This is a genomic window from Enterococcus sp. AZ104 (genome assembly GCF_050546705.1).
Taxonomy (GTDB): domain Bacteria; phylum Bacillota; class Bacilli; order Lactobacillales; family Enterococcaceae; genus Enterococcus; species Enterococcus faecalis.
In genome coordinates, this window is sequence record NZ_CP172952.1 from 1,597,229 (window position 1) to 1,654,899 (window position 57,671).

General features: G+C 35.4%; 57 protein-coding genes and 1 pseudogene. 16 read left to right on the plus strand and 42 right to left on the minus strand.

All coding sequences use genetic code 11. The annotated features are described in order from the left end of the window. Positions 1 to 24: 24 nt before the first annotated feature. Together IGJ37_RS07720 and yqeK are read right to left on the minus strand one after the other, a co-directional pair. Positions 25 to 1,026: a DUF4767 domain-containing protein gene (locus IGJ37_RS07720; protein WP_325814853.1), complete on the minus strand. Its 1,002-nt coding sequence runs from the start codon at positions 1,024 to 1,026 to the stop codon at positions 25 to 27. Between the two features lie 90 nt (positions 1,027 to 1,116). Further along, a complete protein-coding gene (yqeK, locus tag IGJ37_RS07725; RefSeq protein ID WP_325814854.1) occupies positions 1,117 to 1,695 on the minus strand; it encodes a bis(5'-nucleosyl)-tetraphosphatase (symmetrical) YqeK in 579 nt (192 codons plus the stop codon). 223 nt (positions 1,696 to 1,918) lie between these two features. Between yqeK and IGJ37_RS07730 the strand changes: the two genes are divergently transcribed. Next, positions 1,919 to 2,824: a polysaccharide deacetylase family protein gene (locus IGJ37_RS07730; RefSeq protein WP_002378417.1), complete on the plus strand. Its 906-nt coding sequence runs from the start codon at positions 1,919 to 1,921 to the stop codon at positions 2,822 to 2,824. 402 nt (positions 2,825 to 3,226) lie between these two features. Here the strand turns inward: IGJ37_RS07730 and IGJ37_RS07735 are convergent, their stop codons facing one another. The 3 genes from IGJ37_RS07735 to rpmF are packed head-to-tail and all read right to left on the minus strand — an operon-like array spanning position 3,227 to position 4,261. Continuing rightward, on the minus strand, positions 3,227 to 3,631 hold the full coding sequence (locus IGJ37_RS07735; protein WP_002371952.1) for a NusG domain II-containing protein: 405 nt from the start codon (positions 3,629 to 3,631) through the stop codon (positions 3,227 to 3,229). A 57-nt stretch (positions 3,632 to 3,688) separates the two neighbouring features. Next, positions 3,689 to 4,066, minus strand: coding sequence for a hypothetical protein (locus tag IGJ37_RS07740; protein ID WP_002394546.1), 378 nt, complete (start codon positions 4,064 to 4,066; stop codon positions 3,689 to 3,691). Positions 4,067 to 4,087: 21 nt separating this feature from the next. Continuing rightward, a complete protein-coding gene (gene rpmF / locus IGJ37_RS07745; RefSeq protein WP_002371955.1) occupies positions 4,088 to 4,261 on the minus strand; it encodes a 50S ribosomal protein L32 in 174 nt (57 codons plus the stop codon). 482 nt (positions 4,262 to 4,743) lie between these two features. Here rpmF and IGJ37_RS07750 point away from each other — a divergent pair, with 482 nt between their 5' ends. Further along, positions 4,744 to 5,685 carry an MBL fold hydrolase gene (locus tag IGJ37_RS07750; protein ID WP_260605108.1) on the plus strand — a complete coding sequence of 314 codons (942 nt, stop codon included), beginning with the start codon at positions 4,744 to 4,746 and terminating at the stop codon, positions 5,683 to 5,685. Between the two features lie 419 nt (positions 5,686 to 6,104). On the opposite strand, the gene IGJ37_RS07755 is transcribed toward IGJ37_RS07750, so the two are convergent. From IGJ37_RS07755 to IGJ37_RS07815, 13 genes are all read right to left on the minus strand, one after another. Further along, the gene (locus tag IGJ37_RS07755; RefSeq protein WP_002371958.1) at positions 6,105 to 6,311 is read right to left on the minus strand and encodes a hypothetical protein; all 207 of its coding nucleotides are present in this window, start codon (positions 6,309 to 6,311) and stop codon (positions 6,105 to 6,107) included. A 523-nt stretch (positions 6,312 to 6,834) separates the two neighbouring features. Beyond that, a complete protein-coding gene (locus IGJ37_RS07760) occupies positions 6,835 to 7,365 on the minus strand; it encodes a C39 family peptidase (RefSeq protein ID WP_002371960.1) in 531 nt (176 codons plus the stop codon). Positions 7,366 to 7,536: 171 nt separating this feature from the next. Continuing rightward, positions 7,537 to 8,568, minus strand: coding sequence for a M23 family metallopeptidase (locus IGJ37_RS07765; RefSeq protein WP_141435479.1), 1,032 nt, complete (start codon positions 8,566 to 8,568; stop codon positions 7,537 to 7,539). Positions 8,569 to 8,818: 250 nt separating this feature from the next. After that, positions 8,819 to 9,001: a hypothetical protein gene (locus tag IGJ37_RS07770; RefSeq protein ID WP_002394548.1), complete on the minus strand. Its 183-nt coding sequence runs from the start codon at positions 8,999 to 9,001 to the stop codon at positions 8,819 to 8,821. A gap of 371 nt (positions 9,002 to 9,372) precedes the next feature. After that, entirely contained in the window at positions 9,373 to 9,555 is a 183-nt protein-coding gene (locus IGJ37_RS07775) for a hypothetical protein (protein ID WP_002371963.1), read from the minus strand. Positions 9,556 to 9,842: 287 nt separating this feature from the next. Beyond that, the gene (locus tag IGJ37_RS07780; protein ID WP_325814855.1) at positions 9,843 to 11,339 is read right to left on the minus strand and encodes a C47 family peptidase; all 1,497 of its coding nucleotides are present in this window, start codon (positions 11,337 to 11,339) and stop codon (positions 9,843 to 9,845) included. A gap of 17 nt (positions 11,340 to 11,356) precedes the next feature. Next, entirely contained in the window at positions 11,357 to 11,995 is a 639-nt protein-coding gene (locus tag IGJ37_RS07785; RefSeq protein WP_325814856.1) for a C47 family peptidase, read from the minus strand. A gap of 651 nt (positions 11,996 to 12,646) precedes the next feature. Next, entirely contained in the window at positions 12,647 to 13,339 is a 693-nt protein-coding gene (locus IGJ37_RS07790; RefSeq protein ID WP_002391270.1) for a hypothetical protein, read from the minus strand. 54 nt (positions 13,340 to 13,393) lie between these two features. Next, on the minus strand, positions 13,394 to 13,612 hold the full coding sequence (locus IGJ37_RS07795; RefSeq protein WP_002371972.1) for a hypothetical protein: 219 nt from the start codon (positions 13,610 to 13,612) through the stop codon (positions 13,394 to 13,396). A gap of 837 nt (positions 13,613 to 14,449) precedes the next feature. Continuing rightward, on the minus strand, positions 14,450 to 14,797 hold the full coding sequence (gene rplS, locus IGJ37_RS07800) for a 50S ribosomal protein L19 (RefSeq protein WP_002357176.1): 348 nt from the start codon (positions 14,795 to 14,797) through the stop codon (positions 14,450 to 14,452). A 143-nt stretch (positions 14,798 to 14,940) separates the two neighbouring features. Then, on the minus strand, positions 14,941 to 15,681 hold the full coding sequence (gene trmD / locus IGJ37_RS07805) for a tRNA (guanosine(37)-N1)-methyltransferase TrmD (RefSeq protein ID WP_002381776.1): 741 nt from the start codon (positions 15,679 to 15,681) through the stop codon (positions 14,941 to 14,943). Beyond that, complete coding sequence (gene rimM / locus IGJ37_RS07810; protein ID WP_002362017.1) at positions 15,671 to 16,195, minus strand: ribosome maturation factor RimM; 525 nt, start codon at positions 16,193 to 16,195, stop codon at positions 15,671 to 15,673. The genes trmD and rimM overlap by 11 nt, the downstream gene beginning before the upstream one ends. A 107-nt stretch (positions 16,196 to 16,302) precedes the next feature. Next, positions 16,303 to 17,664 carry an Nramp family divalent metal transporter gene (locus IGJ37_RS07815; RefSeq protein ID WP_002360069.1) on the minus strand — a complete coding sequence of 454 codons (1,362 nt, stop codon included), beginning with the start codon at positions 17,662 to 17,664 and terminating at the stop codon, positions 16,303 to 16,305. Between the two features lie 196 nt (positions 17,665 to 17,860). On the opposite strand from IGJ37_RS07815, the gene IGJ37_RS07820 reads away from it, so the two are divergent. The 3 genes from IGJ37_RS07820 to IGJ37_RS07830 all read left to right on the plus strand — a co-directional run bounded on the left by IGJ37_RS07820 (position 17,861) and on the right by IGJ37_RS07830 (position 20,968). After that, on the plus strand, positions 17,861 to 18,235 hold the full coding sequence (locus tag IGJ37_RS07820; protein WP_002381774.1) for a VOC family protein: 375 nt from the start codon (positions 17,861 to 17,863) through the stop codon (positions 18,233 to 18,235). 221 nt (positions 18,236 to 18,456) lie between these two features. Beyond that, a complete protein-coding gene (locus IGJ37_RS07825) occupies positions 18,457 to 19,065 on the plus strand; it encodes a TVP38/TMEM64 family protein (RefSeq protein WP_002383106.1) in 609 nt (202 codons plus the stop codon). A gap of 100 nt (positions 19,066 to 19,165) precedes the next feature. After that, positions 19,166 to 20,968, plus strand: a complete 1,803-nt coding sequence (locus IGJ37_RS07830) for a glycerophosphoryl diester phosphodiesterase membrane domain-containing protein (protein WP_033917903.1) — start codon at positions 19,166 to 19,168, stop codon at positions 20,966 to 20,968. A gap of 45 nt (positions 20,969 to 21,013) precedes the next feature. Here IGJ37_RS07830 and IGJ37_RS07835 read toward each other — a convergent pair whose 3' ends face one another. The 5 genes from IGJ37_RS07835 to IGJ37_RS07855 form a co-directional block, all read right to left on the minus strand. After that, positions 21,014 to 21,700, minus strand: a complete 687-nt coding sequence (locus tag IGJ37_RS07835) for a Bax inhibitor-1/YccA family protein (protein ID WP_002360066.1) — start codon at positions 21,698 to 21,700, stop codon at positions 21,014 to 21,016. Continuing rightward, entirely contained in the window at positions 21,693 to 22,178 is a 486-nt protein-coding gene (locus tag IGJ37_RS07840; protein WP_002357164.1) for a MaoC/PaaZ C-terminal domain-containing protein, read from the minus strand. Before IGJ37_RS07840 ends, IGJ37_RS07835 begins: the two co-directional genes overlap by 8 nt. Positions 22,179 to 22,376: 198 nt before the next feature. Further along, the gene (murC, locus tag IGJ37_RS07845; RefSeq protein ID WP_002357163.1) at positions 22,377 to 23,714 is read right to left on the minus strand and encodes a UDP-N-acetylmuramate--L-alanine ligase; all 1,338 of its coding nucleotides are present in this window, start codon (positions 23,712 to 23,714) and stop codon (positions 22,377 to 22,379) included. A 154-nt stretch (positions 23,715 to 23,868) separates the two neighbouring features. After that, complete coding sequence (locus IGJ37_RS07850; RefSeq protein ID WP_002371977.1) at positions 23,869 to 24,822, minus strand: hypothetical protein; 954 nt, start codon at positions 24,820 to 24,822, stop codon at positions 23,869 to 23,871. A gap of 117 nt (positions 24,823 to 24,939) precedes the next feature. Next, positions 24,940 to 25,899 (minus strand): aromatic acid exporter family protein, encoded by a 960-nt coding sequence (locus tag IGJ37_RS07855; protein WP_002360063.1) that lies wholly within the window; start codon positions 25,897 to 25,899, stop codon positions 24,940 to 24,942. Positions 25,900 to 26,001: 102 nt separating this feature from the next. Between IGJ37_RS07855 and IGJ37_RS07860 the strand changes: the two genes are divergently transcribed. Next, positions 26,002 to 26,613: an FUSC family protein gene (locus IGJ37_RS07860; RefSeq protein WP_142956471.1), complete on the plus strand. Its 612-nt coding sequence runs from the start codon at positions 26,002 to 26,004 to the stop codon at positions 26,611 to 26,613. A 40-nt stretch (positions 26,614 to 26,653) separates the two neighbouring features. Here the strand turns inward: IGJ37_RS07860 and IGJ37_RS07865 are convergent, their stop codons facing one another. Both IGJ37_RS07865 and yidD read right to left on the minus strand, forming a co-directional pair. Then, positions 26,654 to 27,535: an ROK family protein gene (locus IGJ37_RS07865; RefSeq protein ID WP_002360061.1), complete on the minus strand. Its 882-nt coding sequence runs from the start codon at positions 27,533 to 27,535 to the stop codon at positions 26,654 to 26,656. Positions 27,536 to 27,537: 2 nt separating this feature from the next. Continuing rightward, positions 27,538 to 27,840, minus strand: coding sequence for a membrane protein insertion efficiency factor YidD (yidD, locus tag IGJ37_RS07870; protein WP_002357157.1), 303 nt, complete (start codon positions 27,838 to 27,840; stop codon positions 27,538 to 27,540). 178 nt (positions 27,841 to 28,018) lie between these two features. Between yidD and IGJ37_RS07875 the strand changes: the two genes are divergently transcribed. Then, positions 28,019 to 28,171, plus strand: a complete 153-nt coding sequence (locus IGJ37_RS07875) for an SPJ_0845 family protein (protein WP_002362024.1) — start codon at positions 28,019 to 28,021, stop codon at positions 28,169 to 28,171. Between the two features lie 16 nt (positions 28,172 to 28,187). On the opposite strand, the gene yihA is transcribed toward IGJ37_RS07875, so the two are convergent. Then, entirely contained in the window at positions 28,188 to 28,769 is a 582-nt protein-coding gene (gene yihA, locus IGJ37_RS07880) for a ribosome biogenesis GTP-binding protein YihA/YsxC (RefSeq protein WP_002357155.1), read from the minus strand. Positions 28,770 to 28,866: 97 nt separating this feature from the next. Beyond that, the gene (clpX, locus tag IGJ37_RS07885) at positions 28,867 to 30,120 is read right to left on the minus strand and encodes an ATP-dependent Clp protease ATP-binding subunit ClpX (RefSeq protein WP_002357154.1); all 1,254 of its coding nucleotides are present in this window, start codon (positions 30,118 to 30,120) and stop codon (positions 28,867 to 28,869) included. Positions 30,121 to 30,311: 191 nt separating this feature from the next. Here clpX and IGJ37_RS07890 point away from each other — a divergent pair, with 191 nt between their 5' ends. Continuing rightward, the gene (locus IGJ37_RS07890) at positions 30,312 to 31,340 is read left to right on the plus strand and encodes a lactonase family protein (protein WP_002362025.1); all 1,029 of its coding nucleotides are present in this window, start codon (positions 30,312 to 30,314) and stop codon (positions 31,338 to 31,340) included. A 90-nt stretch (positions 31,341 to 31,430) separates the two neighbouring features. Here IGJ37_RS07890 and IGJ37_RS07895 read toward each other — a convergent pair whose 3' ends face one another. The 3 genes from IGJ37_RS07895 to rihC are packed head-to-tail and all read right to left on the minus strand — an operon-like array spanning position 31,431 to position 34,262. Then, the gene (locus IGJ37_RS07895) at positions 31,431 to 31,907 is read right to left on the minus strand and encodes a GNAT family N-acetyltransferase (protein WP_311792048.1); all 477 of its coding nucleotides are present in this window, start codon (positions 31,905 to 31,907) and stop codon (positions 31,431 to 31,433) included. Between the two features lie 11 nt (positions 31,908 to 31,918). Continuing rightward, positions 31,919 to 33,292, minus strand: coding sequence for a C4-dicarboxylate transporter DcuC (gene dcuC, locus IGJ37_RS07900; protein WP_002360057.1), 1,374 nt, complete (start codon positions 33,290 to 33,292; stop codon positions 31,919 to 31,921). A gap of 16 nt (positions 33,293 to 33,308) precedes the next feature. Then, on the minus strand, positions 33,309 to 34,262 hold the full coding sequence (gene rihC / locus IGJ37_RS07905; RefSeq protein ID WP_325814857.1) for a ribonucleoside hydrolase RihC: 954 nt from the start codon (positions 34,260 to 34,262) through the stop codon (positions 33,309 to 33,311). 146 nt (positions 34,263 to 34,408) lie between these two features. Here rihC and IGJ37_RS07910 point away from each other — a divergent pair, with 146 nt between their 5' ends. Together IGJ37_RS07910 and IGJ37_RS07915 are read left to right on the plus strand one after the other, a co-directional pair. Beyond that, positions 34,409 to 36,322 carry a PfkB family carbohydrate kinase gene (locus tag IGJ37_RS07910; protein WP_325814858.1) on the plus strand — a complete coding sequence of 638 codons (1,914 nt, stop codon included), beginning with the start codon at positions 34,409 to 34,411 and terminating at the stop codon, positions 36,320 to 36,322. Between the two features lie 118 nt (positions 36,323 to 36,440). Next, the gene (locus IGJ37_RS07915; protein WP_325814859.1) at positions 36,441 to 37,949 is read left to right on the plus strand and encodes a helix-turn-helix domain-containing protein; all 1,509 of its coding nucleotides are present in this window, start codon (positions 36,441 to 36,443) and stop codon (positions 37,947 to 37,949) included. Between the two features lie 314 nt (positions 37,950 to 38,263). Here IGJ37_RS07915 and IGJ37_RS07920 read toward each other — a convergent pair whose 3' ends face one another. The 7 genes and pseudogenes from IGJ37_RS07920 to IGJ37_RS07950 all read right to left on the minus strand — a co-directional run bounded on the left by IGJ37_RS07920 (position 38,264) and on the right by IGJ37_RS07950 (position 47,062). After that, positions 38,264 to 39,109, minus strand: coding sequence for a hypothetical protein (locus tag IGJ37_RS07920; RefSeq protein WP_002357144.1), 846 nt, complete (start codon positions 39,107 to 39,109; stop codon positions 38,264 to 38,266). Next, positions 39,102 to 39,628, minus strand: a pseudogene (locus tag IGJ37_RS07925) (5-bromo-4-chloroindolyl phosphate hydrolysis family protein). The gene IGJ37_RS07920 and the pseudogene IGJ37_RS07925 overlap by 8 nt, the downstream one beginning before the upstream one ends. 284 nt (positions 39,629 to 39,912) lie before the next feature. Further along, the gene (locus IGJ37_RS07930) at positions 39,913 to 40,632 is read right to left on the minus strand and encodes an MIP/aquaporin family protein (RefSeq protein WP_002357140.1); all 720 of its coding nucleotides are present in this window, start codon (positions 40,630 to 40,632) and stop codon (positions 39,913 to 39,915) included. 7 nt (positions 40,633 to 40,639) lie between these two features. After that, positions 40,640 to 42,469, minus strand: a complete 1,830-nt coding sequence (gene glpO / locus IGJ37_RS07935) for a type 1 glycerol-3-phosphate oxidase (protein WP_325814860.1) — start codon at positions 42,467 to 42,469, stop codon at positions 40,640 to 40,642. Between the two features lie 20 nt (positions 42,470 to 42,489). Continuing rightward, positions 42,490 to 43,995 (minus strand): glycerol kinase GlpK, encoded by a 1,506-nt coding sequence (gene glpK / locus IGJ37_RS07940; RefSeq protein ID WP_002357138.1) that lies wholly within the window; start codon positions 43,993 to 43,995, stop codon positions 42,490 to 42,492. A 276-nt stretch (positions 43,996 to 44,271) separates the two neighbouring features. Next, positions 44,272 to 45,738 carry a helix-turn-helix domain-containing protein gene (locus IGJ37_RS07945; protein WP_002385844.1) on the minus strand — a complete coding sequence of 489 codons (1,467 nt, stop codon included), beginning with the start codon at positions 45,736 to 45,738 and terminating at the stop codon, positions 44,272 to 44,274. Beyond that, positions 45,728 to 47,062: an FAD-dependent oxidoreductase gene (locus tag IGJ37_RS07950; RefSeq protein WP_010820902.1), complete on the minus strand. Its 1,335-nt coding sequence runs from the start codon at positions 47,060 to 47,062 to the stop codon at positions 45,728 to 45,730. Before IGJ37_RS07950 ends, IGJ37_RS07945 begins: the two co-directional genes overlap by 11 nt. 179 nt (positions 47,063 to 47,241) lie before the next feature. Here IGJ37_RS07950 and IGJ37_RS07955 point away from each other — a divergent pair, with 179 nt between their 5' ends. Continuing rightward, positions 47,242 to 47,598 carry a hypothetical protein gene (locus tag IGJ37_RS07955; protein WP_002357135.1) on the plus strand — a complete coding sequence of 119 codons (357 nt, stop codon included), beginning with the start codon at positions 47,242 to 47,244 and terminating at the stop codon, positions 47,596 to 47,598. A gap of 33 nt (positions 47,599 to 47,631) precedes the next feature. Continuing rightward, positions 47,632 to 47,793: a hypothetical protein gene (locus IGJ37_RS07960; protein WP_002357133.1), complete on the plus strand. Its 162-nt coding sequence runs from the start codon at positions 47,632 to 47,634 to the stop codon at positions 47,791 to 47,793. Between the two features lie 243 nt (positions 47,794 to 48,036). Here the strand turns inward: IGJ37_RS07960 and IGJ37_RS07965 are convergent, their stop codons facing one another. From IGJ37_RS07965 to IGJ37_RS07980, 4 genes are all read right to left on the minus strand, one after another. After that, entirely contained in the window at positions 48,037 to 48,477 is a 441-nt protein-coding gene (locus tag IGJ37_RS07965) for a hypothetical protein (RefSeq protein WP_002385841.1), read from the minus strand. Between the two features lie 76 nt (positions 48,478 to 48,553). After that, positions 48,554 to 49,090: a GNAT family N-acetyltransferase gene (locus IGJ37_RS07970; RefSeq protein ID WP_325814861.1), complete on the minus strand. Its 537-nt coding sequence runs from the start codon at positions 49,088 to 49,090 to the stop codon at positions 48,554 to 48,556. A gap of 69 nt (positions 49,091 to 49,159) precedes the next feature. Then, on the minus strand, positions 49,160 to 51,865 hold the full coding sequence (locus tag IGJ37_RS07975) for a cation-translocating P-type ATPase (protein WP_002377094.1): 2,706 nt from the start codon (positions 51,863 to 51,865) through the stop codon (positions 49,160 to 49,162). A 317-nt stretch (positions 51,866 to 52,182) separates the two neighbouring features. Continuing rightward, positions 52,183 to 52,833, minus strand: a complete 651-nt coding sequence (locus IGJ37_RS07980) for a YczE/YyaS/YitT family protein (protein ID WP_033626480.1) — start codon at positions 52,831 to 52,833, stop codon at positions 52,183 to 52,185. Positions 52,834 to 52,921: 88 nt separating this feature from the next. On the opposite strand from IGJ37_RS07980, the gene yeiL reads away from it, so the two are divergent. The 3 genes from yeiL to IGJ37_RS07995 all read left to right on the plus strand — a co-directional run bounded on the left by yeiL (position 52,922) and on the right by IGJ37_RS07995 (position 55,345). Next, positions 52,922 to 53,587, plus strand: coding sequence for a transcriptional regulator YeiL (gene yeiL, locus IGJ37_RS07985; protein ID WP_002357123.1), 666 nt, complete (start codon positions 52,922 to 52,924; stop codon positions 53,585 to 53,587). A gap of 71 nt (positions 53,588 to 53,658) precedes the next feature. Next, positions 53,659 to 54,054, plus strand: a complete 396-nt coding sequence (locus tag IGJ37_RS07990) for a DUF3224 domain-containing protein (RefSeq protein ID WP_002378428.1) — start codon at positions 53,659 to 53,661, stop codon at positions 54,052 to 54,054. Between the two features lie 109 nt (positions 54,055 to 54,163). Further along, complete coding sequence (locus tag IGJ37_RS07995) at positions 54,164 to 55,345, plus strand: multidrug effflux MFS transporter (RefSeq protein ID WP_325814862.1); 1,182 nt, start codon at positions 54,164 to 54,166, stop codon at positions 55,343 to 55,345. A gap of 36 nt (positions 55,346 to 55,381) precedes the next feature. On the opposite strand, the gene IGJ37_RS08000 is transcribed toward IGJ37_RS07995, so the two are convergent. Next, a complete protein-coding gene (locus IGJ37_RS08000; RefSeq protein WP_325814863.1) occupies positions 55,382 to 57,217 on the minus strand; it encodes an LTA synthase family protein in 1,836 nt (611 codons plus the stop codon). Between the two features lie 208 nt (positions 57,218 to 57,425). On the opposite strand from IGJ37_RS08000, the gene IGJ37_RS08005 reads away from it, so the two are divergent. Beyond that, the gene (locus tag IGJ37_RS08005; protein WP_002357118.1) at positions 57,426 to 57,575 is read left to right on the plus strand and encodes a hypothetical protein; all 150 of its coding nucleotides are present in this window, start codon (positions 57,426 to 57,428) and stop codon (positions 57,573 to 57,575) included. Positions 57,576 to 57,671 lie beyond the last annotated feature (96 nt).

Below are 57,671 nucleotides of genomic sequence, written 5' to 3' on the forward strand. Positions count from 1 at the left end.
TAAGTAAACGACGTATTTCCCCTATTACTGATTCAAAGTCCTTAAAACTTTATAATCACTGTTTTTCACGAGTAAAACGCTACTTGGGTTATCGGGATAAGCGGCATTACCATCAAATGATACAACAACAGTATTCGTACCAACTTTCGTGAATTGTGTATATGAGCCCCCAGCACCGCCCACGTTGGCAAAATGTAATGTCAACATGTCGCCTTTTGTTTCTACCTCGCGCCAATTTGCCCGCTGATAGTTATGCCAGTCAATTTGAGTTGAAATTTCGTTTGCCGTGTTTTTATACATTCCTTCATAAAAATCAATCGCTTCCTCTTCTGAAGACCACGGATTGACTGAAATATTTGGGATTTGTTCTTTAGTAATTGACGGGGCACCTACAATTTTTTCAAACCCAGCCCTCAACTCTGCGTTATCTGTTGCTCCAAAATATAGATAGCCATAAGGATTTCCTTGATTTTGCATCGTCACTAAAACTAAGGGCTGATTGTTAACGATGGTGAATAAATACAAATGCTTTTGCATTTCTGGTTGCATTTCTGCATCAGAGTAAACAGCAACTAACACATATCCATCCTTCACTTGTCCATTTTCAGACCATTCTAAATAAATGGGATGCTGATCAATCGCTGGTTGCATAGTAGCATTTCCTACTAGACCATCAGGCGCTTGGACGCCATTAAAATTGATTGAATTTCCTGGTGTATATTCTTTATACGTTTGGTTCATCCGTTGCCCCCAATCAGCCATAAATTGTTGTAACTGTGCTTTTTTTTGCACAGACCACAACTGATTTCCAGTTTTAGTAGAAGCAGAAGAATTACTTTGAGTTGTACTAGATTTTGACTCCGTGCTCATTTGACTCGCTTGGCTACTGTTAACGGTAGCAGGTGCTTTCATTTCTGATGTTGCTGTCGACTTGCTTGATTTGCTTGCAGTGCTGTCGCCACTTTTGTTGGAAGAACATCCTGATAAAATACTCAATAAAAGACCTATCAAGATTATTTTTTTCATTGGGAATCCCTTCTTTCTGACAAGAATACTGTACTACTTTTCCCCTTTTCTCACCAGCAAAACTCGACTAAAAACGGCTATATTTATTTGTTATTTAATTGTCAATTTAAGTTGATTGTAAGCATCCCATAACCAAGGATGCACGACTTTAATATCGTGTTTCAAAATATAATCGATATAGAAATATGCGGCATTTTCTAAAGAACAGTTTAAAGCTTGTAATAAACCATCTAAGTATGGTGGTTTACCTTCTTGATCCCACTTTATTTTATCAGCGACAAACAAAACTAAATCTATGTCCGAATAGTTTTTCTTCAATGTTGTATGGCATTCAATAGCTGATAAAATTTCATTGTCTTCAATACCAAAATCCATTTTCGCAATAGACTTAGAAATTTTTTGATGAATTATCATTGGAAAGGCCATTTCTGCTTCGTTTAATTCAATCCCATATTTTTGTGCGACACTAATTCTCTGATTATTTGGATAAATCGCAGAGATATCGTGTAAATATCCTGCAATACTTACTTTTTCTGGACTAGTTAAATATTTTTCACCAAGTTGATAGGCATACTCTCCAACTTCCATACAATGATAATACGTCTTCTCACAGTTTTTACTCACTAAATATTGTTTAATTTCATTTTTCAACACCTGTTGATAATCCATTTCCACAGCCCTTTCTCATTCCGATTACTCTTCTAGATAAATAAATTATACTCCTTTCATCCTCTAGCAACCTTTTATTTTTTATTAAATAAACAACTAACTAAATTGAAAAAATTGAAACTTTTTGGTCCTCAAATTCGTCTATAACTAATAGGACGTTCAATTTTGTATAACGTGGAGGTGTATTTTTTAACTTTTTCATTAACCAAAGAGGAGTGAAAGTATGCGACATAAGAAAAGGAAATTCAAAATAAACGGGTATGTATTATTTAGTGCGTTAATCCTCATTGTTCTTGTTTTCATTCAAACGTTCCTATTAACTCAACCCAAGATAACAAGTAAAAATGATGATACTACGCAGACATCGACTAAAAATTCAACTGCAAAAAAAGATTCCCCGACCAAGTTAGAAAAGGAATCAACACACATGACTATTTCATCAAAAAAATATGCTTACTCAGCAGACAAAATCAGAAAATATATAACTGGAGAAGAACCTTACAAAGGTGAAAAATTAGTATTCTTAACCTTTGATGATGGCGTTAATAATCAAATAACCCCACAAGTCCTAGATGCATTAAAAAAGTATAACGTCCACGCAACTTTTTTTCTTGTAGGAAATACCCTAACTTCCGAAAATCAAAAGATAGTGAAACGCGAAGTTGCAGAAGGACATTCAATAGGCTTTCATAGTTCAACTCATGATTATGCAACGTTATATCCAAACGGGATTGTCAACACTGAAGAAATACAAGCGGAAATAGCAACCATGGAGAACTCTCTTAAAAAAATATTGGGCGAAACATTTCAAACAACTCTCTGGCGATACCCAGGAGGTCATATGTCATGGGGAGGTACAGAAAAATCTGATGAATTATTCAAACAACTTGGCATCCATTGGATTGACTGGAATGCGATGGTTGGAGATGCGGAGCCGTTAGACAGACAGCCTACTACAGTCGCAGAAATGCTCGCTTTCCATCAACATTCACTTGAGGTCTATCCAGATTATAATATTAGAGTAGTCTTAATGCATGATTCAGTAGATAAGGAATTAACAAAACAAGCATTGCCACAATTAATAGAGTTTTATCAAGCAAATGGTTATCAATTTGGCGTGTTATATTAAAGCAACTCGGAGCACTAAAGGAAGTATTTCTGGTCTTAGTCAATGTTGATTTTCTGCTTATAATGGCGAGCCTTATGGAAGCATCATTAATGCGTTTACGAATCTTGACGTTAGTTGATAGTTAAGTTGTTTTAGAAATATATTCATTCGAAGTTATTTTTTTGTCTTGGCGTAACTAAAACATACTCCTCACGGAAAGGCCTGATAAATTTTTATTTAGTTATCAAAGGACGTAAGTAGGAAAATTAGGAGTTATTTTCTGTTTCATATCTATAACAACTTCTTCACTATACGCTTTATAAATTCTGAATAATAATTTTACTCACTTGATTTTCTTCTTTAATTACTTTTTTAAAATAAATCCAACAAATCCTTTTTTAGCATACATGCTAAAAAAGGATTTTAGTAAATATAATAATCCTTAGAATATTGTTGAACAATTTCTAAAATGAATCTGTGAGGAATACAGATACTAGTTTGCCCTGGTTCTGATATCCATCCTGTTTTCACCGCAATTTGATCTGGACTATTATCTTTTTTTACACGAACGTGCCCATTTTTAACTTCTATAGTATTATATTGCCCTTTTGATGGATAATATGTTTTGATAAATTCTTTTGAATCATCTAAATTTATACGCTCAATCTCTTTCCCATCTATCTTGACCACAGCATATTTAGTGTCGTCAAAACTTTTGGAGTTAAATGGCTTATTATGAAAAAAAATAAAATATGGAGAAAAAGAGATAGCTATTAAAAAGATAATAACTATTATGTCTCCTTTTTTCATCAGACCCTTTCTATACATTTTTATTAAGAATTAGTGAACTGTTTTTCCATTTGTTTCTGAACATCTTGTCTTTACTCACCTTTCTTCAAGAAATTGTTGAATTTGAATCCGTACATCATAGTCACAATCTTTGTCATTCAGTAATAATATTAATTCTTCTTTTAAACAAACAGGAACTTCCCAAAAACCATCTATTTTCCGGAAATAATCAGGGTCATAATTTTTAAAAAATGGGTACAATTTTAAAAATTCTTCAAAAGATAAATCATATTCTTCATAAAAGTCTTTAACTAATCCTTTTTTAAGAGCCTCTTCTGTTGGAGTGCCATTTTCATTAATAATATTCTTCATAACCATTATTCTGTATAATTCAGACTTATCATATCTTTCTTGTTCATAATCTTGATAAAATTTAAAGCTCTGTTCCACAAGTGGCGGATAAATAATATTCATTTTCTTCAATACTATTACCTCCTATTTTTTATCCATCACTTTTTTTCCACCATAATAGCCTTTTAAAGATACATGATGACTTTTACGATAATCACCAAGATTCTCATCAAACGAAATTTCAGGTTTTATTAATTTTCCATGTGTTCGACGCAATCTTTTTTTTGATTTCGATGTTCTTCTCGCTGGTACAGCCATATTTATTACCTCCTAAATTATAAACGTTTCTAAAATACTTTCCTAATTTGTAATCAGATTTGAATATTTAAAACATACTATTGATACACTAATAAACCGTAACACGCAATTGTGCATTACAGATAAAAAATACAAATCGTAATGATTACGTTTTAACAACGATATCTTATCAACCTTTTTTTAATTTGTCAATATCTTTATTTACATATTCTTATATATAAATAAATCACCTTCCCAACTTGAGTACTTACTTATATTTACCAAATGCTAATGGATTCAATCTGTAAGCATTTGCTTTCTTGATAATTGTTAACTAAATAAATTTGTACAACAAAAAATTCAATATATGCTGATGTGTGTACTTCACTAATAACAATTTTTATTTCATACCTTTTTTGCTTGACCAAAACAGTAAAATTAAATATAATTCAAATGTAACTTAATCAGTTACATTAATATCAGGAAAAAGAAAGAGGTTTTTTATGAAAAAAATAGGATTGCTTTTATTCTCTATTGGACTTACTTCTTTGTTATTATCTTCTTGCTCAAATTATAATATGAGAAAAGATAATAACAGTAGCATAAGCACTAAGACTTCTAATGAGGAGGAAAATATAATGTACAAAAAAATACAAGGTATCGATGCTACTTATTTAATAATGAATCCTGATCCCGTGTTTGGCTCTACTGCAACAATTATCGAAAAAAACGGTAAGGGACTTTTAGCAGATACGCAATTTTCAAAAAAGGACGCAGATAAAATTGTCCAACTTGTAAAGTCAAACAATATTGATATTGAAACAATTTATATTTCATATAGTGATCCTGATTATTACTTTGGAACAAATCAAATAAAAAAATCTTTTCCTAAAGCAAATGTAGTAGCCACAGCTTCTACGATTTCACGGATTAAAGACACTTATAAATCAAAATTATCCGTATGGGCAGATACATTAAAGGAGAACGCACCAGACAAAATTATTATTCCAAATGAAATAAAGGAATCAATTAATTTAGAAGACGTAGAGTTTGAAATCTTTGGTAATGATATAAAAAAACAAACACTTTATAATAAAAACGATCAACTATTGGTAGGCGGTATTTTAGTTTCTACTGGTAGCCACTTATTTATGGCTGACACTAAATCTATTGACAGTCAATTACAATGGATAAATGATTTAAGTGAATTAGAATCCTTATCACTAAGAACAGTTATTCCTGGCCATTTTGAAGCTGGAAACCAATTTATGCCCCAAAATATTAAATTTACGAAAGAGTATATTGAAAAATTTATTACAGCTGAGAAAGAGAGCAAAGTAAGCAGTGAAATTATCACTAAAATGAAAAACTATTATCCAAAATTACCAGAAGGAAACCTTGAAATGAGTGCTAAAGTTGTAACCGGTGAAATGGATTGGGAATAACACTTTTAAAGTCACTAAGAATAGAGGGCAAGTTCATCGACGGATGAATTTGTCCTCTATTCTTAGTATATTTTACTTGTTTAGTATCTACTTTATTTGGCACGTTAGTTTGAGAAACTTAAACAGTATAATTCACTCTTTTATTACTTATCTCTGCTTTTATGTAAGACTTAGCTTCAAATGGTTGTGGAACTTTACCTGAAACTTCCCAATTTATTTTCTGATGTTCTCCATTTTACTTTACAAAGTCGGCAGAATACTTATACGAATAACTACCCTCTACCTCATTTCCAAGTGCATCTTTTTGTTACAACTTCTGCAGGAGTTAGTACATAGGTGGTGACGATTTTGTACGTACTATTATAATATTTGTAACCGAAGTATTGTATAAGTTTAGCCTTTTTTGTTCTTTTTCATACTTATACTAATTGTCCATTCAATTTAGCTTTAACAAGAACTATCACTACTCCGATAATTATTAATAGCCAGCCAATAATTGCTAAAGGTTTATTCGTGGTACGGTAAGGATAACCCCAATTCCACCCCCAAACAAATCTTGTTGTCATCATTAAAAGAATCAAGCCAATCGCTGCAATAATACTGCCAATAAGTATTACATAATCCATTTTGGTTCCTCCTCAATTTCTCTTGCTTGAAAATATATTTTACAAAGTACATTTATATAGAAATCTAACTTTTATCTACAAATGAATATAAAAATGCATTGAACTAAAAAACTAATCTAAGGTAACTGTTTATAGAGACTAAGCTTTATATAAATTTAGAAATAATACCTAAAAATAAAAAAATATTTTTGCTGTTTGTTCTTTTGTTTTTGTCTTTTTAAATCTCTTAATTGTTTTAATGACATCTAATATAATAGTTTAAAGCAGAGCCTATAAGTATTAATAACTTGCCTTCAATTGTTTTAACCATTAAACTAATTTCACTATATTAAAAACTGGAGAGATTTTTTTGTTTTACTTTCCTCCTTTGTTTTTTTGTTATGTTTTATAAACACTAAATATACTCATATAAGAAAATACAACAACAGAGTGTACAGAAAGGAAAACTTTTCTGTACACTCTCGTATGACTTTAATTTTAAAGGTGCTTTCATTTATTCCCATATAGTACTGAAAAATAGGACTTAACGAATTACAACTGCAAAATTCCTCTCATTATATATACTTTCAAAGGTATTTTTATTGATCCAATATTTACCGGAAATCGGATCAGATACGTGAACCGTTCCATTTTTTAAATCGTAGCCATCTAATGTCACTGCATGATTATTATTTACCGCTTTACCAAAATCCCATATTCCCCATCGTGCCGGTTGAAATTTTATCGTCACCCAAGCAACAATTGGATTATTATTTTTCACTTCCTCTAGTAATTCATCTAAAGAATGACCTGACATATCTTGTACATCTCCATATACTTTTCCCCATTTTACTAAAGGCACAGGATAGATAGCAGAGTAAGTCCATGAGTTTTCAACAAAAGGACTACCTACAAATCCATCATAAGGATTTCCATTAGGAGAGATAGGAATTGTTTTTAAAAATTTGATTAAGTCCCAATCAGGAATTTTTCCTTTATACTGTAAGCCTTGTAATAGTGAAGCCCCCTCACACCCACTAGGCGCTCCTAAGGCATACTGATCATAATTTTTCACTCCAAGTAAGTTGTAATCTTCAGAAGCAAAAGCATTGGTACCAACTATAAAGAATAAGCCAAGTAAAGGTAGAATAAACGATTTTTTTAGTATAGTAACTGTATTTCTATTTATACTCGTTCACCTCTTTAAAATTTATTAAATGCATAATCCTACTGTCATTTTCTAAATTTAAAATGGATTTGACTGTGAAATACCTATTTGCAAGCGATCCAACGGTTCTCCAAAGATTCCTGCATAACTGTCTAGTCCAGGAATAGAACCATTATCTGCACTTACTTTTAACCAGCCTGATCGTTTCGTAGTTTGTGAACGATAGTAAGCCTGTGATAATTTTTCTCCCTTAGGAGTTATATAGTTTAGCTGAACACCATCAATTGCTTGTCCAGGCATACCTGCCGCTCCATTTACTGTATCGCTCTTATCCCCTTTACTTACCCAAGGCAACCATCCGCTTTGAGCCGTGTGAACACGATATTTCATTTGCCCTTTATCTACCTTTATATAAAGCATATCATGTTGACGATTAGGGTAACCTGCGAAACCATCATTGGTATTGTTAAAGTTGGTTACTTCTGGTAACCATGAACCTCCGAGGACCCGCAATCCGTAACGAACATTTGTTGTGAAATTTTTTGGTCCTGAATTTGGAGGCGTAGGCGTAGATCCTCCTTGAAGTATAGGAATTGGGTTAAACCAAGTGCCATCATCTTTATTCCAAGAAGAATGAGCAGAACGCCATTCTTTTTTTGTCATTCCTAAATGTAAATGACTAGAAGTAAACTTTCCTATCAGCTGTCCTTTTTTAACAGTTTGTCCAGTGCTAACTTTAATATCTCCAACATTTCGGCTAAATTCTTGATAAATCACATTTGTGTTTCCCGCTTGTAGTACAATAAATGCACCTAATGAGCCTCCACCTACAGGATCCCAACCAGCATATAAAATTTTACCATCATGCACAGCATACACACTGCCATTTCCATAAATAGCAGAACCAAAGTCAAACCCATCATGGAAATAAGTACCTCCTCGGTTAAATGCAGTGTTCCCGAATTGTTGTCCTTCTTCATATCTTCCCGCATATGGTTTGCCCAGTGGCCACGACCACTCATTAGAAGCTGCGTTGACAGAATAAGAAGAAAACGCCAAAGAAACAACGATAGATAATACCCCTAGAATAGAAAGTAAAATATTTTTCATAGAAACCCCTCCTAATTAATATTTATTACAAGACTAACGTACTGCGACACACGATTTACAGAGTATCCCCCAATGTTATTGGATTTTAGTCAATTGATCTGATTTTATAGTTAGGCACCAACTTAATGATTCTTTTAAACAAAAAATTTGATTTAACAGTATTTTTAACTAGTACAACAGGTACTTCTAGAACTAATTCATCTAATGCTTCATGAGATAGATTAATAACAACCAGAACCTTAATTGTGATTTATTTTTTTATTTTACTAACATAAAGTCCTATTACAAAAATAATGGTTCCTACAACAGAAATCGCAAAAGAATTTAATAGTACTTTTTGAAAGGCTTCTCCTTTAATTAAAAACCAAATACAAGAGCTTAGTAATATTACAAAGAACGAATATAACACTAAAACCACATCTTTATTTTTCATTAAAACCACATACACCTTCCAAAACTCCAAATTAGTGACGCTGCTGCTGCCGCAGGCAAAAGACATTTAAAAGCATACTTTGCTACCAACTTAGCTACTTCTGCGGCTGCTTTTCTTTGTAGAAGACCTACAATACCACCACTAAGTAGACCTTGTATAGCAGAAACTCCTAAAGTATCTTGGATGGCTGTGATAGCACATTGCTTGGCATCTGCACGTTTAAATCGCGTTTGTTGAATATCTTCTTTTACTTGATTTTCAAGTTTAGTTAACTCAGCCGCATGACCATATTTAGCATATAAAACATTGAAATTTAAAGATTCGACGTTACCTAAATCATCATAGGTTACTGCATTATCAAAAATGGAATTTCAATCGTTTTCAAATTCTCTAGAGAATTTTTCTTGTTCAACAGTATTCAATGGCTGTCTCTCTAAATTTTCATTCGTAGCAGCATAAACACTTGCACCAGCACTAGCAAATATACTCAATGCCATAAGTAACGTCATTGCCAAACAGAAGAACTTTGATTTTTTAGAAAAAGTAATTTCCATGTTTAAGTCCCTACTTTCTTTTTTTGTTGGTTACAATTATAGCGATATTAAAGATAGTTTGCTATCAAAATCCCTATTTAACGTTTATCCCATCTTAAAAGAACGCAAACTTCTTAGAATTGTGTTTTCTTTTGTTCTTCGCCAGTTCCTTTTAAACATTAAACTGAATTAAATATATAATAGAGACAGTTACTTAGGGGAGAACCATTACTAAAATTTTTCTTACTGATTTTTATTATCTAAAAACACACTCTTTTGAAATTGAGAATTACTTCTGACATGCATGACTACCGAATGTCTTGTTCTAATACCCATTTGTTAATTCCTGAAAGAAAATAGGCTAATTTTGAATTAGAGCGTCTAAAAGGTTTCACTTTTAGAGCGGTATATTGTTTATTTCTTACATTAGTTGGAATTGCTTCTCCAGTTTGATATTGACTAGCTTTTGATAATAAAGTTACTTTTTTATTAAGCAGTGGCGTAGGAAACTCTTTTACATCCTGCTCTAATACCCACTTATTTATCCCTTCTAAATAATAAGCTACCTTAGAACTCGATTGTGAAATGCTTTTTACATCCTTGATAATGTACTCTTTATTTCTTAAATCAGTAGGAATTTTTTCTCCAGTTTGATAGTAAGTAGCTCTTGATAATAAAGTAGCAATTTTACCTTTCATTGCATAATTTATTGGTTCTTTTCTAAAATTAATACCAGAATACTTCCATGAATAAACATTATCATTTAATTTCCAGTTACTCATATCTTTTTGATTAGTTAACATCACTTTTTGCCACCAAGGATTCCAAAAGTAGTAATAAGAATCTAACGTATTATTTTTGGCTATAATATAACCGATGACAGTAACTCCATGTGATTTTGCAGGATTATAATTCTGAGTAACGTTGTCTAAATGAACATACACTGGAGCCTTTTTATCAATTTGTGTTTGAACTTCCGCTAGTGTCAATCGACTATTTTTTATATCCAAAGTATAACCATATTCCTTTTGCATAGTTTGAACGGTATGTGCAAAAGGTTTACTTGTAATATACTTCCCATCTACTAATTCTGCTTCTGAGGCAGTACGAAAAGCTTTTTTGATGAGCGTTTTTGCATTGGTTATGGCTTTCCCTTCAATCGAATTAATCATTGTAGATAACGTATAAAATGCACACCATGGTTCTAATCCTTGCGTTTCTGTAATCATCCAATTAGGGATAATATTTCGATTATACTCTGGAACCGTATCATCAGGTACAGAACGTTTCTTTCTATTAAAGTTGTCTACCGATTGCTTAATATCAACTGCTTGTTCACGAGTTGGTTCTTCTGCAGACAGAAGTTGGTGGCTCTCGCTATCAAGGTTCAAAGAAAAGCTGGTACCTTCTGCTGTAGGTGTTAGTCTATTTAACAGCTCAACAAACTGACTAGAAATCGTTAGCGATGGCGTATTGTTCATTAAAGAAACTTCTAATAAATCATGAATAAGCCCAGATTCTTTATCGATAATAGGAAAATAGGCTGTTTGAGTATCTGTTTCATTAGTTAAAGTAAATGGCTGCCCCAAATAAAAATCATCTGTACTTAAAGGTTCTGTATTTTCCACTACAGACAAGTTCTCAAAATAAAATTGCCAATCTTGCTGTGCATACATCCTCAATTCTGAAGGTACTTCTTTTGTTTGAATGAACAGTGGAGTATTATCACCATCCATTGCTGAAGCATTAATTCCAAACAAAAGGCTTGTTAAAAACAAGCCTATCCCTAAAATGTATTTTTTCACGGTCCTTTCAACCTCTCTTACTTAAGAATAATCATACCTATAAAGGTATAATCTTTTTGCGGTGTATTATTCACTGAAAAATCCGTAACAGTTAACTTATTTTTATTCGTCAACGTAGTCAGGCTAGAAGGATAGATATAGTTCGACATCCAGATACTTGTACTCATAAATGGTTCTTTAATATTTTCACCATCTGGAGCAACGTATACGTATCCATGCGCTACAGCTAATAAATAAGGTTCCATCCAATCGGTTTTGTTTGGTTTATAACATAGTAATACTGGATGATCTTTATCAAGCTCACTCTTCACTTGGTTGAAATTAAGTTCATTCTTCGTTGCATCAAGCCATTCCATATTTACCCCAATAGAAGTGGCATAGCGAATGCAATCTTTAATAGACACAGAAGCATTATTAAATTCTTTGTCTGTCTTTTTTGGATATACAAATTTTAGTATCGTTTTTGCTGTAATATCTTTTCTATTTGTTTTAAAGTTCAACACTTTAGCAAAAGAATGCTCTATTCCTTGTAAATCATAATGTTGATCATTCGTTTCGAAATTAGCCAAATTCTTCATTTCAGGAGCAGCGTTTACCACATAACCTGATCCCACAAAAAGGATTACTAGTAAAATGGTAGAGATAACTTTCTTCATTTAATTCACCTAACAATTCATTTTAAATTTTGAAATACCAACATAAGAAAGTACAACTAGTAAAAATCCAGCCAACACAACTAAAATAGAGGACATATTTATACGCCAATTTCCACTAATGTTATAAGAATTCAGCAGCCCATAGGTTCCTAGTACGACACTTACTAAACCTAATAGAAAAATTATCCCAAAAAAAGTGTACACTAACATTCTTAATTTTCTTGAAGAACTACTTGTTTCTCTTGTTTTAAATAAAGTGTATATAATCAAAAACGCAAGAATAATAGAAATTAGTTGAACCATCAATATGTCTCCTTCTTACTAATTAAGTCTAGTATCATACATCTTCATGGAAAATATTTTTTTTATCCATATAACCTTTGTAAGAGATTGCAAATAAAAATATGGATATCAAGATAATTTTAAAATTTTTAAACTCGTCAAAAACAAAGTAAGCATAAAGAAAAGATATACCACCTAAAAAAATACAAGCAATAGAAATATTAAACGAAAATTTAACAAATAAGTAGAATTTATTCTTTATTTTTTCATTCAAAATCCCTATAGTAGCGATAAAAACTGAGACTATAAAGATTATTAGGATTAACCCTATTACAAGGTACATCTTTTTCAATCCTTTCGTAAACTCTATTAAGTTAATTCAATGTAGCCATTATTGGGTATTTTGTCAATAGAATCTAATAATTTTGCAGCCTGCTTTCCAGGACTTAGAATCGCACTAATAATTAATCCAACTGCTTTATCTTGTAAATAGTTTTTCGCGCCTTTTATTCCTAGCTTCTCGCTTTCTTTAATAATTACTGGAATCATTTCTTTCTTTACAAATTTCTTTGCACCTTCTTGACCCAATGCTTTAACCATTGCAGACACTGACCCAAAACCTCCGATAATTAATACAACATTAAGCGCAGTATCTAAAACTGTTCCTAAGACGTCAACAGAAATCAAACCATGTCCAGCATTTCTAGGTTGTATTATAAAACCTTGCATAGCGTTTGATAGATATTGTTTATATTGCTCTCTAGACATCCCATTTGTACTTCCATTTTGTAAAGCAATATCATATTGTAGATCTAAAACTTTGTTATATAATTCTAATTGAACAGGAGTCATATTTTCTTTATTGAATTCGGTTTCAAATAGAGAAACTCCTTTGTATTGATTGGCTAGCGCCTCCATCCGTTGCTCTAACTCTTTTGTTGTAGAATTTACTTGTACATAGTTACTCTCTTCATTTGCGTATACTGTAGCCCCTGTTGTTAATATCGGTGATAATCCTAATAACATTGCAACCCCAGTAGTAATACATATTCTCTTTTTCAATATTATACCTCCTATTAGTAGTTTTCTTCTACTAAAAAAGTATATATTCATCAACTATTTACCGTCACTCAAATTCCTTAAATACACTATATTTCTCCCTATATCGTTAATAATCTGGGAACTTTCCTTTTTTTTGCATTCACTTGTATCTTCTTGAATCATCTTATTCTTTATAATTGAATCAATAGCTGTTTTTCTCGGAAAGCCACACAAGACTTCTTCTAACGCAAGTTCCATTTTCGCTTTTTTTGATTCTTTCTTTTTTACTTTCATGGTACAATTTCTTTAATTGATTTTTTTCGATTCTATGTCAAGAATTCGAACAAAAAAAACGTGAAACGGAACCATTCTTTTTCAAAACTAAATCTTTCGCTTTTAATGAAGCAGTTTGTGAACGTATTTGTTCTTTCTCGATAAATGAACGTGCGATGTCAATAAGCTCTTCATCTGAATGGTGATTCCATTGATAATGTTGATTTTCTTTCCTATCAATTTTTCTTAATAAGTTATTCCAAGAGCCATATCTTTGAATAATAAACCAGACACTGGGAACTTCTTTGGGAAACTCGTTTAATTTTTCTTGATATTGACTACATGTTTTTATGCTATTTTCTTCGATAAATTGACTAATTTTAAGAAGTAATTAAAGCTCGTTCATATTTTCCAGAATGCCCCTTCTATCTACTTTTTCATAATGTACCTCTAAATAACTATTTGGAACAGTGTGACACAATCCCTTTTTCGTAAAAGGTAATTGTTTTGGTATTTTCTCAAAAGCCCGCTCTTTTTTGCAAGCCTTGGCTCAAAACTGCAAAATTCGGTCAACATTTTGATATTTTTCGGATGACTTCTGCCGTCAATTTTTCTCTGCTATTTGACACTCTTTTGACCACCTTAATCATCAAATTGAGAAAAGCTAGGACAATTTGAGGAAATTTTTGAATCATTGTCCAAAATTTTGATCTTGAGAAAAGCAAAAAGTCCTTGTTAGACAAGGACTTTTCACACTTATGCGACTTCAAAAAAAGTCAATGTTGATTTTCTACTTAATTACACACAAAAACACCCTCTTGCTGAGCAAGAGGGTGTTCGTTTGTCGAATAGTAAAGATTAACGACGGATTTCTTTGATACGAGCTGCTTTTCCGTGTAATGCGCGTAAGTAGTAAAGTTTTGCACGACGTACTTTACCGTAGCGAACCACTTCAATTTGAGCAACACGTGGTGTGTGTAATGGGAATGTACGTTCCACACCAACACCATTTGAAACTTTACGTACTGTGTAAGTTTCGCTGATTCCAGCACCACGGCGTTTAATTACAACACCTTCGAATAACTGGATACGTTCACGAGTACCTTCGACTACTTTCGCATGAACGCGAACAGTGTCACCAGGGCGGAACGCAGGAATATCCGTACGTAATTGTTCTTGTGTTAATTCTTGAATTAATGGATTCATTTTATCCTTCTCCTTATTCCCAAATATTCTTATGGTCACTTCTGCCACAGCGGAATATTGTAATAGTTAGAGCGCATTGCACTCACCAAATTAGTTTACCACAGACAAAATAAGCTGTAAAGAGAATTTTCTTGAAAGTTCCCTTATTTTTGCTCTTCTTGTTTAATTTCCTCTAATAACTTCAACATTTCAGGCGTCATTTCTACTGATTCCAACATGTCAGGTCGACGCAAAAAGGTCCGTCGTAATGATTCTTTTAGTTGCCATTCTGCAATTAATTTATGGTTACCATTCGTTAGCACGGCAGGGACTTCCATATCATTGAAAATAGCAGGTCTGGTATATTGTGGATGCTCTAATAGGCCAGTGGAATGTGAATCCGTTTGTGCAGAAAGATTGTTACCTAAGACATCAGGTAATAAACGGACTGTCGCATCAATCATGACCATTGCGCCTAATTCGCCCCCTGTTAAAACGTAATCCCCCAATGAAACTTCATCTGTGACCATCGTGCGAATTCGCTCATCATAGCCTTCATAATGTCCACAAATAAAAACTAAATGTTCTTCTTGTGAAAATTCCTCGGCCATTTTCTGATTAAACGGTTTTCCTGCTGGATCTAATAAGATGACCCGTTTTGGTTGCTGGTTTGTCTCTTCTTCAATTGCCTTTAGGTTATCATAGATCGGTTGTACTTTTAAAAGCATCCCCGCGCCACCGCCATACGGATAATCATCGACCGTTTGGTGTTTGTTATCTGAAAAATCGCGAAAATTAGAGACATTCAATTCTAATAACTGCTTTTCCCGAGCTTTCCCAATAATTGATTCCCCCATTGGTCCTTCAAACATTCTAGGAAAAAGAGTTAATACATCAATTCTCATCGTCAATCAATCCTTCTGGAATGTCCACATCAATCCGTTGATTTTCGACATCGACTTTTGTAACAACGCCTTCAATATACGGTAAAAGTAAATCTTTTTTCTTTGGTCGTTGGACGACCCACACATCATTCGCACCAGGAGATAAAATTTCTTTAATTTTTCCCAGTTCACTACCGGTTTCATCATAAACAGTGGCACCAATGATTTGGTGATAATAAAATTCGTCCTCTGCCAATTCAGCGAGATTGTCTTTTTCAACTTTTAAAATACCGTCACGATATTTTTCAACATCGTTGATATTTGGATGTCCTTCAAAGCTTAAAATGTCAAAATTCTTATGCTTGCGGTGGGACTTCACGACCAATTCAATTGGTGCTTTTTTCTCTTGAAATAGCAGTAACGTTGCCCCTTTTTGATAACGTTCTTCTGGAAAATCCGTTTTCGAAATGACCCGAACTTCCCCTTTGATTCCTTGTGTGTTCACAATTTTTCCTACATTTAAATAATCTGTCACGTGAAAGCCTCTCTTCCTTGTATTTCATCTTTCCTATTCTACCATTTCTTACGCGCAAATTCTATGAAAAAACAAAGGCCAACTTTTCCAGTCAGCCTTTGTTTTTATTAATTCGTTAAACCAGTTAATGTGCCATAAATTAAAAATAAATTCAATAACGTCAAGGCAATAGCAATAATCCAAGCTAAAAATTTCACCCACGCTGGATTCGCAAATTGGCCCATTAATTTTTTATCACTTGTATACATCGTTAAAGGAATAATCGACACTGGCAAAGCAATACTTAGGAAAACTTGCGTATAAAGTAACAAGTCTTCAACAGCCGTTTCGCTACCGCCATAAATAATGACACAGATAATGACTGGCACAATTGCTAACAAACGAGTTAACACTCGTCTTGCCCACAACGGCATTTTTAAATGAATAAAGCCTTCCATTACAATTTGTCCTGACAGCGTACCTGTAATCGTTGAATTTTGACCCGAAGCCAGTAAAGCAATTGCAAAAAGAATACTTAACACTGGGCTAGCAATATTACCAACAATATCTGGATTTTTCAGAGCATCAAATAAATCAACGAATTTACCTAATTCACTGTTGGTTCCATAAAATAATGCTCCTCCTAAAATTAGCAACAAACAATTTACGACAAAAGCGACAGTTAATTGAATATTTGAATCCCAAGTAGTGAAACGAATTGCTTTGGCTTTCTCAGCATCATCGTTACGATCAAATTTCCGTGCTTGCGCAATGGAAGAATGCAAATATAAGTTATGGGGCATGACTGTCGCTCCAACGATCCCCAAGGCTAAAAATAACATGGATTTATCTGTCGCTATTTTTGTGTCTGGAATAAAACCTCGTAATACTTCACCAACATTTGGATCTGCTAATGCCACTTCATAAGCAAAAACAAAAAAGATGACTGCAATTAAACAAGAAACAATTGCTTCGATTTTGCGAAAGCCTAACTTTGTCAGTAGCAAAAGTAATAAAACATCAAACGTTGTTATCAACACACCAATTAATAATGGAAAACCAAATAATAATTGCAAAGCAACGGCACCACCAATTACCTCAGCGATATCTGTTGCCATTATGGCTAACTCCGTCACCACCCACAAGGCAACGCCCGTTCGTTTACTTGTATGCTCTCTAGTCGCTTGGGCTAAATCCATTCCTGTCACGATTCCTAAGCGCGCAGCCATACTTTGTAGTAACATGGCAACTAAACTAGAAAGCAAAATCACACTAAGTAACGTGTACTTATATTCCGCTCCGCCAGCAATTGACGTAATCCAATTTCCTGGATCCATATAACCAACAGCCACTAAAGCGCCAGGTCCGCTATAGGCTAACAAAGTTCGCCAAAAGCTTGCGTTTTTAGGTACCTCGACGGTATTATTTATCTCTTCTAAACTAGGTCCATTTGCATAATTAAGCATTTTTTCCGTTTTCTTTTCTTTCATCCAACATCCCTCAATCTATCTTGTTCACACATTCCACTTTTAGGTACACCTAAAACTAGTTAACATAATTATAGTCTACTTATTCTTCGTTGTAAACTGTTACATTTTAATTTTTTAAGCACTTTCGCTATAAATCGTTTGGTTTTTACCAAAAAATCCCTTACACTTATTTTATCATAGATCGGAGGTTATGAGGATGAAGTTAGATATGGTCGGTATTATCGTCAACGATATGACACAAGCACTCTCTTTTTACCAAACGCTAGGTTTTAACGTGCTGGGAGAAGCTTCGCCTGATTACACAGAATTACAAAACAATGGCGTCAGGATTTCTTTAAATTCACTACAAATGATTACTGGTGTCTATGGGTTTGCGCCTAGCCAGCAAGGCGATAAAATCGAACTTGCTTTTCTTTGTGAAACGGCCGCAGAAGTTGATAACACCGTGAAAAAAATGAGCCAAGCTGGTTACATTGTTTTTAAAGAACCTTGGAATGCACCTTGGGGCCAACGATACGCAATCATTAAAGACGTGGATGCAAATTTAATTTCACTCTTTGCCCCTCTATAATATTACTAAAAGATGCACCACTTCCGTTTCTTTAACTCTCTTTCGAAAGATCAGTGCAGAATGGGTCTTAAGTAGGATGTCTTTTCTGTCTCTTTTTTTGTATAATAAACTTATCAAATGATGTGTATCTTACAACTTTGTTCGTTTGCAGAAAGAACAAACGATGTTTTTTATTGATAAAAAGTTATATACTAAAAGTACGATGAGTATAACTAAAGGAGATGAGAAATGTGAGTGTTACCCTATCTAGAAAAATTGTTAATATTATTTCCATTTTGGGCATTGTTGCAACCATAATTGCAACCATCTATTTTATCCGATTAGGTGTCTTCAAGGACATCAATGCACTAAGAGGACTAGTAGGGCAATCTGTCATTCTCGGTCCGATTATTTTCATGTTAATTCAGATTATTCAAGTGGTTATTCCGATTATTCCTGGTGGTGTTAGCTGTGCTGCAGGGGTCTTGATTTTCGGGCCAACAATGGGCTTCGTCTATAATTACGTTGGTATTGCACTTGGCTCTATTATCATTTTCTTATTAGGTCGTAATTATGGGAAACCATTCATTATGAGCCTTGTCAGTGATAAAACATATAACAAGTATATCGGTTGGTTAGACAATGAAAAACGTTTTGAACGATTGTTTGCTTTAGCAATTTTCTTCCCGATTGCACCGGATGATGCGCTTTGTTTAATGGCCGGTTTAACAAAAATGTCTGTGAAAAAATTTACTCTGATTATTCTATTAGCAAAACCTGCTTCTATCTATTTATATAGTCTTGCGTTAATTTATGGCGGTACATTTTTAACTAGCTTACTGGGAATGTAAAATAAATAAAAAAGCGAACGGACTAAATCAAAACTCTGCCTGTGTCAGTTTGATTTAGTCCTTTTATTATGGAATTTTGGTAGAAACTGGGGGACTTTTGATGTTTAGTTATTTTAAAAATAGTATTGTGAATACGCTAGATTTTCTTAAAGGGACAACGGCGTATTTTCGCGATGTGCTCTTGATGCACGGATTTATGTTATTCGTTCTATTGCCTTTATTGACAAGTTTGTCCAAATTGGTACTCAAAGAAGGTGGGATTGATTATATTTCCTACGATAACTTAGGGGCAATTGCTACGCAACATCCCTATGTCCTTTTGACTTTTCTACTAATTGGGCTGTTAATTTTACTGGCGCTCTTTTTTGAATTTACCTTTTTATTGCTTAGTGTTTATTTTATTAAGAAAAAGCAACCAATTACTCTAACGCAATTATTGCACGGCACCTTGCTTCAGATAAAAAAAGTTCGAGGAATTACCTTTCTGTTTTTCCTAGCATATTTCTTTTTGATTTTACCATTAAGTGGGTTAACCTTCCGCTCTTATTTATTAACAAGAGTTAAGATTCCAGCCTTTATCTTAGATTTTATTTTTGCAAATCGCGTCATTATTATTATTGGTTTCGTATTGTTAGAGCTGATTATCTTATATTTAGCGATCCGACTTGCTTTTGCCCTTCCAGAGTTGATTTTACGTGATGTTGGTTTTCGTGAGTCTTTAAAACGTAGTTGGCAAATTACAAAGCGGCGCTTTTTCCAGATTTTAGGACAATTTATTATCATTGGTGGAACTGTTTTAGGGATTTTTACGGCTGGCTATTTCTTGATATTTTTAGGTCAAACCGCAGTCGAAACGTTTAAACCTGAGTGGTCTTTACCTAGCGCTGTCATCGCTATGACACTCCTTCAGGTTATGATGCTCTTAAACTTGGTGTTGTCTAGTGTTGCTATTTTTTACATTATTGTTGATGATATGGAAGATGAAGGGATTTTGCCTGACATGCCAGAATGGTTCACCCCGAAATCAGAGGTTCGGGTAGAATGGACCACCTTCAGAGTCGTTCTTTTTTGTTTGATTGCAATCATCTTCGGAATTGGTGTAGGCACCTATAATACGAATTACCTAAGTCATACACCTGACCGAAAACCGGTTACCATCTCCCATCGTGGTGTCAATGGTAGCAATGGCGTTCAAAACACCTTAGACTCTTTAATCGAGACCAATAAAGCAAAACCTGATTATGTTGAAATGGATATTCAAGAAACCAAAGACCATCAATTTATTGTCATGCACGATTTTAATTTACGGGCGTTAACGGGCGTTAATAAACGACCGAATCAATTAACACTTAAAGAATTAACGAACATGAATGTCACAGAAAATGGTCAAACTGCTAAAATGGTTTCTTTCGATGATTATTTAGCCAAAGCCAATCAATTAAAACAACGTTTATTAATTGAAATCAAAACCACGCCTCAAGATAGCCCTGATTTAGTACAGCGCTTTGTCAAACAATACCGTGAAAATATTTTAGAAAACGGCCATATCCTTCATACCTTAACCTATGATACGGCGATGGCCTTAAAGAAAGAAGAACCACGCTTTTATGTAGGCTACGTTATTCCTTTCAACATTGTGGGACCGCCTAAAATGCCAGTTGACTTTTTTACTATGGAATACAGTACAATGAATCGTAACTTTGTAAATGCCGCTCATCATGATGGGAAAAAGGTTTATGCTTGGACAGCAAATGATGAAGATGTTATGACACGAATGATTTTTTATGGCGTCGATGGCATCATTACCGATCAGCTCAGTCTACTGAACGAAACAATGAAAACCGATTTAGAAAACCCAACATACTCCGATAAACTGTTGAATTTCGCTATTGGAATGGGTTAAAAAAAGAGCCAATCTGCTGAGCAGATTGGCTCTTTTACGTTCATGTTAGTTGTTTTTACCAAAAATTCTTAAGAAAGCTAAGAATAAGTTGATGAAGTCAAGGTATAATTGTAATGCGAAGAAAACGGCCATCCCAGTACCTGCTTGATCACCTGTTTGCGCATAGACTTGGCGTATACGTTGGTTATCATAAGCAGTAATCCCTGAGAAAATTAGGACCATTAAAATGGAAATAAAGAATTCTACAGCATTACTGTGTAAAAGGAACATATTTAGCAACATCGCAATGATAATTCCGATTAAGGCACTATAAGCGGCATGACCAACTGCTGATAGGTCTTTCTTCGTAAAGACACCTACTAATGACATCGCGCCAAAGGTAGCTGCTGCACTTAAAAATGCGCCGGCCACTGTTCCACCAGTATACATTAATAACGTCACGGATAAAGTGACACCATTTAATAATGCATACGCAACAAATCCTGCAATCGCAATGGTTGGATTCTTCTGTGCTTTTGCGCCTAGATATAAAACTAAGCCAATTTCAACAAGCCAAATCATCCAAAAAGCTAAGCTTGATTTGAATAAAGTAGCTAGAACAGGTAAAAAGACAGTTGTCATTGCATAAGCCATGATTGCGCTAATACCAATTCCTAACGCTAAAAATCCGTAAATTTTGGCATAAAATTTATTCAAACCTGTGCCAGTTTGGATATACTCTTGATTATTCATAAGTTAAAGTCCCTTCTTTCTCTGTTAGTTCATCAATCGTCACTTGGGGTGGTTGAACCATCACCACTGCATCTAACACGCGATTTTCTTGCTCATTAACAGCCTCAACTGAAATGGTAATCACATCTTTCATTTTGTCGACTTTGATTACTTCTAATTGGAAAGTCAATGTTTCGTAATGAAAAACGGGTTCCACAAAGTTCACAGAGAAATTCACAACATGTGAACCTGGTCCTGGTAAATGTTTTGAAATCGCACTAGTGATAATTCCCATCAGCATAATTGATGGTACGATTGGTTTTTCATATTCTGTTTTTTGGGCATAATCATGTTGGATATATAAAGGATTCGCATCATTGGTCAAGCCCAAGTAAAGTAATAAGTCCTTGTCTTCAATTGACTCTGTCAAGGACAACGAATCTCCCTCTTCGATATCTTCGATGGTTTTGCCTAATTTTCTCGGTTTTCCGATATTCAAATTAGTACACCTCCGTTATTGATAAGATAATTGTACCAAAATGTACTTAAAAGGCAAGTTAAAAAGTAGTCTTTAAAGGATGTTTAAACAAAACCAATTTATCTGCCATGCTAGCATTCTAAAAACAAACAACGGAACAGGAGCAGCTTCTTATTTTTTGAAGCCAGATACCCCTGTCCCGATTTTGTTTATGTTCTCTTATAAAACGTTTCTAGTTGTGTTACTTAGTAATGTTTCGTAAGCTTGTTCAAATTTCTGAACGTCGCCAGCGCCCATAAAGACCACCACTGCATTTTCAAAATCTAGTAAAGGTGACACATTATCTTCGGTAATTACTTGTCCACCTTTTTGAATTTTTTCACCTAAATCTTCAATGCGTACCTCGCCTTGTGTTTCACGCGCAGAGCCAAAAATATTACATAAGAATACTTCATCTGCCAAATCCAGTGCTTCAGCAAATTCATCCATTAAGGCAATTGTTCGTGTAAATGTATGTGGCTGGAAGACAGCAATAATTTCTTTGTCAGGATATTTTTGACGAGCGCCATCAATCGTTGCTTTAATTTCAGCTGGATGGTGCGCATAATCATCAACAATAATCATGTCACTGACTTTTTTCTCGCTAAAACGACGTTTTACACCTTTAAAACTTAGCATTTCTTCTGCGACTTTTTGCATATCAAGTTTTTCAAAATAAGCCACAGCAATCACACCTAGCGCATTCATGATATTGTGATGACCAAATGCTGGTAAGACAAAATGACCTACAAAATCATCCTTGTGATAAACATCAAAAGATGAGCCTTCCGTTGTTCGTTGAATATTTCGGGCTTGGATATCATCCTCTTCGCTGACGCCATAATAATAAACTGGCACTTCTGATTCTAACTGGCGAAGATACTTATCATCACCATAAGCAAAAATTCCTTTTTTGACTTGATGAGCCATTGTTTGGAACGCTGAAAAAACGTCCTCAATGCTCTTGTAGTAATCTGGATGATCAAAATCGATATTCGTCATAATCGCATAATCTGGTGAATAAGCCAAGAAATGACGGCGATATTCACACGCTTCAAATGCAAAGAAATCAGCATCTGGTTCGCCGTGGCCAGTGCCATCCCCTATTAAATAACTAGTTGGATTGATACCACTTAATACATGTGCTAGCAAACCAGTCGTACTTGTTTTCCCATGTGACCCTGTTACAGCAATGCTTGTATACGGTTCGATAAAACGAGCAATGAAATCGTGGTAACGAATTACTTCTGCGCCTAATTCGATGGCGCGGGCGATTTCCTCATGGGTATCTGGAAAAGCATTTCCAGCAATAACAATCATGTCTTTATCAATATTATCTGCATTAAATGGTAAAATAGGGACACCTGATTTTTCAAGATCCCGTTGTGTAAAGAAATACTCTTCTACGTCTGATCCTTGAACGTTGTAGCCTTTTTGGTGTAAGACCAACGCTAATGAGCTCATGCCAGAACCTTTAATTCCGACAAAATGGTATAATTTGTTCTCTTGATTTCCCATTATAATCCTCTTCTCTGTCACTATATAAAACATACCTTTTTTAAAAAAAATTCAATCATACGAGATTCATTATCGTATAAAACAAAAAAATAATCAACTATTAAAACAGAATAAAAAACTTACATGTTTCAAATCCACATGTAAGTTTCATCTCTTAACTAAAATATTTACTGTTTTCTAATACAGAACTTGAATCTTCTAGCATCCCACTTAATGATTTATCCAAGATGCCCTTTTTCTTCTCTTCTGTCACAGGTGCTTCCGGCTCCACTTGAGCATTCGCTTTAGCTAATTTTTTCCCATAAGCAGTTTGACTTTTAGCATTTTTCTTTGCGGCATTCAAACGGGAACGCGAACGTAAATCCAACGCATCTTCGCCAAAACGTTCTAAGTCTGGTTTGATTTGTTGATATTGTCGTCTAGTTAAAGGAATCTCAGGTTCTGAGGTTGGAATATTAAACTTCCGCACCGTTGGATCTTCTTCCGTATCTTTCACTTGAAAAGCCGTTGGTTCATCATCAAGAATGACATATGAACGCCGATCTTTTTTCATTGCTTTTAGCAACTCTTCTTCAGTAAAACTAGGTTCCTGTTCCTCAGGAATCACAGAAGCCGGGATATATTTAGGAACAAAATAAGAAGGTGTCGTTTTCTGCACTAATGGTGATGCGGCAGGTCTACTTGGTTTCGCTACGACTTCTTTTTTTTTATACGTTTGTGTCCAGCCATTTCCTTTTGGCGTCCCAAAAAGGCTATTATTTTTTTTCGTTGCTTGTTTATTTTTCGTTGCTTTACTAGCATGTTTTGTGTAGTCTGGCAAATTAGAACGATGACGTGCTAATTGCTCTTGTTGTGCTGCCGTTAATTGTTGTGTTTGTTTATTTGTAGTTGATTGATTCGTTGTTGGTTGTTGGACGGATGGTGTGCTTTGTCTAGTATCTTCGGCAGATGTTGCAGTTCTTCTGCTACCAGACATTGCTTTACCAATCAGATCATCTTGAAATAAGTTACGTTCATTATCTGTTGGTAATTTTACGCCCTGTTCATCATCATACGCTGGAAAACGGAAATGTTTTCTCTTCACTTGAGCATTATCCATTGCGGTCATTCCTTTTATTTTTCTTTCTCATTAGTTTAACACATTCTCAATGAATACTAAAGAACTTGCCTGAATTTTTAAGAGAACAAAAAAAGAAACCTCCGTTTAAAAAGGTTTCTTTTTTGTTTATTTATCTAGTTGTAATTTGGCAAAGTCCGCTTTGACTTGAATGAATGACTGAAACAATTGTAAAAACTGAAAGAGTCGCGCCCGATTTTCAAATTCACTTCTTGTTTGCGGCAATGGTTTTGTGCGATAGGTTTCATAAACGGTCTTAATTCGATTCATAATTTCTTGTCCATCATTATTCTCTGCAAATGTTTCTGCCGTATATTCCAATAATTGTTGAATATAGCGAACTTGTTGCGCATCAACAGTAATATCTTCTAATAATTCCAACATGTTTTTTAGAATATTACTTTGCATTTTTCTCATCGCAAAGTACTCTAAATAATACGTATTGGTAGACAGCAATTGATTCTCGGCATGATTTTTGGCCCACGTCTCGCCTGTGCGAATAAAGGTTTTTAAATCTGCACAATGCATGACCAAATTTCGCTCTCCTGCAGCGTTGTTTAAATGTAGCGCCATTTCCCTTAAAATTTTACGAAACATTGTTTCAATGACTTCTTGGTCTTCTCTTAAACGTTTTTCTGTATCAGGCATATAAGAATTAGCTAATAACGCTAGTCCCACACCAATACTCATTAATAAAAACTCATTTCCAATAATCGCCCAAGAAAGATTTTTTTCGACTAAATAATGAGTTACCAAAACGGAACTCACAACAATCCCATCAGATAATTGAAAATACACAGCTGCTGGAATAAATAATAACAAAAAAATACCAAAAGCAATCGCTGTAAAACCTAAAAAAGTAAAACAAATATACGCTAAAATAGTTGCTAAAGCTAAGGATAACAAACGATAAATTCCTGTCATGACAGATGTTTTTTTCGTGCTAGTAACACTTAAAACTGAAATAATCCCTGCCGAAGGGGCATAAAGTAATCCCAGTTTTTCCGCAATAATCATTGCTAATGCAGCGCTAATGGCTGTCTTGACTGTTCGTAAACCAATTTTCATGCATACTCCCCTTAAAAAATAATAATTCTTCACTTTTCTCTAGTAATTTTACCTCTATTTCGGTTATCATTAAAGAGAAAAGTTATTTAGGAGCGAATATTTATGATAGTGGGTCGATTTCGTTTAGGCATGCGAACGTTAAAAACAGCAATTGCTGTCATGCTGTGTATTCTTTTATTTCAATTTTTCCATCGTGGCTCACCTATGATTGCCTGTTTAGCAGCTGTTTTTTCGCTAAGACAAGATTTAAATACCAGTTTGTCTTTTGGAAAATCGCGCATTATTGGAAACACATTGGGTGGCTTTTTAGCTTTGCTTTATGTATTAGCACAAGATTATTTTCCTAATCAACACTTAGTAGAATTACTGCTACTACCACTTTTAGTCATTATCGTCATCGTTGTTTCTGATGGGATTAATAACAATGCTGGGATCATTTCTGCAACTGCGACACTTTTAATGATTTCTTTAAGTATTCCGCAAAGCGATTCCTTTCAATATGCAATGGAACGTGTGTTGGATACATTCATTGGGACCTTTATAGCGATTGGTTTAAACGTCTTTTTACAACCTAAGCCAGCAGAAGAAGCCCATGAAATTTCTGAAGATTTAGCTGAATTAGAAAAGAAAGAAAAAGAACTAGAAACTTTACGCCAACAAGTTCAAGCGCGGATTGACGCAGAAGAAAACACTGACGACAAGGCAAATAAATAAAGAAACAGCCGATTGAAGAGAACAACAATCGGCTGTTTCTTTATAGTTCCCAATTCGTTTTTGCTTGAAAGTTGGCGGCTGCGCCAATCAAGTTGGCATCATTTTGATAATGACAGGTCACGATTTCTGGAACAAAATCTTTTAATTCAAAGGTTTGTAAATGCGTTAGCATCCGGCGATTAATCTCTGCTAATAAGCCTTCTTTAGCAGAAACACCACCTCCGAGTACAATCATTTCAGGATCATAAGAAAACTGTAAGCCGAATAATCCTTGTGTTAAATAATCATAAAAATTATTGACTTCTTCGCGAGCAATCTCATCCCCTCGTTGTGCCAGTTCAAAAACTTCTTCTCCTGTCACCGCCTGTTTTTCGACTCCAATTCGTTCACAATAGCGCTGAGCCATTTTGACAGCTGTGCCAATTTCACTGAATGTTTGGCCATTACTTAAAAAGTTCAGTCCAAACTCGCCTCCATATAAATGAGCGCCTTTGTACAATTCACCATTGCGAAAAATCGCTCCGCCAATTCCTGTCCCAATAACGACAAAAAGCACTTCTTTTTTCCCTTTCGCCGCGCCTTCATATATCTCAGCTAAACCAGCACAATTCGCATCATTTTCGATAGTCACTGGTAAGCCAAACAACGCTTCTAATTCTTCATAAATGTTAAAATGATGAATATATGGAATGGCGGAAATCCCTAAAATCTGTTGACTTTTTTCGTCAACTACTCCAGGTGAACTAAAAGCAACACCACTAATCGACTCATTTCTTTTGTCTGCATAAACCGAATATAAATGCGCTTTCATTTCTTCCCAAGAGCCAGGTGTTGGAAAGCTCCCTTGATTTGTTAATTCTTTGCCTGTCCAAACGCCGTATTTCACGGAAGAACCGCCAAGATCAAATGCTAAAATTGCCATATTTATCCATCCTTTTCTACTTCTGTTTTCTTATTTCTTCGATACGTATACGGTCCATGATAGGTCTCATCAGGATTTTTCGTCAAGCGAAATTTCAACGGAACATAGTCAATGCCGCCTTTAACAAAAGGATGACATCGTAAAATCCGTGCTACCCCCATCGTTGTTCCTTTGACACTTCCATGTGTATGAATTGCATCAATCATATATTGTGAACACGTTGGGTAATAGCGACAACGTGCAGGCAATCCTGGAGAAATAAATCGTTGATAAAAACGAACACCGCCGATTAACGGATTTTTCATAAAGTGCCTTCTTTCTAACTAATTCTTACTAAAGAATAGCTTGTTTTTTCATGTTTGGCAAGTCTTAGTTACGAGAAATTACACCAGGTGCACCTATGACGAATTCTTACATTTCTGTTGCTATCCAAATGAAAAAAAACGTGCTACACTATAAAAAAAAGGAATGGAGGCTTAGTAAATGGGATTAAAATTTGAACGTTCCAATGACTTAGATAAACTCTTCGATTCTTTCGCCGTTGATCCATTAAAGAAAGAAGTACCTCTTGAAGAACTGGCAAAACAACGACAAGAAGCAAAAAAAGAAGAAGCAAAAAAACAAGCAAAAGAGTAATTTTGCTTGTTTTTTTCTATAGAAACTTTTCAATTGCTGTCCAAGCTGCTTCTTTTCCTTCTTTTGTTTCAGAAGAGAAAATAATAAAGTCATCTTGTTTATCAAAATTCAAGGCTTTTTTGATGACACTCTCGTGTTTGTTCCATTTGCCTCGCGGAATTTTGTCTGCCTTAGTTGCCACAATAATAACTGGCAAATCATAGTATTTCAAAAATTCATACATTTGGATATCATCTTGGGTCGGCGGATGACGTAAATCAATTAAAGAAACGACTGCACGTAATTGCTCACGTTGCGTGATATACGTTTCAATCATTTTTCCCCACTTCGCACGTTCTGTTTTAGAAACTTTGGCATAACCATAGCCAGGAACATCCACAAAGTGTAAGGCATCCTCAATTAAATAAAAGTTTAGCGTTTGCGTTTTACCAGGTTTGCCTGAAGTTCTTGCTAAATTTTTACGATTAATCAAGGTATTAATAAAAGATGATTTCCCAACGTTCGAACGTCCAGCTAAAGCAATCTCTGGTAATTGAGATTCAGGGTATTGTTTAGGGGATACCGCACTAATCACGATTTCTGCATTATGTACGTTCATTGTTTTCCTCCGTTCTTCTATTCAGTCTTTCATTCAAAAGCTTAACAAAAACAGCTCTTTCGGAGATCCGCCGAAAGAGCTGTTTTCAGCTTCAATCTTATACAGCTTCTTTATCTTTTTTGTTATAAATAATTGTTGGTTTACCGGTACCTTCAGCGGCCATTTTAGTAATGATAACTTTTTCAATACTTTCATCTGAAGGAACATCAAACATTACGTCCATCATAATTTCTTCAATGATTGAGCGAAGTCCGCGTGCGCCAGTATTACGTTCAATGGCTTTGGCTGCGATGGCTTTTAATGCTTCTGGTTCAAATTCTAATTTAGTGTCATCAAGAGACAATAATTTTTGATATTGTTTCACCAAGGCATTCTTCGGTTCTGTTAAAATTCGAACTAAATCATCATTCGTTAATTTATCAAGCGCAGCCATTACAGGTAAGCGTCCAATAAATTCTGGAATTAAACCAAATTTCAATAAATCTTCTGGAATAATATGTTGCATGATGCTTTCTTCTTCATTTAAAGCAGAATTAGTTTTACCAAAACCAATAGTTTTTTCGCCTAAGCGGTTTTTAACAATGGTTTCAATCCCATCAAATGCTCCACCAACGATGAAGAGAACATTCGTTGTGTCAATTTGGATAAATTCTTGATGTGGATGTTTGCGGCCCCCTTGTGGTGGTACACTTGCAACTGTTCCTTCAAGAATTTTTAGTAAGGCTTGTTGAACACCCTCACCTGAAACATCTCGAGTAATCGAAACATTTTCACTCTTACGGGCAATTTTATCAATCTCATCAATATAGATAATGCCCTTTTCCGCGCGTTCAACATTATAGTCAGCAGATTGTAGTAATTTTAAAAGGATGTTTTCAACATCTTCCCCTACATAACCTGCTTCTGTTAAACTGGTCGCATCAGCGATTGCAAAAGGTACATTTAATGTTTTTGCTAACGTTTGAGCCAAGAAAGTTTTACCTGAACCTGTTGGTCCAATTAAACAAATGTTACTTTTTTGCAATTCAACGTCATCTTGAGTTGCAGCTGTTTCTGATTGATTTACACGTTTATAGTGATTGTAAACAGCAACAGAAAGTGTGCGTTTTGCACGTTCTTGTCCAATAACATATTCATTTAAAACATTTAAAATTTCTTGGGGTTTTGGCACATCCGTTAATTCTCGGACTGCTTCATCATAAAATTCTTCATCAATAATCTCTTTACATAGATCAATACATTCATTACAAATATAGACACCCGGACCAGCAACAATTTTTTTTACTTCTTCTTGTGTTTTCCCACAAAATGAACAACGAACGGTCCCGTTATTATCCGTATTGTCGTACATGTTCGTCACCCCTCTAAAAATCAAAAAATGACTGTCATCACAGTCTCTCATCATAATAGCACAAACCACTTTAAAATGCGAACATCTCAGATAGAAAGTTTTATTGTTCTTAGACTTCTTATGGTATACTACATTATATAAAAGCACTTTCATAAAAAGTGATTGTGTTGAAACAAATTGGAGGAATTGTGATGTTAGAACAAATTTTACTAGGTACCTATACTCGAAGAGCCAGCCAAGGCATTTATAAAATTGCATTAGATACGACACAAGGTCGTTTAACAGAAGCGACACTTTTGTTAGAAGAAACGAGTCCTACCTATCTTGCTCTGAGTCAAAAGGGCGAACTTTTTAGCGTCACTAGTGTTGACGGTGAAGGTGGCACTGCCGCTTATCAACCAGAAATGGACCATTTTAACTTATTGAATAAAGTAACTGAGGAAGGTGCGCCGCCATGTTATGTAGCTGTTGACGAAAACCGACAACTTGTCTATGCAGCAAATTATCACCAAGGTATCGTTCACGTGTATCGTATCTTAGAAGATGGTTCTTTGGAAGATGCTGACAAAGTGATTCATACAGAGCCAACTGGTCCTCATGAAAACCAAAACAATGCCCATGTTCATTACACAGATTTGACGCCTGATCAACGCTTAGTCGTCTGTGATCTAGGAACCGATCGTGTGTATACGTATAATGTTAGCTTAGATGGAAAGCTTTCTGAAATCGCTCAATTCGTGACTGAGCCAGGGACTGGTCCACGTCATTTAGTGTTCCATCCAACAAAATCATTGGCTTATTTATTTGGTGAATTAGATAGCACTGTTTCAGTTCTTTCATATGATGAAACAGATGGTTCTTTCACTGAATTACAAAAAGTTTCTACTTTACCTGCTGATTATGATGCGTTTAATGGTGGTGCTGCGATTCGTATTTCTTCTGATGGCCGTTTCCTTTATGCTTCAAACCGTGGCCATAACTCAATTGCTGTCTATGCTGTTTCAGAAAATGGCGAAGCGATTGAACGAATTCAATTAATTTCAACAGAAGGCGATATTCCGAGAGATTTTGATTTAGATCCTTCTGAAGGTTTCATCGTTGTCGCTAATCAAGACTCTGATAACTTAACACTTTATCGTCGGAACCAAGAAACAGGCTTATTAGAAATGATTCAAAAAGATGTTGCTGTTCCCGAATGTGTTTGTGTTTTATTTGTATAATTAAGTTGACTATTTCCTTGGAAAATAACAGGAGTCAGATGCTAATTAATGTTTGCATCTGACTCCTGTTTTCTTATTTTAAACGATGGATTAGTTCTCCAATTCTTTAACGTATAAATAAAAAGAGCCAAAGTCTAAGCGATTCATTTGTAAAGATTCATGAATTTTTGTGAACCCTTTACTTTCGAAAAATCGAATCATTCTATGGTTTGTATGATTAGTTTGAGCATACATTTTACGTCTTCCTTCCCAGACTGCTCGTTTCTCCAATTCATGGAACAACAAACTGCCATAACCCTTGGCAATATAATTAGGCGAAGTTGCAAAGCGCTTTAACCAAACAAAGTCTTGTTCCTGCTCCATACATAACGTTGCCATTGAAAGAATCATTTCTTCGTGCACTAGCAAATATAATCGTTTTTTTGTAATGTCTTCTTGGATATCTCCTTGAGAAGGGTAGTCCTTTGTCCACTGTGTAATGCCCACAACATCCATATATGCCTTTACTTCTATTAAAAATGGAAAAATCATCGGTAACTCTTTCTCATCAGCCACTCTAATTTTCATTGTTTATTCTCTTAATAAGGTAACAATAGAATCGACAAGACAATCACACTAATAATGCCAATGATGGTCGGTACACTCGTCCGTTTTAAAATTCTGATGGGACTAACTCCTACTGTTGATGCGACAATCATGACAACTGCTGCTACAGGAGAAATCGTTCTAGTTAAATTCGCGATCATCTGCATTGGCAAGGAAATTAAAATACCATCAATCCCTGCTTTTTCGGCAATCCCAGGGATTAGTTCGATAACCGCATAAAACATTGCCAGACCACCACCGCTTAAAATTCCAAAAAGGGTCGTTGCACCGCTGAAAATTAAGGTCGTAACGATTCCTGCTGAACTTGACGCTTCGACAGATGCCATAATACTATCAATAATTCCTAACGTTTGAATCGCAGACGTGAATAATGAACCACCTACGACAAGCATCACAACTTGACTAAACCCTTGCCCCATTCCTTTAAACATCTCGACAGCTGTATCTTGAACCTTTTTAAAAGATTTCAAGCGAAGCGTCTCAACCAATACAGCGATGAAGAAAGAAATAAATGTAAGAACAAAAATATCCATCGTTATTCCTTTAATAAACATTCCTGCGATTCCTACTCCAACAATTAATAATAGCGGTAATATTGGCAATATTGCATAAAATTTAGGAACATCAAATTCTTTTTGTTTGCTTAAGCCCTCTTCATTTAATGAAACATAGGCAGCCTCACCTTCTTTTTTATCGCAGTATTTTTGCCAGAAGTACTGTGCAACCGCAATGATTAATAACGATGGCAGCGAAATTTTGGCATTCCATACAACATAATTTAACACATCATAACCAAGGGTATTTGCGGCGATTACGTTATCTGCGCCTAAAGGTGTTGGCATGATAGTTGCCGTCATTGCAATCACACCTGCAGCAGTTAATGATGAAATCCCCATGCTGGCTAGCATCGGATATAATATAGACATTAAAATAATCGCTAAGCTTGATGCACTAGGAACTACTAGTGACATTAAATTTCCAATTAAAAAGACCACAGGGACAAATAACGATTTACGTTTAATCTTCATTAATGGTTTCACCAAAAAGTTGACAGCCATCTGATTGGCCCCGATTGCATTCATATAGCCTGAATAACCAAAAAGAATCATAATTACAATTCCTGCTGAACTCACTTGTGCAATAATTGTATCTTTAAACTTCAAGAAAATATCAAATAATCCAAAACCGGTTCCTTCCCCTGCAGGATAAATGGGATGTCCTAACATCCATGCACATGCAAGTAGAACAAGCGCACCAATAATTAAGCTGAGTGCGGGATGATAATTTTTTACAATCAAATAGGCTACAACAACTAAAACGACCAACACCAATAAACTTTCAATCATACTTATCCTCCTTCAGTTAATTAACCGCTTTCATTTTTTCGACAACCCATTTTTGAAAAGCTTCAACATTTACATCTATACAGGCAACGGCATTCGTGTTTTTATGATACTTCATTTTTAAATCCGCAACAGTAGCTCCCGCAGCTGGACCTTCCAAAGCAACTTCAATGAACGTTTCAGTTGTCTCAAATAATTCTGGTGAAGTTAAATAGGCAATCGCACAGACATCATGCATTTTCAAACCTGTAGTTAGACTGCCGCCTCTATAATGACGGAAAAGACCATAAAACATTTCCCCAACTCTACCAAGCGCTCTGATGGCTGTTACTTCATGATTCGTTAACACAGCTTGACTTGTAACATCTAATCCTACCATTGTTAGCGGGACACCTGATTGGAAAACAATTTGTGCAGCGTGTGGATCGACATACGTATTAAATTCGGCACTTGTATTTGTATTTCCCCTTGCTAATGAGCCACCCATCATGACGATTTCTGCAATATTTTCTTTGATTTCTGGATAGAGGGTCAGTAACAAAGCAATATTCGTTAATGCAGCAATTGGAACAATGGTCAAAGGAACATCACTAGACAGAATTTCTTTTCGCATAGCTTCCACTGCATGAATATCTAAACACGTAGAGATAGGTTGCGGAAACTCAAAGCCATCCATGCCAGTCTCCCCATGAATCTCAGCAGAATCTTCCAATTGAATAAGTAACGGACAATTACACCCCTTGGCTACAGGAACCTTTTTCCCAAAAAAATCGACAAGTTTCAAAGCATTATTTGTTGTTTTTTCTACATCTACATTCCCTGCAACCGTCGTTATTAAGCGAACTTCTAGGTTAGGATGATTCAGTGCAATCGCTAAAGCTACAGCATCATCAATTCCTGGGTCCGTATCAATAATGATCGGTCTTTTCTTTGTATCCATTTTTCTTCCTCCATTCACATTTAGGAAAAACATTTCCGGAAACGTTTTCTTAATTTGAGATTAACAGCGCTTTCATTGAAAGTCAAGCAGAATTTCTAAATAATAAATAATTAGGCTTTTTCTTGACTTTCTGCTTTTAGAATGCTTACTATAAAAAAGAGTTCAGTGAAAGGACGAAAATGATGAATATTAAAGATATTGCAAAATTAGCTGGCGTTTCCGCTTCAACTGTATCCAAAATTATAAATAATAAAGATCAAACTATTAGTAAAGAAACCCGTGAGCGTGTCTTAAAAATCGTTCGAGATTACAACTACACACCTTACTCAGCAAATCTCGTCACAAATAGTACTACAAAAACCTTCGTGTTATTATTAAATAGCCATGAAACTTTTGAAGCTTGGGTTACGAGCTTTATTGATAAAGCTCAAGAAAATGGCTATAACTGCTTGATTTTAAATAGTCACGGTAGTTTAGAACAAGAACTGAAAAATATTACCTCGCCAACTTTAAAACAAGCCAGTGGCATTATTTGGGACCCAATCAATGAAAACAGTAAACAATACGCGAAATTTATAGAAGAATTAACGATTCCTTACTATTTCGTCAATCACTCAACTAACGAATTACCTTCTCTAGCGGGGCTTTATGAAGAAGCTAGTTATGTTTTAACCCAAGAATTATTACAGAATAACCATAAAAAAATTAGTTATTTCGTCACTAACCCAAAATATAAAGAAGCAATTATTGCAGGCTATAAAAAAGCCTTGTTTGATGTCAATTTACCCTTTAGTAAAGAAAATATTTTAACTACTATCCCTGCTGATTTCAGTAATCAGCTTATCACAGATGGGATTACGGGTATCCTTACTGATGACTATACCCAGGCTGTTTTTTTGGAACAGCTTTTAAAGCAGAGCGGTTTGCGAACCCCCGATAATTACTCTTTACTCGCAATTAAGCGAAAAATTGATCGTTCATTTTTACCTGATCATATTTCTTCCGTCTTATTAGATACAGAGACGTTTGGTAGCAAGTTAGCCTTATTATTGCTTAACAAACGCAAAGAAAAAACAGGCTTGATTAATGAGGCTGAAAAATTGGTGCTAGATCACAAAAATACATTAGGCATGTCTAGTGTTAATCCACATAGCAAAATGATTGTAGTGGGTAGTTTAAACGTTGATAATTATCTGTATTCAACAAATTTACCACATAACGGCAAAACAAATTTTTTGTCTAGCTATGCTAAATTCCCCGGCGGAAAAGGATTAAATCAAGCTGTTGGCTTAACCAAACTGGGCCATCAGGCCACCTTAATTGGTTGTTTAGGCTCAGACACAGATGCGAATTACTTATATAAAGAATTAGAAAAATACCACGTTACGACAGATGGTATCACACGTATTCAAGATACTGAGACTGGTCAAGCTTATATTTATGTTGAGACAAGCGGCGACTCCATGATTTCAATCTTACCTGGTGCAAACACAGCGCTTACGCCTAAAAAAATCGCACAGCAAAAACACCTATTTATGGATGCCAGTTTTTGTCTCATTCAAACAGAAATTCCTTTGTCTGCTGTAGATAAAGCTTGTGAAATCGCCCAACATTCAGGGGTACCGATTATTTTAAAACCAGCTGCTATTCATCATATTCCAGTGAATATACTAGAAAAGGTTGATTTTTTCATTCCCAATGAAGATGAATTATTGGAACTTCAACCAGATACTGGTACATTAGAAGAGAAAGCGGCGTACTTCTTAGAAATGGGCGTAAAAAATGTCATTGTTACTTTAGGAAAAAAAGGCGTGTTATTAAAAACACCCCAAGTGTGCCACTATTTCCCTGCAACAGAAAATATAGCTGTGGATAGCACTGGTGCCAGTGACAGCTTTATCAGCGCGCTCGCCTCCTATCTTTCGAAAGGTTATCCGACTGAAGCAGCCATTCAAATAGCAATTCAGGCTGCAGGATTTTCAGTTTCTAAAGAAGGGGTGATTGATTCTTTAGTTGATCACGTCACTTTGGAAAATTATTTGATAAAAAAAGAACCAGCTCTTTTTGCTCATCGTAACACCTGTATCGACTGACACAGGTGTTTTCCTGCTGAATATCTTGTTATTTTCTCATAAACCAATGAGAATTGTTCTTTTTTATTACAATTTATTAGGCGAACTATTATAATAAAAGAGAAGTTATAACTAAGGAGTGAGTCTCATCAAAACACAAGATGCCATAAAAACATTTTTACTTTCAAAGAAAACACAAAAAAAATTGGCTGTCTTTTTATACTTAGCAAAACAAACAAACCTTGATTTATCTAGTGTTGCCCGAAAATTCGATCTTTCTACTAAAAATTTATCAATTTATCTTCGTGAAATTCAAGAAGACTTAGCAACCCTTCCTGAAAATACCTTAGAGATTCAGATCCATCACGGAAAAATTTCATTACATACGACTTCCAATGATTTTCTTTCCCACTATTTTTTATTATTTAATTATTACTGTGTCCATTCTACTGACTTCATTCTTTTTCAAGCAATTATCAAAAAAGAAAACAATTCTGTCTGGAAAGTGAGTCAAGAAACTAATTTTAGCTCATCTTACATTTACAAACGGTTAAATAACATTAATAAACTATTTGGTTTGTATGGAATTTCCGTCCATTTTTCCCCCTCCGCGAGTAAAGTGATTACAGGTTCTGAATTTCAAGTCCTATATGCTTTTCTTGATGTCTACTGGACCATCTTTTTAAATACCTTAGCCTTACCACGTTATACCTCTACTTATTTTGAAGATATACTGACGCAACATATTAAACCAGAAATTCTTGAACGCTTGGAACACGCTTCTCTACTAAAATTAAATTTACTTTTACACATCGCAAAATATCGCTTTCCATATACTTGTGAAGATGATCTCCAAAAAGAATTTGAAGAACATCCTTATTTAAGGCTTTTCTCAGACTCAAAACAAACTATTTTTTGTTCCCAATCAAATTTTTCAGAAGATCAACAGCGGGTTGTAGATATCATTGCACCCATTGCCATTGATAATTTTGATTCAGCAAAACGAGCCAAAGATTTACTGGCTGCTCTAAATGAAATTTCTTGCCCAGAATATTTCTACGTTGATTCTTTATTAACCAATTTTTGCGAAGTTTTTCAAATTCCAAAAATGCGTGAATTTGATCGTCATTACTTCTTACTTATTTTATTTAAAAATATTATCTATAACCAATTATTTATTTCACAGCAACCAAATACCGCAATTCTAGATTTTTTAGTCAATAAAAATAGTACTTATCAAAAAGATTTACAGAAAGAAATCTATGCTTTTTATCAAAACTTTTCAGCGCATTCCCCTTATCAGTTAAGATTTAAGGATCAGGAGAACCCAATTTGGACATGTGAATTGTTGTTACGAATTTATAAGCACTATAGTCCCCGCAAAAAAATTAAAATTGGTGTTGCATATTCTCGCGATTTTTACATTGCTAGCTTTATTATGATGAAAATCAAGCAAGCATTTAGTGAGGATATTATTTTTGAACGAACCGATTTTTCTAGTTGTGATATTGTGATTACTGACTATCCCTTATTTGATTTACCAAAAGAAATAGACCGAATTTACATTTTAGAAGAAGAATTAACCCGAGAAGATTGGGAACTAATTTTCAGTAAAATAAGTATCACCATTTTTGATTTGCAATATTAAAACAAACATCAAGCGCCAACCTGTCTCACCAGCCATAATGAAAACAAGCAACCTACAAACCACTTCTGCCAGTTTTAGTCTGACAGAAAATAGTTTGTAGGTCGCTTGTATATTGCTGTTCTTTTCTACGTTACCTTCAAAGACAATCTAGTAAGTGGGTACACGTCGTACTTCAGTCCTTAAAGTGCTACGCTTCCACCGCTGATCAGTTTTTAAGCCTGAGACGAAGATCCAAAGTGTTTTTTGTCTCAGGCTCTTACATTTTTTCAACAAAGGTATTGCTAGGCGCTACTTGAAGCTGAAAACTATTTTCTCTATCGAGATTCCTCATCAGTAGACTCAAATTTAAAACTTTTTTCTATAAAAGCGACTTCTTTTGCGTATGTTTTTACAAAAGAAGAATAGTCTTTGGGATCTTTGACCTTTTCCAATTGGTCAACAGAGACTTCTAATTCAAATCCCGTCCCATCTTTAAAGAGATAATATTTTGAGATGTCTGTATATCCTTGATTCCGTTTTAAAATATAGCCGGTTTGTACATCAGCAATTTTATCAATTGGGTATGCTTTGATAAACTCTTTACTTGTATCTAAATAATCAGAAAGACTGTTGATAAGATTGCCAGAAAGGTACATACCTGCCGATGTATAATAGTCTCTTTTTTCATAAAAACTGATATTGCCTAGATATTTTGTATCTGGATACTCCTCTGTAGAAGGTAAAATTAAAAAGTTCTTTCCGCCACTGGTTTCAATATCGGCATCGCCGATAATTTCTATTTGGTAGCCTTGATTAAATAAAAGTTTATTTTCTTCTATTGTGACTTTTAGTGGTTTTTCTAAATCAACAGGTCCAGTTGTGGTAAGTCCAGCTTCTTTTAAAGGATAAACATCTTCTGATGAAGCGGAGTAATCCCAATAATCATCTTTCTCCGCAAGATCAATATATACTATAAAGCCAATTGCTACAGCAATGCCTATCCAAATAATTTTTTTGTTCTTTTTTTGTTTTTTCTTTTTTTTCGTCTGTGGTTTTACCACTTTTTTATTTGGGTTAGGAAGTTGCTTTACTGTGTCTGTTCTTGTGACAGGAAAAAACGACCATTTTGGCTTTTGAAAAAGCGCATCATATGTATCATAAAAATTCTTTTGTTTAGCCATTTTTTCTCTCCACTAATTTTTTTGATAAGGCAATTTCCTCAGATGCTTCGGAGACTAATCTTTCATAATCATCTGTGATACTTTCCGACAACACTCGTATGGTACTTAAGATACCATTGGTTGCAAGTGTTATTTCTTCTGTTGACAATTTATCTTCTTTAATGCTTAAAAACCGTTCTGATGCTCGTAAAATCTCTGGTACCTTATGATATAAAAAATCACTAAAATGAGTAATTGCTTCTGGATACTTCACTAAGTGTTTAAAGATGCCCTTAGCGGAAGCAACACCCAGTTCTACTTGTTCAATTTTTTTAAATTTCGTGACTTATTCGTTAGTTCGTTTAAATAAATAATTTGTTTTTTTAATTCGTCCATAATTCTTTGGTACATCTCTAGGTCACTGTCCGTTAGATGGTGCGTCGTTTGATATTTTTTTAGATTTTTTTTATAACGGAAATACGTACGACCATTTCTATAAATAACCCAACCAATGTACCCAGTCCCCACTAACAAAACCATTATCCCATTCAAATCATGTACTCCTTTTTAAATTAGTATATATTACTGAACACATTGTCCAGCTTAAAATTGACAAATAAATATGAAATGTTACTCCCCCACTTACTTGTGCACTTTTATTGTATCATATAGGAAAATTGTTCTGTTCCGCATTTAGACAAATTGTCTAAATGTCTAAGGAAATCTTTTTTGGTTTAATATGTAGCAAAAAAACACTTGCAAGAATTGATTACTTCTCACAAGCGTTTTTTATTGTCTAAAACAACTATTTACATTTCATTTTATTAAATAGTGAATAAATAAATTACTGCAGCTAATGAAGCACCTAAGATAGGTCCCACAATTGGCACCCAAGAATAAGCCCAATCGGAATCACCTTTTGTTTTCACAGGAATAATTTGGTGCGCTAAACGAGGTCCTAAATCACGTGCAGGATTAATTGCATAACCTGTAGGTCCGCCTAATGATAGACCTAGTCCTAAGACCAAAATCCCAACAAGCATTGGGTTAATGCCAGCCGCTAAGTCGTTTTGAGAAAAGGCTAGTAAGCCAAAAACCAAGACAAATGTGCCGATAATTTCTGTTAAAACATTGGCTGGATAGTTACGGACAGCTGGACCAGTGGCGAAGGTTCCTAAAATAGCACCTTTGTCTTCTGTAATGTTCCAATGGGGTAAATAAGCTAACCAGACAACTAAACCACCAATAAAACCGCCTAGGACTTGAGCTACGATATAAGGTAAAACCATGCCCCATTCAAAGTTTCCAGTAATTGCCATCGCAACTGTTACAGCAGGATTTAAATGCGCTGGACTCATATACCCAGACATGTAAACAGCTAATGTAACAGCAGCGCCCCAACCTAAAGCAATAACGACCCAACCAGAAGCAAAGGCTTTGCTTTTCTTCAAGTTAACTGCGGCACAGACGCCATCCCCTAGTAAAACTAAAATCATCGTTCCGAAAAATTCACCGAATAATTGTGTCATCATCGAAGTTCCCATTTTTTCTTCACCCTACTTTCAAATTTTTTAAATCTGATTCTTCAATTACTTTTTCTAATGTTTCAATGTGTCGTGCTCTTTCTTCCGCTGTCCATTGATAATGCTGTGCCATTTCTTCAATGACTCCCGCTTTCACTTGGTCCAAGCGATCACGCATAAATAATAAGTGGTTGGTCCGTCGTAATAAAAAGTCGACGGGTGTTAAAGCCATTTCTTCTTCCATCGCATAGTTTAAAGAGACAGTTTCTGTTAAGGTTAAACCAGGAATTACTTTGGCATCATCAATCATTTCAAAAACAGTTGGTACGTTGGAGCCATATAAATGAGCTAAGTATAGTGCATCCTTTTCACTTAACCCTTTAGACACGCCATGTTTTGCCAACGCTTCTAATTCTTCGTCTACCGTTGCAGGGTTCAATTTCCCGCCTGAAACTGGATAGTTTTTAGAATCAATTAAGGTGAATTCTTTCTGGTATTCTTCTGCTAAGATGGTTTGAATCATTTTCATCGCACCTTCTGCCATTTTACGATAATCTGTTAATTTCCCACCAGCCAAAGTGAGCAAGCCATCCGCTGATCTTTCCAATGAGCTGCCTCGAGAGACAGCTGAAGGATTGACTTTATTTTCCACCAAACTGTCTTCCAGATGGTTTAGGACTTCTTCAATTTCTCGTTTATCTGTTTGATTTTTTTGGTATCTGTCAACGACATCAATGACTTCATCAATACTTTTATCTGAAAGTTTGCCATTGTTTCCCCCGTTATAATCTGAGCCACCGTTAGCAGAAATTAAAGGTCGCAAGCCAGCCCAGCTGGCTTCAATATCATCAATTGTCAATTGTACCTCTGGATAACGATTATTGACTACTTCCAATAGGTAATCCACATCACTTTGTTCTACTGTTGGATGTTGAAAGTCTCCATGGTAATCTGTATCCGTCGTCCCAAAATATGTTTTTTCTTCTCTTGGAACAACGAAGACCATGCGGCCATCTTGTTTACCTGTATCAAAATACGTTGGTTGAGGAACATTTAAACGGCTTTTGTCGACAACTAAATGTACCCCTTTGGTTGGACGCATTTGTGGTGTAAATGAATCATTTTTGTCTAAGCCTCTTAATTTATCTGACCAAGGACCAGTAGAATTAATCACAACATCTGCGTGAATCTCAAACTGTTCATCAGTTAGTAGGTCCTTTGCTTGAATACCAGTAATTTTACCTTCATCATTGTATAAAAAGCCCACCGCTTGAACCCGACTCACAGCATGTGCCCCGTCAGCTACTGCTTGTTTAATATTTTCAATAACTAAACGAGCATCATTATTTCGGTAATCTAAATAAACACCGCCACCTTGTAGACCTTCACTTTTTAGTTGTGGCTCACGTGCCAAAACCTCGTCTTTTGTCAACAGATAGTTGGCGTACTTGGTACCTGTTACATCAGCTAACTGATCATATAAATCCATTGCTATTTTGACAGAAAATAGATTAAATGTTGCATTTGGCTCATCATAAATCGGCAATAACATGGGATCCGCTTTAGGGATGTGTGGCGCAATGGATTGAACGACGGCTCGTTCTTTCACTGTATCTGCCACCACCTCCACGTCAAACGTTTTCAAATAGCGGATACCACCATGAACTAATTTGGTTGATCGTGAAGAGGTGCCCTCTGCGAAATCCTGCATTTCAATTAACCCTGTCTTCATTTTAGCGGCACTGGCTTGCAGGGCAACGCCTGCGCCAGTAATGCCACCACCAATAATTAAGACATCTAAGTGTTGTGTTTTTAAAGCGTCGATTGATTGTCGGCGTGTTTCTATTGAGAAAGTCATAGAAAATTCCCCTTTTCCATTTACTTATTTTTACGTTTAAATTGTTGGGTAGCTGCTACTGCTTGTTGCCAACCTTCATATAAATCTTCTCGTTCTTCTTCCGCCATAATTGGTTCAAATTGTTGTCCTTCTTCTTGGAATGCTTTGATTTCTTCTAAGTCTTTCCAGAAGCCAACCGCTAAGCCCGCCAAGAAAGCTGCGCCCAAGGCCGTTGTTTCTAAGTTATGGGCTCTTTGAACAGCAGTGTTTAAAATATCTGCTTGGAATTGCATCAAGAAATCATTGTTTGCTGCTCCACCGTCTACTTTTAAGACGGGAATATCTATGCCTGTATCTTCTTTCATCGTGTCAATAATGTCACGAACTTGATACGCAACTGCTTGCAGTGTCGCTTTGACAAAATCTTCTCTCGTGGTACCGCGTGTCAATCCAAAGACAGCCCCACGCGCTTGTGAATCCCAATATGGTGCACCCAAACCAGTGAATGCCGGAACCACATAAACTTCATTGTGCCCTGTTGACGCTTTGGCTACTGCTTCAGATTCCGCAGCGGTTTGCAACATTTTTAAGCCATCTCGTAACCATTGAATCGCTGAACCAGCCACGAAGATACTTCCTTCCAAGGCATAATATACTTTGCCGTTAATGCCATAGCCAATAGTGGTAAGCAGATTATTTTTAGAAAGTTGAGGTTCTTCACCAGTGTTCATGACAATAAATGAGCCTGTTCCATAGGTATTTTTAACCATCCCAGGTTCAAAGGCCATTTGACCAAATAAGGCGGCTTGTTGGTCACCAGCCATCCCAGCGATAGGAACTTCACTTCCGTAAAAATGGTAATTTTTTGTTAATCCATACACTTCAGAGTTCGAAACGACTTTCGGTAACATCACTCGTGGGATATTTAAAAGATCCAAAATTTCTTGATCCCAATCTAAATCATGGATATTAAACAACATCGTCCGACTTGCATTTGAATAATCAGTGACATGAGTATCTCCCGTTAATTTCCAAACGAGCCAAGTGTCAATTGTCCCAAACATCAATTCTCCATTTTCTGCACGTTCTTGCGCACCTTCTACGTGATCTAAGATCCAACGAACCTTCGTTGCTGAGAAATAAGCATCAATGATTAACCCAGTTTTTTCATGAATCATTTCGCTGTAGCCATCTTCTTTTAGTTGATCAGCAATAGGTGTCGTTTGGCGTGATTGCCAAACAATTGCGTTATAAATGGGTAACCCAGTTGCTTTGTCCCAAACAACGGTTGTTTCCCGTTGGTTTGTAATCCCAATTCCGGCAATATCTGTAGGTTTCACTCCTGACTCAATTAAAGAACCTGCAATAACGGATTGAACAGAATTCCAAATTTCATTGGCATTATGTTCCACCCAGCCTGCATTAGGAAAATATTGAGTAAATTCCTTTTGTGAACTACCAATTTTGTTTCCTTTTTTATCAAAAATAATTGCACGAGAACTAGTCGTTCCTTGATCAATCGCCATAATGTATTTTTCTTCTGCCATGATAATTCCTCCTAAACGTTTTTGAAATCGTTTTCTTTATGTCCCTATCTTACAAATAAAAGAATAACTAAACATGTCAAAAACTTTTTTTATTTTAAAAAAATTGAAAGGATTTCTACTAAAACCAACAAAGACAACGCTTTCAATAATACTTTTATTATCTCTAATTTTTCAATAAAAAGAAACATTTTTGTTTAAAAAAGCCTAATTTTCGACTTTTAATTGTAAAAAGGCTGGTGCGAGGATCAGACAATTTCCGTCACACCAACCTTTTGTTTATTTCTCCCGCAAGGTGCGTATTTTCTTTTTTAATTGTTGCACATCATAGGTCGAACTTAATTCTGACAAAACATAGACTTCCGGTGTTCCTTGATAGCTCGTTTGCTGATAATTGGTCACAATTAAATCATATGTTTGTTCAGGCTGATACCTCTCCACCAGCGTGCCATTCATATTTTTAAGACTAAGCATTAATACTTGTGTTAACGCCGCTTGATAAAGAGCATCCATTGCTAAATGAATTCCAATTTTTATTTCACCAATCATTTTAAATTCAATTAATGCCAACACGCTTAAATATTTGACCAGAGAAAGTTCATGCAAACTATCTCCTGGTTGATACGTTTCATCAAAACAAGCTAAAGCTTTTTCTAATAACGTTGTTGAAAAAGAAGCTAATTCCCGACTAGATAATTGCTGTTCTTTTTCCCAGATATGGGCCCGATCAAAAACTTCCAATTCTCCTTTAAAAAAATACAGTTTTCCATGAATTTGTGAAAAATAGTAAGCCATGGTTTTCTCAAGAGTAGGTTCAAATTTATGGGGCCGATAATACAAGACCACATTTTCCAAGATAAACGTATCAGCTAAAGAAACAGCGGAACGACGTCCCCGAATTAAGGAATATTCATCAAAAGCTGATTCTGGTAAGACCGACATTGTGATTAGAAAAACAAAATGAATCATGCTTTCTCCTTCGTCTAATTCTAATGAATAGCGACTAGAAAAACGGAAAAACAATTGTCGAACTTGCTTAAATAACGGATCTTCTTTAAAATCAATCATTTTCTTTCTCAATTGTTGATATTTTTTTGAAGTGACCGCTAGGCGCTTTTTCGTAATACTCAACCAAAGGCTAACTTTTAACGCATTATGTTCATTAAAAGTAAAACCTAAGCCAGTCTCAATCCCTTCAATTATCCGTTTATTTAACGGGGACATCGTTTTTTTCTGGTGTGTTTCATAGGGAGTAATATACCAATACAACTGAAAGTAAAAGTAACGAATCTGCAATTCTTCTCCCTGTAGTTGTCCATTTTTTATTTGCAAATCAAAGGCGGCTAACAATTGATTGAGTTCCTTAATCTTTCGAAATAAAGAAGACTCACTAATCATAAATTTAGTCGTTAATTGAACAATAGAAAACTCTTTATTACGATATAAATAATCTAAAAGTTGAAATTTAAGAGACTCTTTTACAAATGCTTCAATTAAATGATTCAACGAAAAAAAATCCGATAAGGTGATTGATAGCTGCTGGCCATCATAAGTAAGCTGACAGTCCTGTCCAAAAGGTTTCAAAAAATAATGTAAATCCTCTAAGTCTTTTTCAAAGGAGGCTTTTGTGACCGCTAAAAATGCTGTTAAATCAGAGACTGAGCAGGTGCCGCCTGCTAAGATGGTTTGTTGCACCGTTAATAATTGTCGCATCGCTTTCTTTTCCAATAACGTCTCAACTTTCATCGTTCTCTCTCCAATAAGCCGAAGCACCCATCAAATTTGTAATATCATAAATATTGGTTAAGGAAGGTTGATAAAAATAATCTTTTTGTAATAGGTCTGTCAGTGTCTGACCTGTTTGGATACTTAATGCTAACGTATTTATTTTTTCTAAACAATTGTTTTTTGAACAAAGCTGTGCCCCAAGGACCCGTTGCGTCACTTTATCATAGATTAATTTGCCTAAAATTTCTGTCCCGTGTTGTAGAGGCGGCGCTGGCTGTCTAACAATTACGGAAGCAAGTGTTTGCGGAAAAAATAAACCTTCCGTTTCGGTTAGACCTGTACTAGCAAGGTAATAGTCCCCCACTTTTGTTCCCATTGTTCGCAAAGAGCCAATGAATCGGTGTGTTTTTTCTTCTAAATTGTTGGCGACTACTAAGCCAGTTCGTACCGCATTGTTCACTAACGGAGCATAAAAAGTTTCCGCGACTGGTTCATTCATAACTGAAATGCAATCTCCGATGGCAAAAACATTCGGCACTGAAGTTTGTAAATAAGAATCCACCGCGATTGTCTGATCCAGATTCCGTTGAATTTTTTTATCCAAATAGGCTAATTGAGGATGTAAGTTTAAAGCAAAAATCCCACTGTCACAAGAAATTTCCTGCTCGCTTGTTTCAAGAACAATACCATTTGCTGTTTCTTCAATTCCTAGGACCGTTTCTTCAAAATGGAAAATTACTGCTTGTTTTTCCAAAGATTTTTGAACTTCTGCGACCATTTCTTTATCAAAATATTTAGGCAATAGATTTTCCAAGCTTTCAAAGACATGGACCGTTTTCTTCATTTTCACAAGAAAATCAATAGCTTCCATTCCAATGGGTCCTGCACCAATGACGGCTACTGTCTGGCTATTTTCCAGTAATGGAACAGCCGCTAAAGCACCTGATAAAAATTTATATTTGAGTAGTTTTTCTGTTTGACTACCACGAATTTGCGTGGAAAACTGGCTCGCGCCTGTCGCTAAAATCAATTTATCATAAGAATACCACTGTTGCTCTTCCTTTCGTGACCAAGCAATCAATTGGTTCTCAACATCCATTGCCACGACTTCTCTATTTAAAAGCAACTGAATCTTTTGACGACGTAATTCCTCTTCCGTTATGTAACGTGCTTCGTGTAATTCATTGATGGTATGATTAAAATACGCACTTAAGCCACCAGATAAATACCCCACTGTTGCTTGTTTATCAATTAAAGAAATTTCTGCTTGGGGATATTTTTTCCTTGAAGCAATTGCTGCGGAAATACCTGCGAATGATGCACCAATAATCACAATTTTCATTTGTTTCCTCCTCTGTCAGGACCTACTATACTTCTCTCAGTTTATCATGATTAAAAAGAATGCTAAAGCAACAACTATAGTTTTCCCTTAAAATAATTATTTTTGCTGAGCGCATTGCTTTTCAAGCACTTTCATTTTCATTTATAATAAATGTTACTACTGTTTGAGGGGGAGTTTTCATGTCTGCAACAAAAGAGCAATTGGAACTATTTTTATTTTATTTATCTGAAACCCATACAAAAAGTTTATCTTTACATGACTTAGTTACAAGTCGACCACGCCCAGAAGAAGCGCGTATTTTATTAAATATTAACGAGGTTTTCACTTACTATCATAGCGCTCGTGTTCTCTACACAAGTGTTCCTGCTCTTGAAAACAACAAGTCTGAGCCTTTTTTCCAAGCCTTCGAAAATTTTTATTTTGAATTAAAACAACATTTTTTCAATGAAGAAGATGAAACCAATCAATTGAATGAACGTCTAGAGGAAATGAAAATTGCCTTTGAACAATTGACGGATGACTACAATGTTCTATAATAGAAGAGAACAATTCGTTGAGAAGGGGTCCTTATGAAGCAAGAAGAAGTGATTGAACGTTTAAAAGAAGAACTAAATTTGCCATTTTTTAATGGTACGCTAGAAGAAAAGAACTATTCTGAAGCAGATTATCAACAAATCAAGAAAGAGTTAATTCAATACTTTGATGATTATGTGCGAAATGTTGAAAATTAACAAGCTAAAACAACCTTTGATTTTAATAAAATCAAAGGTTGTTTTATTATTAAATAAAAAAAATAACAAAAAAAAACCACCGGCAGTTTTGCCGATGGAAAAGGAGTATTTACTCAATAAGAGTAAAATGAAAAATAAAAAGGTTGTTGTTGGTATGAATTAATAATACAATACACTTTCTCTTTTGTCCATAAAAAAGACATGAAAAAAATATTAAATTCGTTAGTTATTTTTATTAGTTTTTTATTTTTTCAAAAGAATGTTGCTCATCCGCGTAATGGCAAAGGTTAATTCATCCGTTGCTTGATCCTGCTTTTCCTCTGAAGCATTAAATAAATCTGCATCAATACCTGTTTCTGGATCTGTTGCTAAAATCATTTCATTGCATCCTGCTACATATTCTGTATAAGCATGTTGAAATTTTTTGTGAATGCCAAGTACTTGTGGCGTCGGTTTTAATGTTCCGACTTTTTTGAGCATTAATTCATATTTTTCAGTACCTTCTTTAAATTTTGCTTGAATTTCTGCAATTCGTTCGGCTGTTAAATCATTCACTTTATTCTTATCGATCGCTTGACGAACTTCTTCGTAATATGGATTCATGACTTCGCCAATGTCTTCTGTTGTTTTAACGATATCATTAATTGTTTGAACGTAAAATCCTAAATTTGGTCTCATAACCATCCCTCTTTTCCCTTTTCTCTTTTCTCTTTCACTCCATTTTACACTTTTTCTATTCCATCTGACAAGTGGCACTTTTTCAGTCTTCATTCTTTTGATTTTTAACAGAGAAAACATAGTGAGGCATCGTTTTGCCACGGTATGTTTTAATGTATCGATCCCTAACAAGCATCTGGTTTCGAATAGCGACATTCATAGAGGCTAAGTTCGTATCACGAATCGTTGAAATAACTTCTGGAAAATTTAATACATCGAATGCGTATTGCTTTGTCGCTGCGGCAGCTTCAATCGCATACCCTTTGTGCCATTCTTTCACACATGAATGATAACCAATTTCTGGATAGCTCTTACCTTTTACTAATTGATTGGTGAGACCACACTCGCCGATGACTTCGCCTGTTCGTTTCTTCTCTAACGCCCATAAGCCGTAGCCGTATTCTTGATAGGACTGTAAGTTCCACTTTAGCCAGTTTGCAACCTCTTCATCAGAAAAAGCGTGTTCATAGGCATACATCACATTTTCATCTTGCAAAAATTTTTTCAATTCCGCTTCATCTTCCGACTGCCATTCTCTGACAATAAGTCGTTGTGTTTCGAAAATAATTTTCCGTTTCAAGCCCTTTCACTCCTTACATAAAGAAAAATTGACTGGTTTAAGTACCAGCCAATTTTCTTTTCTTATTTATTAAGCACCTTTACCTGCTTTACGTTGGAAGAACTTCACAATTTCCACAATTGGGATGATAGCAAAAGAAGTACCTGCTACAATTGCCCATTGATATGCATCTAAATGTGTAACGCTGAATAAATCATTAAATCCTGGAATAACAATCGTTGCAGCTAATAGCAAGAACGAAACAAGAATCCCATAGTTAAATGATTTGTTGCGGAATAAGCCAACTTTGAAAATTGATTGATAAATCGACTTCACATTAAAGGCATGGAACAATTGAATTAATCCCAAAGTAGCAAAGGCCATGGTTAAAGCATCGCCGTGTTGTAAATCATACAACGCTTGCGCCGATAAGTTTGTGTTAGCTGCGGTATGTGCTGGGAACATAATTGACATTTTATACACAATCAAAGTCAATGCCCCTTGCGTAATCCCTTGATAAACAACACTGCTTAAAACGCCGCCAGAGAAGAAGTTCGATTTTTTACCACGAGGTTCATGGCTCATCACATCACGTTCTGCTGGTTCCACACCTAACGCAATCGCTGGGAAAGTATCTGTTACTAAGTTAATCCACAATAAGTGAACAGGTAACAAGGTATCCCAATTGAGCATTGTTGCAATAAACAAGGTTAATACTTCCCCTAAGTTAGCTGAAAGTAAATATTGAATCGTTTTTTGGATATTTGAGAAGACTTTACGTCCTTCTTCTACCGCTACAATAATTGTTGAAAAGTTATCATCGGCAAGTACCATATCTGAAGCACCTTTTGATACTTCTGTTCCGGTAATTCCCATACCAATCCCGATGTCAGCAGCTTTTAAGGCTGGGGCATCATTTACGCCATCACCAGTCATAGCAACCACTTTTCCTTCTTGTTGCCACGCTTTAACAATCCGAACCTTGTGTTCTGGTGAAACACGAGCATAGACAGAGTAGTGTCCCACGACTTGTGCGAATTTTTCATCTGACAATTCATTTAATTCAGCGCCTGTAATGACTGCATCGTCGTCACCTTCTTTGATGATGCCTAAACGTGCCGCAATTGCTTCTGCTGTATCACGGTGGTCACCCGTAATCATAATTGGACGAATACCCGCTTCTTTCGCGACTTTTACAGCATCTGCAGCTTCTTTTCTTTCTGGGTCAATCATACCGACTAAACCAGCAAATGTTAAATCTTTTTCCACAAGTTCAGAACTCATTTCGGCTGGAATCGTCTCAACATATTTATAAGCCATTCCTAAAACACGTAGGGCTTGTTTCGCTAATGAGGTGTTTGTTTTCAAAATTTCTTGACGTTTTGTTTCATCTAATGGACTTGTTTCTCCATTTGATAAGATTTCCGTACAACGTTTCAATAATTCATCTGGTGCACCTTTGACAGAAACTAGGAAGCCACCTGTTTTTAATTCATGAACAGTAGTCATTAATTTACGATCAGAGTCAAAAGGAATCTCTGCCACACGAGGTTCAGCTGCTACTTTTTCGGTTACGTTAAACGCATGATCTAAACCAAATTGTACTAAGGCAGTTTCTGTTGGGTCACCAATTAATGAACCATCTTGAGCGATTTTTGTATCATTCGTAAAGTTCATGATTTTTAAAGCCATATTATCAGCAGGGATTTCTGTGGAAGCAGATAAAACTTGACCATCTGTATACAACGCTTCAACGGTCATTTGATTTAAGGTTAACGTACCTGTTTTATCTGAACAGATAATGTCTGTACTTCCTAATGTTTCAACGGCTGGTAACTTACGGACAATCGCATTTTTCTTGGCCATTTTTTGGGTACCTAAAGCCAAAATAATTGTGACAATCGCTGGTAATCCTTCTGGAATTGCCGCTACAGCTAACGAAATTGACGTTAATAACATGTCAATCCATGAACGACCATTCATCATTCCTACCACAAACATCACCGCTGCAATGACTAAAATGGCAATTGTTAACATTTTACCCAATTGGTTTAAGTTTTGTTTTAAAGGCGTTTCCGTTTCTTGTTCACTTGCTAGCATGCCAGCAATTTTACCGACTTCTGTATTCATTCCTGTGCCAACCACAACGCCAAGACCACGTCCATACGTCACATTACTATTGGAATAAGCCATATTGATTCGGTCACCGATACCAATATCGGTTCCCTCTAAGATGGTTACTTCTTTTTCAACTGGAACAGATTCACCGGTTAACGCTGCTTCTTCAATTTTTAAGCTATTCGCTTCCAATAAACGTAAATCGGCTGGAACGACATCCCCTGCTTCTAATAAAACAATGTCACCTGGCACTAATTCATCGCTTTTAACAGTAATGACGTGTCCATCACGGCGAACATTAGCATTTGGTGAAGACATTTCTTTTAATGCTTCAATGGCTTGTTCCGCTTTAGCTTCTTGGATGACCCCAAAGATGGCATTCAAGATAACAACCACTAAGATGATAATCGAGTCTACCACATCATGGGAAAAGACGGCTGAAATGACCGCTGCCGCTAATAAAACAATAATCATAAAATCTTTGAATTGCTCAAAGAATTTCACGGCAAGTGATTTTTTCTTCCCTTCATCTAGCACATTTTCCCCGTACGTTTCTAAACGCTTTTGAGCCTCCTGTGCACTTAATCCATCAGTTGTTGTGTTCATTTTCTCCAAAACAACTGTGTCGTCTTGTGCGTAAAACGCTTCAGACAATTGTGTTTTCTTTTCTTCTGACATGTTCTTCCTCCTCTATTTTTTGCAGCATCCTTCAAGTACTATTTTACATTTCATCAAAAATAAATGAAAAAAAATAGACTTGTGTATGCTACTTCGTCGAACATACATAAGTCTCACCGTTTAAGACAACACCAGAAATTGCTTTCGGAGTTGGTGATGTTGTCACAGCATAAATACTGTCAGTTACTCCCTCATGAAAAAACTATTTAACATTGATTGGAGAACCAATGTTATGAATAATTACTTAATTAGTATACCGTTTTCCACTCTTTTTTTCAAATAAAAGTTCTGCTCATTTGAAAAAAACTGAAATCCTTTCATTCGGATTCCAGTTTCTTGATTTGTATTCGTAAAATACGTTGTTGCCCCCGCTTTCGCGACCAACTAATAACCCAAGAAAGTAAGAAAAGACTAATCACGGTTCCTTCACGAACAAAAATCGGCAAATGATAACTAATGGACAATCCTAGTGCCAAACTGACACAAAAAATATCAACTAAATAACGATAAAACTGAAAATTATAGCGCGTTCTTTCAGAAATAAGTGTACAAAATTTTTCAATAGGAAATTGCAAAACACCTAGCGCAACTACCTGTCCTGTCCCGATTCCTGCTATGATTGTCCCTAAAATAAATAGAACAATTTTAACCAAATAATTTTGAAAAACAAGCGAACCAAATAATTGATATAAGAAAAAATTAATGACAAAACCAAAGCCAATTAACGCCACCAAAATAATCAAATAGTCCTGAATTTTACGCTGCTGATCTAACAACCAACACGTGCCTAAAAAAGCGAAATTGATAGCTGTGGTAACCGTCCCGACTTTTAAATGAGTAAGTGTTGCAAAGGTCACATTAAACGCATTAAAACTGCTAACCCCGATGCCTGCTTGAATTGTCAAACTGATCCCCAATGCACTAATTAAATAAAAAAGAAACGATAGCACAATTTTTTTCTTCCACATTATAAAAACTCCTCTACTCTTGATACGTCTATTATGTGCTACAATAGAAGAAACAAATAGGAGATATCTCCTATTATAAGGAGAGAAAATGCTTAAAACAGCCTACCAACAATCACCGAAACAAGAATTAGCTAAAAATACGCCTTTTTTTAATGAAACTGATTTAAAACACAGTTTTATTATCGATTTTGAAAATCAAGAATTCATTCATCATCAAGCAGAGCCATTAAATTATCTTTTTTATTTAATCAAAGGAAAAGCGAAAATTTTAAAAACAGAACGCAATGGTCGCCAATCCATTGTTCAGTTTTTAACGACAGGTGATTTAATTGGCGATTTAACATTAGTTCAAGCGGAAACGATAACCAAGGACGTTATCGCCTTAGGTGAAACCTGTTGTTTGGCTGTACCTTTAGCTTACGCAGAAACTGTTTTAAAAAACAAGGTACTTTTTATGCAGCAACTCAGCCATTATCTAGGGAAAAAAATGCTCCAACGGGTGGACCACTTTACAACGAATCAGACCTATGAACTAAGTTATCGGCTAGCGGAATTGCTATTGGTTGCCGCTAATCACGAAGATGTTTATAAAGAAAAGCATACTGAGATTGCCGAATACTTAGGGGTTAGTTATCGCCATCTTATTTATACTTTCAAACAATTTCGAGAGCGCGGCTTTATTCAAAAACAAGGAACTGCTTATCACATCAACCGCTTAGCGTTACATTCTTTTGTGCAAAAAATGAAGAGTTAAAGTGGTGGATTGTTGACAAATAGTGCGCTTCCCGCTACCCTATTCTTATTAATAAGAAAGAAGGGACAGCAATGGAGCAAGCATCATTTACTGTATCTAGTTGGCAAGAACAACCGATTGACAATCTTAATGAAAATTTCCCAGTGAATCAAGCGAGCGCTACTTATCAATTGTCAGGCGCCTTATCTGGGACAGCTTCTGTAGAATACTTAATGACTTATCAAGGCTCTTCAATGGCAGATGGGCTTGAAGCTGTGGCTCAAGTGGTCGGTTTCCTACATTTCGAAGGAACTTATTTAGGAAAAAAAGGCACCTTTACTGCTTGCGAAAAAGGGACGTTTACACAGGGTCTTTTAGACTGCCCAGGTGAACTATTTCAAGCATCAGGTGAGCTTTCCGGTTTATCTGGTCGCTACACTTATGAATTTAGTCAAGAAGAAGCGCTTCTTCATTTAGACTTTGTATAATAAAAAATTTCAAGGAAAGTTGGTGACATTATTTTACTTATTTTAAATTTGGCGGTTGTAAAAGACAATGGGTGTTTTTGATTAGATTAAACTTTTAAGGAGAAAAATCATGAAAAACACCCGAAACACCGTCCCATCATTACTAATTATTATTTTGCTTGTGGGATTTCCACAAATCAGCGAGTCGATTTTCACACCCATTTTGCCAGCGCTTAGTTCTGCTTTTAACATTCACGATAGCGTAGCACAATTAACCATGAGTATTTATTTTGTTGCCTTTGCCGTTGGCGTTTTATTCTGGGGAATTTTATCCGATACGATTGGACGTCGCCCAGCTATGTTATTAGGAATTTTATGCTATTTAATTGGAAATATTGGCCTTTTTTTGAGTCCGACATTTCCTTGGCTGTTATTCTTCCGTTTAATTCAAGCATTTGGTGCAAGCGTTGGTTCTGTCATTACCCAATCAATGATGCGGGAAAGCTTTAACGATCTTCAAAGAGGGAAAATTTTTGCTCAAACAAGCGCTGCCCTATCGCTATCTCCTGCCATCGGACCCTTAGTCGGCGGACTTGTTCAAACCTATTTTGGCTATCAGCATGTCTTTAGCACCTTAATTGTCATGGCTGTTCTATTACTTTTCTATAGTTTTTATCGTTTACCAGAAACCTTTCACTTAGGAAATACCTTAACGAAAGCGCCTTTTTGGTCCGTGGCGAAACGCCTTTCCTTCGACTCGAAAGTTTGGTGCTACGGCTTATTGATTGGGGGCATTAATGGTTTATTGTTTAGCTACTATGCAGAAGCTCCGTTTATTTTCATCAATCACTTTGGCTTTAGCAGTGTCCAATATGGCTTTCTTGGTTTAGTTTTAGCTGTGTCTAGTATTCTTGCTGCGGTTCTTATCAATTGGTTGCTAGGATATTGGTCAGCGGAAAAAATTGCCTTTGCTGGTTTGCTGCTAAGTATCTTTGCGGCTTGCTGTTTATTAATAATGACACAATTTGAATCAATCATTGGTCTTATTTTGTTTATTTTTCTCTTTTTCTTAGGGATTAATATTACTTTGCCCAATGCCTTAAGTATGGCCTTAAAAGGCTATGAATCTGTAATTGGTACTGCCAGTGGGATTTTTAGTTTTTTCTATTACTTGTTTGTTAGTTTCTTTACCTATTTGATTAGTTACTTTCACAATGGCACCATTTGGGTCTTACCGCTTTACTTTTTAAGTTTTGCCTGCCTGTTAGCTTTCAGCTATTATGTCATTGTTTATCGTAAAACTTTAAAATAAAAATCAAAAAACACACGAATATTTCGTGTGTTTTTTTTAGCTAAAAAATTGATTTTCTAAACTATATTGCTTCCCTGAAACAATGTCATATTGAATCAGTCGGTATTCCTCATATAGTTGTTCTTGCTTTTTATTCATTTCTACTGTTTTTTTCCATTCCCCACCGAGATAGTAATTCCCCTTTTCAAAAGCAGGCAATTGTTCTTGTACCTCATTTAGCATAGCGTAAAATCCCGATTGCGGTAAGCCACTTTGTTGGAAAAGTGAGGGAGCAAAATAAAATGGACTAATGGTTGCTTGATGCTGATTTTTTTCTGTTAACTGGTTCGCCGTATCATACATTAGAAATTCTGTCTGGTGAAGGGCTGCCCCTTCATTCAACGCTTGAATGTTTTCATCATAAATACTTGGTAAGTGATCTCCCCAAAAAACGACTAATGTGCGTTTGGGCATTTTTTCGATTTCTTGTAGGAAATTTTTCAAAGCTTCGCTACTGTAGGCAATATCTTGCAAGTAATTATTGAGCGCGACTTGATTGCCGTTTCCTTGAGAAAAATAATTGGACGTTGTGTATTTATTTTCATAGGGCATATGTGTTTGCATAGTAACTAAATGAATGAATTGCGGTTGCTCTTTTTCTTTAAGCAGTGTCGTCACTTCCTGATACGCTGCTTGATCTGAAATGTAAGGATTATTTTCTAGTTTATCCGTATAGTTCATTGTTTTTTCATTGATAAATTGATCAAAACCTAAAATTTTATACACATCTTTTCGTTTATACATAGATGTATTGTACGGATGAATAGCCGTTGTTTGGTACTTTTGTTCCTTAAGTAATGAAACAATGGAAGGCAATTCCGTCATCTTAGGAATCATCATTGTATAAGGTGTAGTCATTTGGGCATTCATTAATTCCATCGAAAAACTTGTTAGGGCTTCAAATTCAATATTCGCAGTTCCGCCCCCGTAGTTTTGTGAAAGCATCTGGCCACTGTAAGTTTTATCAGCGATTTGCTGATAATCAGCTAAAGGGTTACCAATAATGGACAAACCTTTCAGATGATCTGGATTTGAAAAACTTTCACTCATGACAAACACAATATTTGGTTGCTCATTGTTCGGCACTGTTTTCGCCTCGGCCAACTTTTGATATTTCTGAGTAATTTCTGAAATAGCTTCTTTTGAATAACCCTTTGGTTGGTCCATAGCCTCTACTTTTAAATTATATAGAAAACCACCAATAAATCCTGTATTGTAGTAATTCATTTTTTGGCTGTAAGGAATCCATAACGCGGTTTTATTATAGGCTTTACGTAACAAATTTTTCGGATTGTTAAAATCACCAATATATGAAAATAGACCAATCGAAAGAACAAGACTTAACACACGAATCGTTTGTTTTTTCTTCGATAAAAAGAAACTTTTATAAAAGGCTTTTCCTAAGAAAAAAAGTGCTACACAACCTAACGCAACCACAAAAATAAACGGCCATAAACCAACCATTTCTTTTAATAAACTAACTTCTGTGATCATTTTTAAGTCGTCTGGATAAATAGGTTCGACACGATAAAACATCTTTTGATAGTCCGCAAATCCTAAAACACCTATTATGACACTATATAAAAGAGCGCCAACTCCTAATGAGCCTGCCAAACTACATAAAAAAAGTAAAAAAACGCTTAGCACAAAACAACCTAAGAAAAACTTTTCCGTATGCCACGAAAAAGCAAACTTGAAGGCTAAATCAACAGACAAGTTATTCTGACACCATTGCAAATATAAATTACTAAAAATAATTAATAAGATGAACCCGATTCCATACAAAAGGTAGCGGTAAGGCCATCGTCTAAATTTCTCAACTCTCTTTTTCACATCGATCTCCTATTCAAAAACTAATAATGTATTTATTTTATGCTTCTTGAAAAAGAATGTAAAGAAGTAGCTAGCAAAGAAGTCTAAGGAATGGTAAAGAAAAAATGTTATTTGTTGCAAAAATAATTTTCCAGTGGTATAGTAACAATGGAATTTCGTTATCAGTTATCGTCGCCTTTTTAGAGTACTTTATGAAAGGAGAATAACTATGACTTACAAAGTAAAAAACATTCAATATCGTATTCAATTAGACACAGACAAAAATATTTTCATTGTTTTTGATGCAAAAAATGAAAGTAAAACAGCAACTGGTCACACAATTGAAGAAGCAATTGCACACTTAAAACAATTAAACTAAGGAGTGACAAACATTTCCATGCAAGACCCTTTAGGTAGTTATTTAAGCTAAAAGCCGTTTAGTAAAGAAAAAATACTAGACGGTTTTTTTGTATCT

Bases quoted from the DNA above. Each gene is read 5' to 3' on its own strand.
- IGJ37_RS07730 (WP_002378417.1), top strand. From the start codon at position 1,919: ATGCGACATAAGAAAAGGAAATTCAAAATAAACGGGTATGTATTATTT.
- IGJ37_RS07740 (WP_002394546.1), bottom strand. From the start codon at position 4,066: ATGAATATTATTTATCCGCCACTTGTGGAACAGAGCTTTAAATTTTAT.
- IGJ37_RS07855 (WP_002360063.1), bottom strand. From the start codon at position 25,899: ATGAAAATTGGTTTACGAACAGTCAAGACAGCCATTAGCGCTGCATTA.
- IGJ37_RS07920 (WP_002357144.1), bottom strand. From the start codon at position 39,109: ATGGCTAAACAAAAGAATTTTTATGATACATATGATGCGCTTTTTCAA.
- IGJ37_RS07895 (WP_311792048.1), bottom strand. From the start codon at position 31,907: ATGAAAATTAGAGTGGCTGATGAGAAAGAGTTACCGATGATTTTTCCA.
- IGJ37_RS07755 (WP_002371958.1), bottom strand. From the start codon at position 6,311: ATGGATTATGTAATACTTATTGGCAGTATTATTGCAGCGATTGGCTTG.
- IGJ37_RS07875 (WP_002362024.1), top strand. From the start codon at position 28,019: ATGGGATTAAAATTTGAACGTTCCAATGACTTAGATAAACTCTTCGAT.
- murC (WP_002357163.1), bottom strand. From the start codon at position 23,714: ATGGGAAATCAAGAGAACAAATTATACCATTTTGTCGGAATTAAAGGT.
- IGJ37_RS07765 (WP_141435479.1), bottom strand. From the start codon at position 8,568: ATGAAAAATATTTTACTTTCTATTCTAGGGGTATTATCTATCGTTGTT.
- IGJ37_RS07795 (WP_002371972.1), bottom strand. From the start codon at position 13,612: ATGAAAGTAAAAAAGAAAGAATCAAAAAAAGCGAAAATGGAACTTGCG.
- IGJ37_RS07945 (WP_002385844.1), bottom strand. From the start codon at position 45,738: ATGAAAGTTGAGACGTTATTGGAAAAGAAAGCGATGCGACAATTATTA.
- IGJ37_RS07960 (WP_002357133.1), top strand. From the start codon at position 47,632: ATGAAGCAAGAAGAAGTGATTGAACGTTTAAAAGAAGAACTAAATTTG.
- clpX (WP_002357154.1), bottom strand. From the start codon at position 30,120: ATGTACGACAATACGGATAATAACGGGACCGTTCGTTGTTCATTTTGT.
- IGJ37_RS07965 (WP_002385841.1), bottom strand. From the start codon at position 48,477: ATGGTTATGAGACCAAATTTAGGATTTTACGTTCAAACAATTAATGAT.
- IGJ37_RS07720 (WP_325814853.1), bottom strand. From the start codon at position 1,026: ATGAAAAAAATAATCTTGATAGGTCTTTTATTGAGTATTTTATCAGGA.
- dcuC (WP_002360057.1), bottom strand. From the start codon at position 33,292: ATGATTGAAAGTTTATTGGTGTTGGTCGTTTTAGTTGTTGTAGCCTAT.
- IGJ37_RS07975 (WP_002377094.1), bottom strand. From the start codon at position 51,865: ATGTCAGAAGAAAAGAAAACACAATTGTCTGAAGCGTTTTACGCACAA.
- IGJ37_RS07860 (WP_142956471.1), top strand. From the start codon at position 26,002: ATGATAGTGGGTCGATTTCGTTTAGGCATGCGAACGTTAAAAACAGCA.
- yihA (WP_002357155.1), bottom strand. From the start codon at position 28,769: ATGAACGTACATAATGCAGAAATCGTGATTAGTGCGGTATCCCCTAAA.
- IGJ37_RS07910 (WP_325814858.1), top strand. From the start codon at position 34,409: ATGATGAATATTAAAGATATTGCAAAATTAGCTGGCGTTTCCGCTTCA.
- rihC (WP_325814857.1), bottom strand. From the start codon at position 34,262: ATGTTTTTCCTAAATGTGAATGGAGGAAGAAAAATGGATACAAAGAAA.
- yidD (WP_002357157.1), bottom strand. From the start codon at position 27,840: ATGAAAAATCCGTTAATCGGCGGTGTTCGTTTTTATCAACGATTTATT.
- IGJ37_RS07930 (WP_002357140.1), bottom strand. From the start codon at position 40,632: ATGGGAACTTCGATGATGACACAATTATTCGGTGAATTTTTCGGAACG.
- IGJ37_RS07850 (WP_002371977.1), bottom strand. From the start codon at position 24,822: ATGACCGCAATGGATAATGCTCAAGTGAAGAGAAAACATTTCCGTTTT.
- IGJ37_RS07995 (WP_325814862.1), top strand. From the start codon at position 54,164: ATGAAAAACACCCGAAACACCGTCCCATCATTACTAATTATTATTTTG.
- IGJ37_RS07830 (WP_033917903.1), top strand. From the start codon at position 19,166: ATGTTTAGTTATTTTAAAAATAGTATTGTGAATACGCTAGATTTTCTT.
- yeiL (WP_002357123.1), top strand. From the start codon at position 52,922: ATGCTTAAAACAGCCTACCAACAATCACCGAAACAAGAATTAGCTAAA.
- IGJ37_RS07865 (WP_002360061.1), bottom strand. From the start codon at position 27,535: ATGGCAATTTTAGCATTTGATCTTGGCGGTTCTTCCGTGAAATACGGC.
- IGJ37_RS07775 (WP_002371963.1), bottom strand. From the start codon at position 9,555: ATGGAAATTACTTTTTCTAAAAAATCAAAGTTCTTCTGTTTGGCAATG.
- IGJ37_RS07990 (WP_002378428.1), top strand. From the start codon at position 53,659: ATGGAGCAAGCATCATTTACTGTATCTAGTTGGCAAGAACAACCGATT.
- yqeK (WP_325814854.1), bottom strand. From the start codon at position 1,695: ATGGATTATCAACAGGTGTTGAAAAATGAAATTAAACAATATTTAGTG.
- IGJ37_RS07835 (WP_002360066.1), bottom strand. From the start codon at position 21,700: ATGAATAATCAAGAGTATATCCAAACTGGCACAGGTTTGAATAAATTT.
- IGJ37_RS07750 (WP_260605108.1), top strand. From the start codon at position 4,744: ATGAAAAAAATAGGATTGCTTTTATTCTCTATTGGACTTACTTCTTTG.
- IGJ37_RS07815 (WP_002360069.1), bottom strand. From the start codon at position 17,664: ATGAAAGAAAAGAAAACGGAAAAAATGCTTAATTATGCAAATGGACCT.
- IGJ37_RS07950 (WP_010820902.1), bottom strand. From the start codon at position 47,062: ATGAAAATTGTGATTATTGGTGCATCATTCGCAGGTATTTCCGCAGCA.
- glpO (WP_325814860.1), bottom strand. From the start codon at position 42,469: ATGACTTTCTCAATAGAAACACGCCGACAATCAATCGACGCTTTAAAA.
- IGJ37_RS08005 (WP_002357118.1), top strand. From the start codon at position 57,426: ATGACTTACAAAGTAAAAAACATTCAATATCGTATTCAATTAGACACA.
- IGJ37_RS07980 (WP_033626480.1), bottom strand. From the start codon at position 52,833: ATGTGGAAGAAAAAAATTGTGCTATCGTTTCTTTTTTATTTAATTAGT.
- IGJ37_RS07890 (WP_002362025.1), top strand. From the start codon at position 30,312: ATGTTAGAACAAATTTTACTAGGTACCTATACTCGAAGAGCCAGCCAA.
- IGJ37_RS07785 (WP_325814856.1), bottom strand. From the start codon at position 11,995: ATGAAGAAAGTTATCTCTACCATTTTACTAGTAATCCTTTTTGTGGGA.
- IGJ37_RS07735 (WP_002371952.1), bottom strand. From the start codon at position 3,631: ATGTATAGAAAGGGTCTGATGAAAAAAGGAGACATAATAGTTATTATC.
- IGJ37_RS07820 (WP_002381774.1), top strand. From the start codon at position 17,861: ATGAAGTTAGATATGGTCGGTATTATCGTCAACGATATGACACAAGCA.
- trmD (WP_002381776.1), bottom strand. From the start codon at position 15,681: ATGAGAATTGATGTATTAACTCTTTTTCCTAGAATGTTTGAAGGACCA.
- IGJ37_RS07825 (WP_002383106.1), top strand. From the start codon at position 18,457: ATGAGAAATGTGAGTGTTACCCTATCTAGAAAAATTGTTAATATTATT.
- IGJ37_RS07955 (WP_002357135.1), top strand. From the start codon at position 47,242: ATGTCTGCAACAAAAGAGCAATTGGAACTATTTTTATTTTATTTATCT.
- rplS (WP_002357176.1), bottom strand. From the start codon at position 14,797: ATGAATCCATTAATTCAAGAATTAACACAAGAACAATTACGTACGGAT.
- rpmF (WP_002371955.1), bottom strand. From the start codon at position 4,261: ATGGCTGTACCAGCGAGAAGAACATCGAAATCAAAAAAAAGATTGCGT.
- glpK (WP_002357138.1), bottom strand. From the start codon at position 43,995: ATGGCAGAAGAAAAATACATTATGGCGATTGATCAAGGAACGACTAGT.
- IGJ37_RS07770 (WP_002394548.1), bottom strand. From the start codon at position 9,001: ATGAAAAATAAAGATGTGGTTTTAGTGTTATATTCGTTCTTTGTAATA.